Here is a 56,946-nt window from a genome sequence, read left to right as displayed (position 1 = left end):
CAGCGGGTCTCCCGTGCCGCAAACGCCCTCGTCGCGCTGGGGATCCGAGCGGGCGACCGCGTGGTGATCTACCTCCCGGTGCTCGTGGAGACGATCGTCATCACTCTGGCCTGCGCACGAGTGGGGGCCGTGCACTCACTCGTGTTCGGCGGATTCTCGGCCGAGGCTGTGCGTTTCCGCCTGGAGGACACCGGTGCGAAGCTCCTGGTGACCAGCGACGGCCAGTACCGTCGCGGCACCGTCACCGAGGTGAAGTCGACGGCCGACCTCGCCGCCGCCGATCTGCCCGATCTCGAACACGTGCTCGTCCTTCGCCGCACCGGCCAGGAGGTGCCGTGGACCGACGGCCGCGATGTCTGGTGGCACGACGTCGTCGACACCGCATCGTCGACCCACGAAGCAGAGGCGTTCGATGCCGAGCATCCGCTCTTCATCATCTACACCTCCGGCACCACGGGGAAGCCGAAGGGACTCGTGCACACCTCGGGCGGCTACCTCGCGCAGGCGAGCTGGGCGCACTGGGCCCACTTCGACGCGAAGCCCGACGACGTGCACTGGTGCACCGCCGACCTCGCCTGGGTCACCGCGCACACCTACGAGATCTACGGGCCGCTCTCGAACGGCCTCACACAGGTCATCTACGAGGGGACTCCCGACACCCCGCACCACGAGCGCCACCTCGAGATCATCGAGCGCTACGGGGTGACCGTGTACTACACCGCGCCCACTCTGATCCGGACGTTCATGACCTGGTTCGGAGCCGACCTCCCGACCGGCCATGATCTGTCGAGCCTGCGACTGCTCGGAACCGTCGGCGAGGCGATCAACCCCGAGGCCTGGGTGTGGTTCCGCCGCAACTTCGGTCGTGACGAACTGCCGGTCATCGACACCTGGTGGCAATCGGAGACGGGCGCCGCGATGATCGCCCCGCTTCCCGGCGTCACGAGCCTCAAGCCCGGCTCGGCATCGGTGCCGCTGCCGGGGCTCGATGTCGCGGTGGTCGACGAACTCGGGCATGAAGTCGAGCCAGGACGCTCGGGCACATTGGTCATCCGTCGACCGTGGCCGGGGATGGCACGCACCATCTGGGGAAACCCGAACCGGTACCGTGACGCGTACTGGTCCGCATACGCCGGCCACGGTGAGTTCGGGGGCTTCTACGTCGCCGGTGACGGCGCGACCAGGGACGCCGACGGGTACATCTGGATCCTCGGTCGACTGGACGACGTCGTGAACGTCTCCGGACACCGTCTCTCCACGATCGAGATCGAGTCTGCTCTCGTCGCGCACGACACCGTGGGCGAGGCCGGCTCGGCCGGAGTCTCCGATCCGGTCACCGGTCAGGCCGTCGTCGCGTTCGTCACGCCTTCCGGTCGCGCGGAAGTGACACCGTCCGCCCTTCGCGCTCAGGTCGCGCAGGCGATCGGGCCCGTCGCCAAGCCGAAGCACATCGTGATCGTGCCCGACCTGCCGAAGACGCGATCCGGCAAGATCATGCGCCGACTCCTGGCACAGTTGTGGGAGGCCGAGCAGGATCGCAGAGCCGGCCGCGAACCCCAGCAGCTCGGAGACACGACGTCGCTGCAGAACCCCTGGGCCGTCGGCGATATCGCCGACGTGCTCGCCGCCGCTGAATCGAGGACATCATGACGGAAGAACATCGCTTCGGGTTCCGCACCAGGGCCCTGCATGCCGGTGGCACCCCCGACGCATCGACCGGAGCCAGGGCGGTGCCGATCTACCAGACCACGTCCTTCGTCTTCGACGACGCTGCGGACGCCGGAAACCTCTTCGCGCTGCAGAAGTACGGCAACATCTACTCGCGCATCGGCAACCCCACGGTCGCGGCTCTCGAGGAGCGCCTGGCCTCGCTCGAAGGTGGCATCGGTGCGGTGGCGACAGCCTCGGGCATGAGCGCGGAGTTCATCACGTTCGCGGCTCTCGTCGGCGCAGGAGATCACGTCGTCGCCGCCGCGCAGCTTTACGGCGGCACAGTGACGCAGCTCGACGTGACGCTGCGTCGCTTCGGTGTGGAGACCACGTTCGTCGCCTCGACCGACCCCGCAGACTTCGCCGCTGCGATCCGACCCGAGACGAAGGTCGTCTACGTCGAGATGATCGGAAACCCTTCGGGGGAGATCGCGGACATCGAGGGCCTCGCCGCGGTCGCTCATGAGGCCGGTGTGCCGCTCGTGGTCGATGCGACGCTGGCGACCCCGTATCTCGCACGTCCGCTCGAGCACGGCGCCGACATCGTGATCCACTCGGTGACGAAGTTCCTCGGCGGACACGGAACGACGCTCGGCGGAGTCGTGATCGAGAAGGGCACCTTCGACTGGGGCAACGGCAAGTTCCCGCAGATGACCGAGCCCGTCGACTCGTACGGCGGCATCAAGTGGTGGGACAACTTCGGCGAGTACGGATTCCTCACCAAGCTCCGCTCCGAGCAGCTGCGTGACATCGGTCCAGCGCTCAGCCCGCAGTCGGCATTCAACCTGCTCCAGGGGGTCGAGACGCTGCCGCAGCGCATCGACGCGCACCTCGCGAACGCCCGCGTCGTCGCCGACTGGCTCGACTCCGACCCGCGCGTCGCTTACGTCACCTGGGCAGGACTCGAGGGGCACCCGCACCACGAGCGCGCCGCCAAGTATCTGCCACTCGGACCGGGGTCGGTGTTCGCATTCGGCGTCGCAGCGGAAGACGGTCGCGCAGCGGGGGAGAGCGTGATCGAGAACCTGCAGCTCGCCTCGCACCTCGCGAACATCGGCGACGCGCGCACGCTCGTGATCCACCCCGCCTCGACGACCCATCGCCAGCTCGCCGAGGAGCAGCTCGTAGCCGCCGGAGTACGGCCTGACCTGATCCGTATCTCCGTAGGACTCGAAGATGCCGACGACATCATCTGGGACCTCGACCAGGCCCTCACGACCGCGACAGGAGCGAACCGATGATCGCCACCATCTCCGGCGACGCGTGCGCCCTGCCGGGTGCCGTGCCGAGCGTGCCAGGACGGACCTGGATCGGACCGACGCAGCAGGAGCGTTTCGGCCTCTTGCGACGAGCGAAGTCGATCGCGATCGTCGGTGCGTCGAACAACCCCGCACGCGCGTCGTACTTCGTGGCGACGTATCTGCTCTCCAGCACGGCGTATGACGTCTACCTGGTGAACCCACGCGAGAGCGAGATCCTCGGGCAGCCGGTCTATGCGACGCTGAGCGATCTGCCCGTGGTGCCCGACGTCGTGGATGTCTTCCGTCGTCACGACGACCTTCCCGGCGTCGCGCAGGAAGCGATCGAGGCGGGAGCGCAGACCCTGTGGCTGCAGCTCGGGTCCTGGAACGAGGATGCGGCGGCGATCGCGGAGGGCGCGGGACTCTCGGTGGTCATGGATCGTTGCATCAAGATCGAGCACGCGCGATTCCACGGAGGACTGCATCTGGCGGGCTTCGACACGGGTGTGATCAGCTCACGACGCCAGTTGCTCGCGAGATGAGCCGTGCCCGGGGCGAAGCCTAGACTGGCGGCATGCCCCTCATCGCACTCACCGGCGGCATCGCCTCCGGGAAGTCGACCATCGCCCGGCGTCTGGCCGAGCACGGTGCCATCATCGTCGATGCCGATCAGATCGTGCGCGACGTGCAGTCTCCCGGATCACCGGTCCTCGAGCGGATCGCCGAAGCGTTCGGCGCCGATGTCGTCGCACCGGACGGCTCCCTCGACAGGGCGGCGCTGGGGGCGCAGGTGTTCGGTGACGCCGACCTCCTCGCGAGCCTGAACGCGATCGTCCACCCGGCTGTGCGCGACGAATCGCAGCGACGATTCGATGACGCTCTCCGAGACGATGCGGAAGCCGTGGTCGTCTACGACGTGCCTCTTCTGGTCGAGGCGCGGGTGGATGACCCGTGGGATCTCATCGTGGTCGCGCACGCGCCGGCCGAACTGCGCAGGCAGCGGCTCGTCGAGTTACGCGGCATGGTGGAGCGCGCGGCGCAGGAACGGATCGATGCGCAGGTCTCCGATGACCGTCGTCTCGCGATCGCCGACGTCGTGATCGACACGTCCGGCACCCTGGAGCGCACGATCGAGCAGACGGATGCCCTCTGGGAGCGGATCAGCGCAAAGTGACCTTCTCCGGTCATGCGCCGGGGTCGCGCGAGTACCGGCGCCTCATCGTCGGACTGTTCTTCGCGGGAATCGCGACGTTCGCGCAGCTCTATTCGGCGCAGGCCGTGCTGCCGCAGATCTCGTCCGATCTCTCGGTCACCCCGGCGACCGCGGCGCTGAGCGTGTCGGCTGCGACGCTCGGGCTGGCGCTGGCCGTCATCCCGTGGTCGATCGTGGCGGACCGGATCGGGCGGGTGCCCGCGATGGCCACGGGAGTGCTGACCGCCACGGTGTTCGGCCTGACCGCCCCGCTGAGCGGGGAGATCATGACGCTGCTCATCCTCCGCTTCGCGGAGGGTGTTGCCCTGGGGGCCGTGCCGGCTGTGGCCCTCGCGTACCTCAGTGAAGAGGTCGAGGCGCGCCATGCTGCTGCCGCAGCGGGGAGCTACATCGCGGGCACCACGGTCGGTGGGCTGCTCGGACGCATCGGCTCAGGGATCGTCGGAGAGGTGGGCGGGTGGCGCGCCGGCATCCTGTCCGTCGCCGTGATGTGCGCGGTGGCGGCTGTGCTCTTCCTCTGGCTCACTCCGCGCTCGAGAGGCTTCGTCCCCGGGCGGCTGCGCGCCGACCGCGGGCCCGGCATCCTGGAGAAGCTCCGTGCGCCGTTGCGCTCACCGCTGCAATGGGCGCTGTACGCGCAGGGTTTCCTGCTGATGGGAGCCTTCGTCGCGGTGTACAACTACCTCGGTTTCCATCTTTCGGCAGCGCCGTTCGCGCTGCCGGTGTGGCTGGTCACCCTGCTCTTCCTGGCCTATCTCGCCGGCACGGTGTCCTCGCCATGGGCCGGGGCTCTGGCATCCAGAGTCGGACGCTTCCAGGTACTCCTGGCCTCGATCGGCGTGATGGTCGCCGGCGCCCTGTTGCTCCTGGTCCCGATGGTGGCCATCGTGCTCGTGGGGCTCGTGCTCTTCACCGCCGGCTTCTTCGGCGCACATGCCGTGGCCTCGGGGTGGACTCCGGTCGCTGCCGATCCCGGCAGCAGAGCTCAGGCTTCATCGCTGTACTACTTCGCCTACTATGCGGGGTCGAGCCTGTTCGGATGGATGCTCGGTCTCGTGTTCGGCGCGGCGAGCTGGGGCTGGTTCGTGGCCGTCGTCGTGGCGATGTGCGCAGCAGCCGCCTTCGCCGCGGTGTCGGCACTGCGCGAGGCGCCGACCGGTCAGCCGCCTTCCTGAGAGGATCTCGTCATGCAACAGCAGTATCTCCAGGCCTATGACGGTCAACTCCGTACCACCCCGGAGGTGTCCGGTGCTTCGAGCGTGGCCGCGTACGGACCGCTCCTTCTCGCGACGTTCGCCGGAGGACGCGGTTTCGCCACCTACGCGGAGCTCGGCGATGTGGATGCGGATGACGTCTCTGGCCTCGTCGACGCCGCGATCGAGCACTTCGCCGGTCTACCCGAGGTGATGTCGGTCGAATGGAAGACCCGCGGACATGATCGTGCGCCCGGGCTCCACGAAGCCCTCGTCGCCCGCGGTTTCGTGGCGGAGGATCCGGAGTCGATCATGATCGGGGAGGCGCGTCTCCTCGCGCAGCACATCGAGATCCCGGAGCAGGTGACCATCAGGCGGATCCGCACCGACGACGAGGTACTCGCGGCGGGCGAGATGCAGGGACTGGTGTTCGACGACGCGGACTGGCGCTCGAGGGCGGAGGATCTCGTCGTGCGCCTGCACGAGGATCCCTCCACCGAGCTGTGGATCGCCGTCGTCGACGATGCGATCGTCAGCGCCGGGCGCCTCGAGCCGGTCGCGGGGACGGAATTCGCTGGGCTCTGGGGCGGTTCGACCCTGGCGGAGTGGAGGGGGCGTGGGATCTATCGTGCGCTCACCGCGGAGCGGGCCAGGTCTGCGCTCGCCCGTGGCATCCGGTATCTGCAGTCGGATTCGACCGAGTTCTCGCGTCCGATCCTGGAACGGTCGGGGTTCGTGAAGGTGTCGACGACGACGCCGTACGTCTGGACGCGCCCCGCGGGGTGACCGGAGGCGCTCCTGTGACGGCCTCGATGTCGGAGGGGCGGCATACGCTGGAGGTATGCAACCCACGCGCAGTGTCCGCCCCTTCGAGGTCATCAGCGAGTACGAGCCCGCCGGCGACCAGCCGAAGGCCATCGCCGACCTTGCGGCGCGCATCAACGCGGGGGAGACCGACGTCGTGCTGCTCGGTGCGACCGGTACCGGAAAGTCCGCGACGACGGCTTGGTTGGTCGAGCAGGTGCAGCGCCCGACGCTGGTTCTCGCGCACAACAAGACACTGGCCGCGCAGCTCGCGAACGAGTTCCGCGAACTCATGCCGAACAACGCGGTCGAGTACTTCGTCTCGTACTACGACTACTACCAGCCAGAGGCCTACGTGCCCCAGACCGACACCTTCATCGAGAAGGACTCCTCGATCAACTCCGAGGTCGAGCGGCTGCGGCACTCCACGACGAACTCGCTCCTCAGCCGTCGCGATGTCATCGTCGTCTCGACCGTGTCCTGCATCTACGGTCTCGGCGCACCGGAGGAGTACCTCCGCGCCATGGTCGCGCTGCAGGTGGGGGAGCGGTACGACCGTGACGCCCTGATCCGTCAGTTCATCGCGATGCAGTACAACCGCAACGATGTCGACTTCTCCCGTGGCAACTTCCGGGTGCGCGGCGACACGATCGAGATCATCCCCGTCTACGAAGAGCACGCCATCCGCATCGAGCTGTTCGGCGATGAGATAGAGGCGCTGTACTCGCTTCACCCGCTCACCGGCGAGGTCATCGAGAAGCTGGCCTCCGTTCCGATCTTCCCGGCTTCGCATTATGTGGCCGGTACCGATGTCATCCAGCGCTCGATCGGCACGATCGAGGCCGAATTGGAAGATCGTCTGACCGAGTTCGAGCGGCAGGGAAAGCTGCTCGAGGCACAGCGCCTGCGCATGCGCACGACTTTCGATCTCGAGATGCTCCAGCAGCTGGGCTTCTGCTCCGGCATCGAGAACTACTCGCGGCACATGGATGGGCGCGAACCCGGCGAGCCGCCGCACACGCTACTCGACTTCTTCCCCGACGACTTCCTGCTCGTGATCGACGAGTCGCATGTGACGGTGCCTCAGATCGGTGCGATGTACGAGGGTGATGCGTCTCGCAAGCGCACGCTCGTGGATCACGGATTCCGACTGCCGAGCGCGATGGACAACCGTCCGCTGCGGTGGGACGAGTTCAAGAACCGCATCGGGCAGACCGTCTACCTGTCCGCCACCCCGGGCAAATACGAGATGGGGATCGCCGACGGCATCGTCGAGCAGATCATCCGTCCGACCGGACTGGTCGATCCGCACATCGTCGTGAAGCCATCGAAGGGGCAGATCGACGATCTGCTGGAAGAGATCCGTCTTCGTGTCGAGCGCAACGAGCGCGTGCTCGTCACGACCCTCACCAAGAAGATGTCGGAGGAGCTCACCGACTTCCTCGGCGAGCACGGTGTGCGCGTGCGCTACCTGCATTCCGATGTCGACACCCTGCGCCGTGTCGAACTGCTCAGCGAACTGCGTGCCGGCGTCTACGACGTGCTCGTGGGCATCAACCTGCTGCGTGAAGGCCTCGACCTGCCGGAGGTCTCGCTCGTCGCGATCCTCGACGCCGACAAGGAAGGCTTCCTCCGATCGGGCACCTCCCTCATCCAGACCATCGGTCGTGCGGCGCGTAACGTCTCGGGTGAGGTGCACATGTACGCCGACAAGATGACCGACTCCATGACGAAGGCGATCGAGGAGACCGACCGCCGCCGCGAGAAGCAGGTCGCGTACAACAAGGAGCATGGCATCGACCCGCAGCCGCTCCGCAAGCGCATCGCCGACATCACCGAGGTGCTGGCCCGGGAGGGTGCCGACACAGCGGAGATGATGTCGGGTCGAGGTCGGGCGACGGGCAAGGGCAAGTCGCCGACGCCGAACCTGCGCCGAACCGGGATCGCTGCCGAGGGTGCGCAGCAGCTCGAAGCCACGATTCAGGATCTGTCGGACCAGATGCTCGCGGCTGCTGCCGAGCTGAAGTTCGAGCTCGCCGGGCGGCTGCGCGACGAGGTGCAAGACATGAAGAAAGAGCTCCGTGCCATGGAGCGCGCCGGGCACGCGTAGACAGGAACCTGACCGATGGATGCTGCAGGGAACGAGCTCGCCGACCGCGTCCGGGCGCTTTTGAGTGCGGACGCCGAGATCGAGGAACGTCGCATGTTCGGCACAAGAGCGTTCCTCGATGACGGTCACATCCTGGTGGGTGCGCGCCCTGGCGGCGTTCTGCTCGTCCGGGTCGATGACGAGAACGGCGCAGCGCTGTTGACGCACCCGGGGGCGGCTCGCGCCGTCATGGGCTCACGCACCATGAGCTCGGGCTGGCTCGACGTGGTGCCAGGCGCCATCGAGGACGACACCGCACTGATGTTCTGGCTCGATGTCGCACGAGAGTCGACGGGCTCAGCGGTCGAGGCGCCAGAGCAGGATTGACGCTACGGGCAGTGCACCAGAGTCTTCGGGCCGGTGCGGTCGATCTCGTGCTGCGTCATCGGGGCACCACACAGGGGACAGGCGCGTTCGGCGCGTTCGGAGGCGCTGGGTGGTGGAGTCTTCTCGTAGGGCCCCACCGAGGCGGGCCCGGCGAACCGGATGAGGTTCGTGTTGACCCAGGAGTAGAACCCGCCGGCGTCGCGGATGCGGGTGCGGAGGGGTGGGCGGTCGGAGTCCTGTGCCATGTTGTTTAGTGTACTAACTATTAGTGCAGATGTATAGTCTCCCTTGTGACAGCAACCGACGATCTGCTCCGGCTCGAGAATCAGCTCTGCTTCGCTCTGGTGACCGCGGCGCGCAACGTCGTCGCCCTGTACCGCCCGATTCTGGAGCCCCTCGGTCTCACGCACCCCCAGTACCTCGTCATGCTGGCGCTCTGGGAGCGCGCGCCGAGGACGCTGAACGACCTCGCGATCGACCTCGCACTGGAGCCTGCCACCGCGTCGCCGCTGGTGAAGCGGCTGGAAGCGGAGGGACTGATCGTCCGTCAGCGCAGCAGTGAAGACGAACGACGCCTGGAGATCACGCTGACGCAGGCCGGGGCAGCGCTCCGTGATCGGGCAGTGAACGTTCCCCATCAGGTGATGGCCGCAGTCGGCATGGACATGGATGCGATCGCGGCTCTCCGTGACGGGCTCGGTCCTTTTGCGGGGCGACGGCCGGATCTCGGCTGACGCGTCCTCCGCGTCGCGGTTTCACCGCGGCGATGACCTCGCGGCTGAGGAGCGGCCCCCTATGGTGGAGGCATGTCGCGCTCCGAGCCCTCGGTCCCGGAGCAGGAGCGTGCCGGGGTGGATCGGCCGCGGGCGAGGCTACTGCTCCCGCTGATCGCGGTAGCCGGCTTCTTCGCGACGATCATGTTCGCGGCGGCCGCGCAGGGGCTTCCGCAGTTCGGTGGATGGTTCAACGACACCGGGGAACGGGCGGGGGACGATGTCCTGCCGACTGCGTCGACGGAGACCGCGCCTCCGCCGATGGAGCCCTCCGAGGACTCGCCGCTTCTCGCGATCATCGGCTACATCCTCGCCGCGGTCGTCATCGCCGCCGTTCTCACGATGGCGTACTTCGGCGTGCGGCTCCTGATCCGCTACCTCGTGGAGTTGTGGCGTGACCGTCCGCTCGCGCGCCGAGAAGCGACGAAGGTCGACGTCCAGGTCGTGACCGCGCCGGTGACGGATATCGAGCCGGACGAGGCGACGATCCGGCGGGGGATTGCCGAGGCGCTGCGGACGATCGACGACCGACCAGTGCCCGGTGACAGCATCGTGGCGGCGTGGGTGGGGCTGGAGGAGTCGGCGGCGGATGCCGGTGCTGGTCGCGGCGTCAACGAGACCCCTTCGGAGTTCACCGTACGTATCATCGGCCGACGCGCCGGAATCGCCGCTGACGTCGTCACCTTGCTCGCCCTCTACGAACAGGTCCGTTTCGGCGGTCACGACGCCGACGAGAACGACCGGACCCGGGCCTCCGAGTGTCTCCTCGGCATCCAGGAGGGGTGGCGATGAAGAGGCGGATGTTGGTTCTGGGCATCGGCGGCGTTCTCGCCCTGGCCGTGCTCTTCCTGCTCGGGCAGCTGGGCTTCCCCGAAGCGTTCGTGCTCGCGTGGATGATCCTCGTCGCCGCAGTGGTCCTCGCCTGCCGCCAGGAGTTCATCGAGGTCGGGCCGGTCTGGCCTCCCGAGAAGCGGAGCCGCAACCCGCGCGGCTCCGAGGTGTCACGCATGGCCTGGGCGATCAACACACGCACGGGTGTAGCCGGCCACGTCGTGGTGCGCAGAGTGCAGAGCGTGCTGAGGAGACGCCTCGCCCTGCGCGGACTCGACCTCGACGACCGTGCACAGCACGCCCGCATCGACGCCCTTCTCGGCGAGGGGGTGCGGGATGCCCTGCACCGGCGCGAAGTACAGCGCACCGACATCGAGATCGTGCTCGACGCGATCGACCGAATTCCGAATGACACGGAGGAGACCGGATGAGCAGCCAGGAGACCACGCAGATCGCCGATACCGGGCGTCGAATCCTCGAGAGCGTGCGCGGTGCCGTCGTCGGGATGGACGAACCGCTCACGATCGCCCTCGCCACGATCCTCGCGGGCGGCCATGTGCTCTTCGAGGACGTCCCGGGATTGGGGAAGACACTCGCGGCGCGGAGTCTGGCGTCCGCGCTCGGCCTCGATTTCCGACGCCTGCAGTGCACTCCGGACATGCTCCCCGGCGATGTCACCGGTTCCTACGTCTATGCGCCGGCCACCGGTGACTTCGTGTTCCGACTAGGGCCGATCTTCACCGGTCTGCTCCTCGCCGATGAGGTCAACCGCACCACGCCCAAGACCCAGTCCGCGATGCTGGAGGCCATGGCGGAGCATCAGGTCACCGTCGAGGGCAACAGCTTCCCGCTGCCGCTGCCGTTCCACGTGATCGCGACTTCGAATCCGATCGAGTACGAGGGCACGTACGCGCTTCCCGAGGCGCAGCTGGACCGCTTCATGGTGCGCCTCGCCGTCGGCTACCCCGAGGCGGAGGATGAGACGCGCATCATCCTCGACCGTGTGCGCCGGCAGAGCCCCGATGTGTCCGTCGATCCGGTCGTCGACGGAGCGGGTCTCCTCGCGATCCAGGCGGCCGTCGAGAGGATCCATGTCGACGCCGATGTCGCCAGATATTGCGTGGAGCTGACGAAGGCCACGCGGAATGCGACGCACGTCGCCGTCGGAGCCTCGCCGCGCGGATCGCAGTCCCTCGTGCTGCTCGGCCGCGCGCTCGCGGCCCTGGACGGTCGGGGCTATGTGCGACCGGACGACATCAAGCGCATTGCGGAACCCGTGCTCGCGCACCGGCTCACCCTGACACCTCAGGCCTGGGCCCAGGGCGTGGACCCCCGATCGGTCGTGGCGGCGGTGGTCGAGGCCACACCCGTGCCGCCGACCGTGGCCGCAGTGCGGTGACTGCGCAGGTCCGCGTCACGGCGAGCTCTGCTGTGCGCTGGAGCCGGACGCCCGTGATCGCGATCGGCGTCGCCGGCTCGGCGATCCTCGCTGCGGTGGGTCTCGTCTTCTCGCGACCCGATGTGATCGGCATCGGCCTTCCGCTCGCGCTGACGACGGCATGGATGCTGCTGCGTCGGCCCCGTGATTCGGTGATGTCGATCGAGTTGCATGCCCACCCGGAGGGTTCGGAGAGCTCGTCCGAGGTCGTGGCGGTGGCGGACGCGACTCTCGACGGTGACTGGCTCCAGGTCGCGATCGACCAGGAGGAGCAGCGATCGGGGCTCGCGGACGTGAAGCCAGGACGATCCGTCCTCACGGCGCGCAGCCGCCTGCAGCACTCCGGTCCGGTGGAGTTGCTCGCAGTGACCGTCCGCGGGGTCGCCCTCGACGGCGCATGGGTCTCGGACGCGGGGCCCCAGGTGGTGCTGGAGTGGAACACGCCGCCGAGGCAGCTCCGGATCGGACGACTCCCGGTCGCCCCGCGGCTGACGGGTCTGCACGGTTCCCACGAGGGGGAGCGACCCGGCCAGGGCGGCGATTTCCGCGACATCCATCCGTTCGCGCCCGGTGATGAGTTGCGTCGGGTCGACTGGCGCGCAACGGCCCGCGCCGCCCGCCGGCCAGGGGAACTCCTCGTGCGGCGCACCACCACGCTCAGCGATTCCTCGGTGGTGATCGCGGTCGACACTGCGGAGGATCTCGGAACCGTGGTCGCCTCCTGGGGTGCGGACGACCCCGACCGATCAGGAATCACCTCCCTGGATCTCGCGCGTGAGGCCGCGCTGTCGATCGCCACCGCGGCGGTCGGCATCGGCGATCGGGTCGCCTATCACGCACTTTCGCCCAGCGGGCGCAGCATCCCGTCCGGCGGAGGCCGGCGCCATCTTGCACGCGTGCGTGACGTGGTCGCGGCGACCGGTCAGAGCGACGACGACTCCGGGTACAGACGGTCGCCGGTCGTGCCGTCAGGATCCATAGTCTTCGTGCTCTCCACGTTCTTCGACGGAGCCGCGGCGCAATTGGCCACGCGGTGGCGGGCGGCGGGCCATGCCGTGGTCGCGGTCGACGTGCTCCCCACACCGGACGAGGGCCGACTCACCCGTGAGCAGCGCATCGCGCTGCGGACTCTGCTCGCGGAACGCTCCGACATCCTCGTCGAGCTCCGTCGTGCCGGGGTCGAGGTCGTCGCGTGGACGGATCCTGATGTCGATGTCGCGATGCGTCTCGCGGCCCTTCGCCAGCAACGGATGCGGACGGTGCGGCGATGAAGCGCGGTCTCCGTTCTTTCCGCGTGCGGGCCGCTGTTCCGGGGATCACCGTCCGACTCCTGGTCCTCGCGATCGTGTGGGGCGGCGCGGTTATGCTCGTCCCCTTCCCGCTGTGGCAGGGGTTGGCGGTGATCGCCGCGCTTCTCGCTGTCGTGCTCCCGCGCTCGCTGGCAGCGTGGTTCGGGGCGGCCTGCCTCGTGTTCGGGGTCCTCCTGACCGACCCGGATCCGGCACGTACGGCCCTCGCCATGCTGCTCGTGCCCGCGATCCACGTCCTTGCAGCGCTCAGCCTGGTGATCCCGATGTCCTCGCGAGTCGCCCTCGCGGTGCTCGGCCCGAGCCTCGCGCGCTTCCTCATCATCCAGCTGCTGGCGCAACCCGTGGTCTTCGGGGTGTGGCTGTTGGCACCATCGAACATCGATCACGGGATCGTGTGGCTCGCCCCGCTCGCCGCGGCGGCGCTCGCGTTCGGAGTGCTGCTGGCGCTGCGGATGGTCCGGCGGTCGGAGGCTCTGCGGAACGTGTCGTCGACGGGCGCGGATCCGATTGTTGAGCGTCCTCGCGGAGCCAATGTCCGTGGCCCCTCGTAGACTTGTTCGGTGCCCATCGTCCCCGTTGCCTCCGCCGGAAAACTCAGTGTTCGCGGTGCCCGCGTTCACAACCTCAAGAACGTCGACATCGATATTCCGCGCGACTCCCTCGTCGTGTTCACCGGCTTGTCCGGGTCGGGAAAGTCCAGCCTCGCGTTCGACACGATCTTCGCCGAAGGGCAGCGTCGCTACGTCGAATCGCTGAGCGCGTACGCGCGCCAGTTCCTCGGTCAGGTCGATCGACCAGACGTTGATTTCATCGAGGGGTTGAGCCCCGCCGTCTCGATCGACCAGAAGTCGACGAACCGCAACCCGCGGTCCACCGTCGGTACGATCACCGAGATCTACGACTACATGCGTCTGCTCTGGGCGCGCATCGGCATCCCGCACTGCCCCGAATGCGGCGAGCGGATCCAGCGTCAGACGGTGCAGCAGATCGCCGACCAGCTCATGGAGCTCCCCGAGCGCACGCGCTATCAGGTGGTCGCGCCGATCGTCTCGCAGAAGAAGGGCGAGTTCGTCGACCTGTTCCGTGAGCTCGGTGCGAAGGGCTATTCGCGGGCGATCGTCGACGGTGACCTCATCCAGCTCGCCGAGCCGCCCACGTTGAAGAAGAGCTACAAGCACGACATCGCCGTGGTGGTCGACCGGCTGGTGGCGTCCGACGACATCCTCGGACGCGTCACCGACTCGGTCGAGACCGCTCTCGGACTCGCGGGTGGAGTGGTGCAGATCAACTACGTCGACGGCGAGGGCGACGACGCGTGGCAGACGTTCTCCGAGAAGCTGGCCTGCCCGAACGGTCATGCCCTCACTCTCACCGAGATCGAACCGCGCACGTTCTCGTTCAACGCGCCGTTCGGAGCGTGCCCGGCATGCTCCGGGCTCGGCACGCGCATGTCCGTCGACGTCGATCTGATGCTCGGCGATGAAGACCTCTCGATCCGCGAGGGCGTCATCATCCCGTGGACCACGCAGGGCAAGGGACTGTTCCAGTACTACGAGCGACTGCTCGAAGGCCTCTCGAACGACCTCGACTTCTCGCTGGACACGCCGTGGCGCAAACTCCACTCCGACGTGCAGAATGCAGTGCTGCGCGGCGAGAACTACAAGGTCTCCGTCAAGTGGAAGAACCGCTACGGCCGCGAGATGCGGTACACATCCGGGTTCGAAGGCGTCGTGCCGTACATCGAGCGACAGTACCTGCAGGCCGAGTCCGACACCCAGCGCGGCCGGTGGGGCGAGTACCTCCGCGAGGTGCCGTGCCCCGTGTGCGATGGCAACAGGCTCAAGCCCGAGGTTCTCGCCGTGCAGGTGCACGGCCACTCGATCGCCGAGGTCTCACACCTCAGCCTCGCCGACGCTCGCGCGTTCATGGAGACCCTCACGCTGACCGACCGTGAAGCGAAGATCGCCGCGCAGGTGCTCCGTGAGATTCGTCTCCGTCTCGACTTCCTGCTGCAGGTCGGTCTCTCATACCTCAACCTCAGCCGTTCGGCCGGTTCGCTTTCGGGTGGTGAAGCGCAGCGCATCCGTCTGGCGACGCAGATCGGCTCCGGTCTGACCGGGGTGCTCTACGTACTCGACGAGCCGTCGATCGGTCTGCATCAGCGCGACAACCGCCGCCTCATCGACACGCTGCTGAAACTGCGTGACCTCGGCAACACGCTGATCGTGGTCGAGCACGACGAAGAGACGATCGAAGCGGCCGACTGGGTCGTAGACATCGGCCCCGGTGCCGGCGTGAACGGCGGCGAGGTCGTGCACTCCGGTCCGTACTCGGCACTGCTCAACGACAGCGCCTCGATGACGGGGGAGTACCTCTCCGGTCGCCGTGAGATCCCGATGCCGAAGAAGCGCCGCAAGATCGACAGGAAGCGGATGGTGAGTGTCGTGGGCGCGCGCGCCAACAACCTCCGAAACGTCACGGCCGACTTCCCGCTCGGCGTGCTCACCGCGGTCACCGGGGTCAGCGGCTCAGGTAAGTCCTCGCTCGTGAACGACATCCTCTACCAGGTGCTGGCTTCGCGACTGAACGGTGCCCGCACGGTTCCCGGCAAGCACACGCGGGTGACCGGACTCGACAACCTCGACAAGGTCGTGCACGTCGACCAGGCGCCGATCGGCCGCACCCCGCGGTCGAACCCGGCGACCTACACCGGAGTGTTCGATCGCATCCGCACGCTCTTCAGCGAGACGCCGGAAGCGAAGGTCCGTGGCTACCAGCCCGGCCGGTTCAGCTTCAACGTCAAGGGCGGCCGCTGTGAGGCGTGCTCCGGTGACGGCACGATCAAGATCGAGATGAACTTCCTGCCCGACGTGTATGTCGACTGCGAGGTCTGTCACGGCAAGCGCTACAACCGCGACACGCTGGCTGTGCACTACAAGGGCAAGAACATCGCCGAGGTGCTCGAGATGCCGATCGAGGAGGCGGCCGACTTCTTCGAACCGATCCAGGCGATTCATCGCTACATGAAGACGCTCGTCGATGTGGGCCTCGGCTACGTGCGGCTCGGTCAGTCGGCGACGACGTTGTCCGGTGGTGAGGCGCAGCGCGTCAAGCTGGCTACCGAACTCCAGCGCCGCAGCAACGGTCGCAGCATCTACGTTCTCGACGAGCCGACCACGGGTCTGCACTTCGAAGACGTCCGAAAGCTCCTCGAGGTGCTGAATGGTCTCGTCGAAAAGGGCAACACGGTCATCGTCATCGAGCACAACCTCGATGTGATCAAGTCGGCAGACTGGGTGATCGATCTCGGGCCTGAGGGCGGTTCCGGCGGCGGACAGATCCTAGCCACGGGCACACCGGAGCAGATCGCTCGCGTCGAAGAGAGCCACACCGGGCTGTTCCTCGCCGAGATCCTGGGTGAGGGGCGCTCCGCGCGGAAGGCCAGCTGATGGCCGACGTGTTGGCGTACAAGCCTCGGCCGGGGGAGATTCCCACCGACCCCGGCGTGTATCGCTTTCGTGACGCCTCGGGCCGGGTGCTCTACGTCGGCAAGGCGAAGAACCTGCGTCAGCGTCTCTCGAACTACTTCGCGCCGTTGCGCACGCTCCACGAGCGCACGCGACGGATGGTCACCACGGCAGCTTCGGTCGAGTGGACCGTCGTGCCGACCGATGTCGACTCGCTGCAACTCGAGTACATGTGGATCAAGGAGTTCGATCCGCCCTTCAACGTTCGATACAAGGACGACAAGTCCTACCCGTTCATGGCGGTGACTCTCGGCGATGAGGCACCCCGTGTGCTGGTGACCCGAAACAGGAAGATTCCCGGCGCACGCTACTTCGGCCCTTACCCGAAGGTGTGGGCGGTGCACGAGACGATCGACCTGATGGTCAAGGCGTTCCCGATCAGGACCTGCAGCGACGCCAGCTACAAGCGCGCCATGCAGACGGGGCGCCCGTGCTTCCCCGGCCAGATCGGCAAGTGCGGCGGCCCGTGCTCGATGACGGTGACGATCGAAGAGCACCGGGCGATGGTCGACGATTTCGTCGCTTTCATGGCCGGTGGCGACGAGCGGTTCACGCGGGAACTCACCAAGCGGATGCTGGCTGCGTCCGCGGCGATGGACTATGAAGCCGCAGCGAAGTACCGCGACAAGCTCTCCGCGATCGAGGCCGTGCTCGGCAAGAGCGCACTCGTGCTCGCCAGCGACGAAGACGCCGACCTGTTCGGCATCGCCGAGGACGAGCTCGCCGCCGCGGTGCAGCACTTCGTGATCCGCGGCGGTCGCGTGCGCGGTGTGCGGGCACTGACGATCGAGAAGGAGATCGACATCACGAGTGCCGAACTCGTCGATCAGGTGCTGCAGCAGGCGTACGGTGACGCGCAGGACGTGCCCCGTCGCATCCTCGTCCCCACGCTCCCCGACGACGCCGCGGAACTCGAACTGTGGCTACGGGAACGTCGGGGCAAGAAGGTCGAGATCGCCGTCGCCCAGCGCGGCCAGCGCGCCGATCTGATGCGCACGGCGAGCCTCAACGCCCAGCAGGCGCTGATCAGGCACAAGACGCGGCGTACGACCGACTACGTCGCCCGTACCCAGGCACTCACCGATCTGCAGGATGCGCTGGGGATGACCGAGGCGCCGTTGCGTATCGAGTGCTTCGACATCTCGCACCTCGGCGGCACCAACGTCGTCGCGTCGATGGTGGTCTTCGAAGACGGGCTGGCGCGCAAAGACCAGTACCGATCCTTCAACATCGCCGAGACGACGGACGACACCGACTCGATGTACCAGGTGCTTCGGCGACGGCTCGCGTACCTCGACCGGCCCGAAGAGCTGGAGATCATCGATCCGACGACGGAGGACGTCGTCGCCGAAGACCTCGGCGAGGCCACGGCGCGTCGTAAGCCCCGCTTCGCCTACCCGCCTCAACTGCTCCTCGTCGACGGCGGCAAGCCGCAGGTGGAGGCGGCAGCCAGAGCACTCCGTGATGCCGGTCACACCGAGATCGCCGTGTGCGGCATCGCCAAGCGGCTCGAAGAGGTGTGGCTCCCCGGCGACGACTTCCCGGTGATCCTGCCGCGCACGAGCGAGGCGCTGTACCTGCTGCAGCGCCTGCGCGACGAAGCGCACCGATTCGCGATCACGCACCAGCGCAGGAAGCGGCGCAACGACATCACCTCTGTGCTCGCCGAAGTTCCAGGGCTCGGCGCCGCGCGCATCAAGGTGCTGTTGAAGCACTTCGGGTCCGTCACCGCTCTTCGTGCCGCCGAGCCGGGACAGATCGAAGAAGTCCAAGGGATCGGACCGGTACTCGCTCAGAACATCCACACGCACCTGTCCACTCGCTAGGCTGGAGACCGAGGGGGAGAGGGAGTACTGAGCAATGGTTGACGGCGAGAAGGGCGAGTTCCTCATCGTCACTGGGATGTCTGGCGCGGGCCGGACGACCGTGGCGAACGCACTCGAGGATCTCGGCTGGTATGTCGTCGACAACCTGCCCCCGCAGATCCTGCGGCCCCTGCTCGATCTCACCGACATGGGCGGCACCGCTCTGCCCAAGGTCGCAGCAGTGGTCGATGTTCGCGGACGCAATCTCTTCGACGATTTCCCCGGGGTGGCGCGTGCACTGCGCTCGCGCGGTTCCGTCAGGGTGCTCTTCCTGGATGCGTCCGACGACGTGCTCGTGCGTCGGTTCGAGTCCGTGCGGCGACCGCATCCGCTGCAGGGCGAAGGCACCCTGCTCGACGGCATCCGCATCGAGCGCGCCAGGCTCGCACCGATCCGCGAAGCTGCCGATCTCGTGATCGATACGTCGACTCTCAACATCCACCAGCTGGCCACGCAGGTCTCAGACATCTTCTCGGCCGAGGGCGAGGCGCGGCACCGCGTCACCCTGCTCAGCTTCGGGTTCAAGTACGGGCTGCCGACCGACGTCGACATCGTCGCCGACATGCGGTTCCTGCCGAACCCGTTCTGGAACGAAGAGCTCCGCGGCCTGACCGGCCAGGAAGAGACGGTCCGAGAGTACGTCCTCTCACGTGAGGGCGCGAAGGAGTTCCTCGACGCCTATTCCGCGGCCCTGGTGCCTGTGCTCGAGGGCTATCAGCGCGAGAACAAGAGTCACTCGACGATCGCGATCGGCTGCACGGGCGGGAAACACCGCTCGGTGGCGATGTCGGAGGAGCTGGCGCGCAGGCTCGCCTCCATCCCCGGGGTCGCCGTGAACGTGCGTCACCGCGACCTGGGCCGAGAATAGCGAGCCGCCCGGCCGAGTAAGCTGGACGTTTGCGTCGCGATCCGGCGCGTGAACGTGAAGGAGTGTCGTGGCACTAACCACCGACGTCAAGGCCGAGCTGGTCAGCATCCGCACCGCACCCCCCACGGTGCGGGTGGCGGAAGTGACCGCGATCCTCCGGTTCGCCGGCGGTCTGCATTCGATCGCCGGTCGCGTGGCCGTGGAGGCCGAGGTGGACGCGGAGACGCTCGCGCGTCGAGTCGCGCGCGACCTCGCTGAGATCTACGGCGTGCGACCCGAGATCGCACAGGTCCAATCGAGCACCGCGAACGACGGTGCGCGGTGGGCGGTTCGTGTCATCGCCCAGGGCGAGACGCTCGCCCGTCAGACCGGCCTGCTCGATCAGCGCCGCCGCCCCGTTCGGGGACTGCCCAACCGCCTCACCACCGGCTCTCGGGCCGAGGTCGCGGGCCTGTGGCGTGGTGCGTTCCTGGCCGCCGGCACCCTGAGCGAGCCCGGCCGTTCTGCCATGCTCGAGGTCGTGTGCCCCTCCTCGGAAGCGGCGATGGCTCTCGTCGGTGCCGCTCACCGTCTCGGCGTGGCTGCAAAGGCCCGAGAGGTGCGCGGGATGCCGCGCGTCGTCGTGCGCGAGGGCGAGTCGATCCGCACGATCCTGAACGAGATGGGCGCGCACAAGACCGCCATCGCCTGGGAAGAGCTCCGTCAGCGCCGTGAGGTGCGGGCCGGGGTCAACCGCCTGGTGAACTTCGACGACGCCAACCTGCGTCGCTCCGCACAGGCGGCGGTCGCCGCATGTGCGCGTGTCGAGCGTGCGCTCGAGATCCTGGCCGACGAAGTGCCCGATCATCTGAAGGTCGCTGGAGAACTGCGTCTCGCGCATCGGGATGCCAGCCTCGACGAGCTCGGCCACCATGCCGATCCGCCGTTGACGAAGGACGCCGTGGCGGGCCGTATCCGCCGCCTCCTGGCGATGGCCGACAAGCGAGCTCAGCAGGAGGGCATCCCGGGTACCGAGGACGCCGTCCCGGTCGGACTCGACGTCTGATCCACTCTCTCGACGAAGACCCGTCCCCCGATGCATCGGGGGGCGGGTCTTCGTCATATGGCGGAAGGATCGGGCGCACGGCCGCGTTGTCGTCAGTAGGATGAAAGACGTCCGCTCTACGCCGCACCTCGGCGGCGCGGAGGATCGGCAAGCGCCGCGGCGCGGCGCGGATTGGATGAAAGCGACATGGCGACCTACACGCTCCCTGACCTTCCCTACGACTTCGCAGCCCTCGAGCCGCACATCAGCGGCAAGATCATGGAGCTGCACCATGACAAGCACCACGCGGCTTACGTCGCCGGTGCGAACACCGCCCTCGACCAGCTCGCAGAGGCGCGCGACAGCGGCAACCTCGCGAACGTCAACAAGCTCGAGAAGGACCTCGCCTTCAACCTCGGCGGTCACGTCAACCACTCGATCTTCTGGACCAACCTGTCGCCGAACGGCGGAGGGCAGCCCGAGGGCGAGCTGAAGGCGGCGATCGAGGAGTACTTCGGCTCGTTCGAGAAGTTCCAGGCGCACTTCACTGCGGCGGCGACCGGAATCCAGGGCTCTGGCTGGGCTGTTCTCAGCTGGGACTCGATCGGCTCGCGTCTGATCATCCAGCAGCTGTTCGACCAGCAGTCCAACACCGCCCAGGGCACCATCCCTCTCTTCCAGCTCGACATGTGGGAGCACGCCTTCTACCTCGACTACCTCAACGTCAAGGCCGACTACGTCAAGGCCGCGTGGAACATCGCGAACTGGGAGAACGTCGCCCAGCGCCTCGAGGTCGCCCGTAAGCAGACGAACGGCCTGCTGGTACTGTCGTAATCGGGTCGCGTCCCGACGGGCCACGGCTCGTCGGGACGCCCTCTCAGCCAAAAAACCCCGCGCCACATGCATGCTGGAAAGCTGCGTGCGGCGCACGAGAAACAGGGAGACCTGAGTGTCTGTCAAGATCGGTATTAACGGCTTCGGCCGCATCGGACGCAACTACTTCCGCGCGGCTCTCGCGCAGGGAGCGGACCTTGAGATCGTCGCCGTCAACGACCTCACCGACAACAAGACCCTGGCGCACCTGCTGAAGTACGACTCGGTCGGCGGCGTCCTCGACGCCGAGATCAGCTACGACGACGACAGCATCACCGTCAACGGCAAGGTCATCAAGGCCTTCGCCGAGCGCGACCCCGCAGGCCTCCCGTGGGGCGAGCTGGGTGTCGACATCGTCATCGAGTCCACCGGCTTCTTCACCAAGGCCGAGCTCGCCAAGAAGCACATCGAGGCCGGCGCGAAGAAGGTCCTCATCTCGGCTCCGGGCACCGGTGTCGACGGAACGTTCGTCATGGGCGTGAACGAGGACACGTACAACCCGGAGACGGATCACATCATCTCCAACGCGTCCTGCACCACCAACTGCCTCGCACCGCTCGCACAGGTCTTCAACGACGCGTTCGGCATCGACCGCGGCTTCATGATGACGGCACACGCCTACACCGCAGACCAGAACCTGCAGGACGGCCCGCACAGCGACCTCCGTCGTGCACGCGCCGCCGCGATCAACATCACTCCGGCATCGACCGGTGCGGCCAAGGCCATCGGTGAGGTTCTGCCGGAGCTCCAGGGCAAGCTGAGCGGCTCGTCGTACCGTGTTCCGGTTCCCACCGGTTCGATCGTCGACCTCACCCTCATCACCGACCGCGAGAACCTGACGGTCGACGAGGTCAACGAGGCCTACAAGAAGGCTGCGGCCGACGGCCGTCTCGCGGGATACCTCCAGTACAACGAGGACCCGATCGTCTCGAGCGACATCGTGCACAACCCGCACTCGTCGATCTTCGACTCGACGCTGACCAACGTCAGCGGCAACCTGATCAAGGTCTCCAGCTGGTACGACAACGAGTGGGGTTACTCCAACCGTCTCGTCGACCTGACCGAGTACGTGGCCGAGCGCCTCTAAGCTCAGAAACATGACTCTGCGCACCCTGGACACTCTGGGGTCGCTCGAGGGCAAGCGCGTCATCGTCCGTTGTGATCTCAATGTCCCCCTCCGGGACGGGATCATCACGGACGATGGCCGTGTCCGCGCCTCGCTGCCGACCCTCAACGCACTCATCAACGCGGGCGCCCGCGTCGTCGTGTGCTCTCACCTCGGGCGGCCGGAAGGCGCGCCCGACCCGCAGTACAGCCTCGAGCCGGTGGCTCAGCGTCTTTCCGAGCTGCTCGGCGCTCCGGTCGCGTTCGCGCGCGACACGGTCGGCGAGTCGGCGAAGGACGCCGTGGCCTCCCTCGAGGACGGCGGAGTCGTCGTCATCGAGAACCTGCGGTTCAACCCGGGGGAGACCTCGAAGGACGAAGCAACGCGTGCGGCCTTCGCGGCCGAACTCGCAGAACTCGGCGACGTGCTCGTCTCCGACGGATTCGGCGTCGTGCACCGCAAGCAGGCGAGCGTGTACGAGCTCGCCGAACTGCTCCCGTCCGCAGCCGGTCTGCTTATCGCGGCCGAGCTCGACGTGCTCGACCGCCTGACCGAGAACCCCGAGCGTCCCTACGCGGTCGTCCTCGGCGGCTCGAAGGTCAGCGACAAGCTCGGAGTCATCTCGCACCTGCTTCCGCGGGTGGACAAGATTCTCGTCGGTGGCGGCATGCTGTTCACCTTCCTCAAGGCGCAGGGCCACGCGGTGGCATCGAGCCTGCTGGAAGAGGATCAGCTGGAGACCGTCCGCGGCTACATCGCGGAGGCGGCAGAGCGCGGCGTGGAGCTCGTGCTCCCCACCGATGTCGTCGTCGCGGCTTCCTTCGGTGCGGATGCGGCGCATGAGATCGCCGCAGCCGATGCGATCGAGTCCACGCCGTTCGGCGCGTCGGGCATCGGCCTCGACATCGGCCCCGAGACGGCGGCGAACTTCGCCGAGGTCATCCGCGGGTCGAAGACCGTGTTCTGGAACGGCCCGATGGGCGTGTTCGAGTTCCCGGCGTTCGCGGCCGGTACCAAGACCGTCGCACAGGCGCTCACCGAGGTCGACGGCCTCAGTGTCGTCGGCGGCGGTGACTCCGCGGCGGCCGTGCGTCAGCTCGGATTCACCGACGACCAGTTCGGTCACATCTCGACCGGCGGCGGTGCAAGCCTCGAATTCCTCGAGGGCAAGAAACTACCTGGCCTGGAGGTGCTCGGATGGGCGTGAACACTCGTACCCCGCTGATCGCGGGAAACTGGAAGATGAACCTCGACCACCTGCAGGCGGTCGCGTTCGTGCAGAAGCTGCACTGGACGTTGAAGGACGCGAAGCACGAAGACGGTTCGGTCGAGGTTGCGGTCTTCCCGCCGTTCACCGACATCCGCAGCGTCCAGACGCTCATCGACGCCGACAAGATCCCCTTCGCGCTCGGTGCGCAGGACGTGTCGGCGCACGACTCCGGTGCGTACACCGGTGAGGTGTCCGGGGCGTTCCTGGCGAAACTGGACGCGAAGTACGTCATCATCGGCCACTCGGAGCGTCGTGAGTACCACGCCGAAGGTGACGATGTCGTGGCGGCCAAGGTGCAGGCCTCACTCAAGCACGGCCTCGTCCCGGTGATCTGCGTCGGTGAGACGGCATCCGACCTGGAGAAGTTCGGCGCCAGCGCGGTTCCGGCCGGTCAGCTCGAGGCGGCGCTCCAGGGCGTCTCGCCGAAGGCGGATATCGTCGTCGCGTACGAGCCCGTGTGGGCGATCGGCTCCGGCCAGGCGGCGACGCCGCAGCAGGCGCAGGATGTCTGCGCCGCTCTGCGTGCCGTCATCGCGAAGGTTCTCGGCGACGAGGCTGCCGCACGGACCCGCATCCTCTACGGCGGCTCGGTGAAGGCGGCGAACATCGCCAGCTTCATGCGCGAGCCCGATGTGGACGGCGCTCTGGTCGGCGGGGCGAGCCTCGTCGTGGACGAGTTCGCCGCGATCATCCGCTTCGAGAAGCACGTCGGCGTGTGAGTGCAGCGGGGCTACGGCCCCGCTGCACCGTATACTTGACCGTTACGGGGGCGTTCCGGCCCCAGCGAAAGGCTCTTTCTCGTGGCAATTCTCGAGTTCGTCCTGCAGGTCGTGCTGGGCATCACCAGCGTTCTGCTGACCCTCCTCATCCTCTTGCACAAAGGTCGCGGCGGTGGCCTCTCCGACATGTTCGGTGGAGGCATGACCTCTGCGGTCGGCTCTTCCGGGCTCGCGGAGCGGAACCTGAACCGCTTCACCGTCGTCCTGGCTCTGACATGGTTCGTCTCCATCGTCGCGCTGGGCCTCATCACGAAATTCGAGGTCATCTGATGGCAACCGGTGGAAACGCGATCCGTGGCACCCGTGTGGGTTCCGGCCCGATGGGGGAGCAGGACCACGGCTATCACGCCGATCGCATCAAGGTCTCGTACTGGGATGGACTCGGGAACGAGACCGTCCGGTACTTCGCCGCCGGTCTCCCCGAAGAGGAGATCCCGGAGACGATCGATCACCCGCAGTCCGGCCTGCCGGCCGGTCGTGACAAGGAGAACCCTCCTGCGCTCGCGAAGGCGGAGCCGTACAAGACTCACCTCGCCTACGTGAAGGAGCGTCGCACCGACGAAGAAGCCGTTCAGCTTCTCGACGACGCGCTCACGCAGTTGCGCGAGCGTCGGGGCCAGTGACCTCGACCTGACATCGAAGAAGCCGCCGCGAGTGATCGCGGCGGCTTCTTCCGTCTCCGGCGATGGGCTCAGCGGCAGCCTGCCGCCGCATCGATGTAGCTCTGTGGTGGGTATCCGTACGCCCAGACGCCGTTCGCATCGTCGGTGAAGCCCATGCTGATCGCCCACGCGGTTGCCCACTTCTCGATGCTGTCCTGCGTGGAGGAGTCGTACATGCCCTGGCACTTCACGCTGATCGCGTGCCCCACCTCATGCGCGACGAGCGCCCTGCTCCGATCGTCGGGCCATTGCTCGGCGACCGAGTTCGAGAGTTCGATGGTCGAGCGGCCGGGGTCGTCCCACCACCATGTCGTGTAGCCGCCCATGCTGCCGTTGTAGCCGGCGCCGCTGACGACCGGTGCCCAGTCGAAGTCCAACAGCACTCCGGGGGCCAATGAGCGGGCGAAGGCTTCGACCTCGAGCCGCGCGTTCAGGAGCGGTCCCGCCTTCTCCGCCAATTCCTCGTTCTCGGTCGCGACGACCTGTGCCGCTGCCTCCTGCAGTGCCAGGTAGTTCGTCGCCGCGGATTCGTCGAGCGCCGTGGTGGCGGTCGCATCCGCTGCCGCATTCCGGAGGGCTACCACGGCGTCGTTGCGCGCGGAGAGATGTGCGGTCTCGAACGCGGGAGCTGCAGAGGCTGCCGCGGTCATCACAGCCAGGCCGCTGCCGGTGATCTCCTTCTTTGCCGCAGAGACATCGGCGGAGGCCGTCGTCAATTCGTCGGAAAGAGTGTCCACATCGTCGCGGTGCTGCTCCAGCTCGGCTGCGGCGCCGAAAAGCTCCCAGAACCACGAGGGCTTCGCGGCGACGGAGGGGATGTCGGTGGAGAGGATGTCGTCCGCGTCGGAGGCTGCCGAAGTGCCTGCCGCGACCGCCGCCGAGAACGCCGCTTCGACCTCAGCCGTTACGGCGATCGGCTGGTTCCCGCCGGCGAGGATGAGTTCGCCCGCGTCCGTGGCGCCGCGCAGACCAGCGGTGGCAGTGCGAACCTCAGCCTTCGCTGTGGTGGCGGCCCGTGCAGCGTCCGCGTACTCCGACGCGGTGCTGTCGTAGCCGAGGTTGGCTGTCAACTGCGTGATGGCCAGCGCGGCGACCACGGTGGCGCCGCCTAGCAGGCCGACGACGAGGCCTCTGCGGTTCTTCCGAGGCTTCGACGAGGAGCCGGGGGAGAGGGCGCCTGCCGAGAACTGCACGGGCAGGAGGTGTCCGCCAACCGAGGGCGGCGAGGGACGCTCGGCGGCGCCAGGCCGCGTCTGGTCGGTCACGTCGTGGCCATTCGATGGTGCCTTCTGGTCGGAGACGGTGTGCAGCGATGCTGTCAGCGTATTCGACGGGACGGGCACAGACGCGAGAAGGCCTCCACCGATGGTGGAGGCCTTCTCGAGCGGAGGGGCTGACGGGAATCGAACCCGCATCATTAGTTTGGAAGACTAAGGCTTTACCACTAAGCTACAGCCCCGGAATCGAGCTTCTGGAAAGCTCGATGCCGACTCATCGACTATACCGGACTCTGACGCATGCTCCGGTCCGTTAGACTCGGTGGGGCTGAATCCGCGTGCGGATTCCCCGGGGCGTAGCTCAGCTTGGTAGAGCGCCCGCTTTGGGAGCGGGAGGTCGCAGGTTCAACTCCTGTCGCCCCGACACAGACCCACAGACCTTACAGCCGCGATTCGAAGCGGAAATCACAAGGAGAACACACCAGCATGGCGAACAGCACCGTCGAGAAGCTGACCCCGACCCGGGTCAAGCTCAGCATCACGGTCACCCCGGACGACCTCAAGCCCAGCATCGCTCACGCCTATGAGCACATCGCTCAGGACGTCTCGATCCCCGGCTTCCGCAAGGGCAAGGTCCCGGCTCCGATCATTGATCAGCGCATCGGGCGCGGCGCGGTCATCGAGCACGCCGTCAACGAGGGCCTCGACAAGTTCTTCCGCGACGCGACCGTGGAGCACAAGCTGCGCGTCGTCGGCCGCCCGGCCGCAGACATCACGCAGTGGCCGAACGAGAAGGACTTCTCCGGCGACCTGCTCGTCGACATCGAGGTGGACGTCCGCCCCGAGATCGAGCTGCCCTCCTATGACGGCATCACGGTGACGGTCGACGCGATCGAGGCCGACGAAGCCGCCCTCGATGCAGAGCTCGACAACATGCGTGCTCGTTTCGGCACCCTCATTCCGGTCGACCGTCCCGCCGCCAAGGGCGACTTCGTCGAGCTCGACCTCGTCGCCACGATCGACGGCGCCGAGATCGACCGTGCCGAGGGCGTCTCGTACGAGATCGGCTCCGGCGAGCTGCTCGAGGGCATCGACGATGCGATCGAGTCGCTCACCGCCGGTGAGGACACCACGTTCCGCTCTGCTCTCGTGGGCGGCGACCACGCCGGCTCCGAGGCTGAGGTCTCTGTGAGCGTCAAGGCGGTCAAGGAGCGCGAGCTCCCCGAGGCCGACGATGACTTCGCTCAGATCGCGAGCGAGTTCGACACGATCGCCGAGCTCCGCGAGAGCCTGGCCGAGCGCGTCGCGCAGCAGGGCGTCTTCACGCAGGGCTCCGCCGCACGCGACAAGCTGGTCGAGACGCTCCTCGAGCAGATCGAGATCCCCGTCCCGCCGCAGCTCATCGAAGACGAGGTGCACAGCCACCTCGAGGGTGAAGGCCGTCTCGAAGACGACGAGCACCGTGCCGAGGTCACCGAGGCGAGCGAGAAGCAGTTCCGCACGCAGGTGCTGCTCGACACGATCGCCGAGCAGGCCGACGTGCAGGTCTCGCAGGAGGAGCTCAGCCAGTACCTCATCCAGTCGGCTTCGCAGTACGGCATGGCTCCGCAGGAGTTCGTAGAGGCTCTGCAGTCCTCGAACCAGCTTCCCGCGCTCGTCGGTGAGGTCGCCCGCAACAAGGCCCTCGCAGTCGCGCTCGGCAAGGTGAAGGTCGTGGACAGCAACGGCAAGGCTGTCGACCTGTCCGACTTCATCGTCACCGACGACGAGGCCGAGACCACCGAGGCTGAGGCCGAGGAGAAGCCGGCCAAAAAGGCTCCGGCCAAGAAGCCTGCTGCCAAGAAGGCTCCGGCCAAGAAGGCCGACGCGGCTGACGACGCCGAGCCGGCCGAGAAGCCCGCTGCGAAGAAGCCTGCCGCCAAGAAGGCTCCGGCCAAGAAGGCGGCTGACAAGGCCGAGTGATCGGACACGATCCAATGAAGAGGGCGGATGCTGCGGCATCCGCCCTCTTTTCTATCGAGGGAAAGCGCACTGATGAAGAGCTGGGATGAGCGCATCGAAGCCGTGTGGGCGGACGCGAGCGGAGAAGAGGTCGGCGACGACACGATCGCCCGTATCGACACCCTCGCCGCCGAGCGGGGAACAGACGACGCGCGCGCCGAGTTCGAGCGCGCGGGCGCCCGGGATTCGGCTGGTCGGCCTGCGGACGCCGTGGAACTGTACCGGCGTGCACTGGTCCTGGGGCTCGACGACGAGCACCGACCGCAGTGCGTGATCCAGCTGGCGAGCTCGTTGCGCAACCTCGGGCGGTACGACGAAGCCCTCGCCGTCGTCGTCGCCGAGGAGGAGCTGTCAGCATCGGGGCCGTACCGTGACGCGGTCGCCGCCGTCCATGCTCTCATCCTCGCCAGTGCCGGACAGCCGGCGCAGGGCCTTTCGGTTGCTCTGCTGGCCCTGGTTCCCCATCTCCCGCGCTACCACCGGTCGATGACGGCGTACGCCCTCGAGATCGCGGACGCCGACACCTGATATGCCGACGGCGAACACGGCCTGAGCGCCGCGTTGACGCCGGTAGATTCGAATCACTGAAACACGGAATCAGGAGCTGACATGGCTGCAGAACCCCTCGTCGCAACGAGCGTCTTCGACAGACTGCTGAAAGATCGCATCATCTGGCTGGGCTCAGAGGTGCGCGACCAGAATGCCAACGAGATCTGCGCGAAGATCCTTCTTCTCGCCGCAGAAGACTCTGAGAAGGACATCTACCTCTACATCAACTCGCCGGGCGGTTCCATCACCGCAGGCATGGCGATCTACGACACGATGCAGTTCGTTCCGAACGACATCGTCACGGTCGGGATCGGCATGGCCGCATCGATGGGCCAGCTGCTGCTGACCAGTGGCACCAAGGGCAAGCGTTACATCACGCCGAACGCCCGGGTGCTCCTGCACCAGCCGCACGGTGGTTTCGGCGGCACGTCGAGCGACATCCAGACCCAGGCGCAGCTCATCCTCTCGATGAAGAAGCGTCTGGCGGAGATCACGGCAGGACAGACCGGCAAGTCTGTCGAGCAGATCAACGAAGACGGCGACCGCGACCGCTGGTTCACGGCGGACGAGGCTCTCGCCTACGGCTTCGTCGATCACATCCGTGAGCACGCCAGTGACGTCGCCGGTGGCGGCGGTACCGCGGACGCCGCAGAGTAACCCGGATTCGAAAGGACAACATGTACACCCCTACTTTCCAATCCGCAGGCGACATGCCTTCCAGCCGCTACGTGCTCCCGCAGTTCGAGGAGCGCACGGCATACGGCTTCAAGCGTCAGGACCCGTACAACAAGCTGTTCGAAGACCGCGTCATCTTCCTGGGTGTCCAGGTCGACGATGCGTCGGCGGATGACGTGATGGCGCAGCTTCTCGTCCTGGAGAGCCAGGACGCCGAGCGCGACATCACGATGTACATCAACTCGCCCGGTGGTTCGTTCACCGCGATGACGGCGATCTACGACACGATGCAGTACGTCGCGCCGCAGATCCAGACGGTCGTGCTCGGACAGGCGGCCTCCGCGGCGTCCGTGCTGCTCGCAGCCGGTGCGCCGGGGAAGCGTCTGGCGCTGCCGAACGCCCGCGTTCTGATCCACCAGCCCGCGATGGGCGAAGCCGGTCAGGGACAGGCGTCCGACATCGAGATCCAGGCGGCGGAGATCCTCCGTATGCGCACCTGGCTCGAAGAGACGATGGCGAAGCACACGGGCAAGCCCGTCGAGCAGATCAACCGCGACATCGATCGCGACAACATCCTCTCCGCCGCGCAGGCGCTGGAGTACGGCATCGTCGATCAGGTTCTCACCTCGCGCAAGCGCGTCTGAGCCCGTTCGATCAGGAAGGGCGCCCGTCATCATGACGGGCGCCCTTTCGGCGTCTCCGGCGAATGCGCAGACGCCTCCCGCCGAAGTGCGCATATGAGCAAGTTGGTGCGCGAACGGGGGATTGGGCCTACGCTGGGGGAGGAAGGAGGATGCCGTGGAAGAAGATCTGCTCATGGTTCGCGTCGCCGAGCTGTACTACGACGAGGACAAGACCCAGGACGAGATCGGCGGACTCCTCAAGATCTCGCGCTGGAAGGTCGGGCGTCTGCTGACGCAGGCCAAGGAGCGCGGCATCGTGCGCATCGAGATCGTGCACCCGCGTGCGCGTCGCCTCGGCCTCGAACGGCTCCTCGTCGAGCGGTTCGCCTTGACGGATGCCGTGGTCGTCCCCGCACCGGACGGCGATGACGGCACGCTCGAACGTGTCGCGCAGGCTGCGGCAGATTTCCTGACTGCGCTTCGGCCGGTCCCTCGCACACTCGGCGTGAGTTGGGGGCGTACGCTCCGCGCTGTCGCCGAAGCGCTCCCCGACGGTTGGGCCAACGGCGTGACCGTCGTGCAGCTCAACGGAGGAGTGAGCCTGAACCGGCGCTCCGGTGGCGCTGCGGGACTCGCCGTCACGATCGCTCAGCGCGCCTCGGGTCAGGTCTCACTCCTGCCGAGCCCCGCCATCCTCGAGCGCGTGGAGACGAAGCAGGCGATCGAGTCCGACCGCACCGTTGCGGCTGTTCTCGAAGAAGCCGCCGAAGCCCAAGCATTCCTGTTCACCGCCGGCCCCTGCGACGCTTCATCCGCCCACGTCGAGAACGGATACCTCAGTGCGGAGGACGTCGACGAGCTCGCACGTCGCGGCGCGGTCGGTGACGTTCTCGGGCGCTACGTCGACGCCGAGGGGAACATCGTCGACTCGCAGCTCGACGCGCGGACGGTCGGCGTCTCGCTCGACCGACTGCGCGGCGCCGCCCGTGCGATCTTCGTCACGGCCGGCCCCGCCAAGCACGACATCGCACGCACAGTCGTGACCAGTGGCCTTTGCGGCGTTCTGGTGACCGATGAGACCACAGCACGAGCATTGTTGGAGGAACAGTGACGACCAAAGAACTCAGCCGCAGGACGGCGGTGGACGTTCTCGGCGGAGAGCCCGACGACACCACGCTCCGGCGCTTCCTGCACGGGCTCCCCGGCGTGGACGCCGTCGGCCTCGAGCAGCGCGCTGCCGGGCTCGGCACCCGCTCGATCAAGACGACGTCGAAGGCCTGGGCGCTCGACACGATCATCAAGCTGATCGACCTGACCACGCTCGAGGGCGCGGACACGCCAGGCAAGGTGCGCTCGCTCGTCGCGAAGGCCAAGAACCCGGATGCCGCCGACCCCTCGACCCCTCGGGTCGCAGCGGTCTGCGTCTACGGCGACATGGTCGGCGACGCGGTCACCGCCCTCGGCAGCCTTCATGGCGACCCCGACGACGGTCTGATCTCGGTCGCCGCCGTGGCAACGGCGTTTCCGAGCGGCCGCGCATCGCTCGCGATCAAGCTCGCCGACACCGCCGAGGCGGTCGCCGCCGGTGCGGACGAGATCGACATGGTCATCGACCGAGGGGCATTCCTCTCCGGACGCTACGGCCTCGTCTTCGACCAGATCTCACAGGTGAAGGACGCTTGTCGTCGCGAAGACGGCTCTTACGCCTCTCTCAAGGTGATCCTGGAGACCGGTGAGTTGAACACCTACGACAACATCAAGCGCGCCTCCTGGCTCGGCATCCTGGCCGGCGGCGACTTCATCAAGACCTCGACGGGCAAGGTCCAGCCTGCCGCGACGCTTCCGACGACGCTCCTCATGCTCGAGACCGTTCGCGATTGGCATCGAGGCACGGGCGAGAAGATCGGTGTGAAGCCGGCCGGCGGGATCCGCACCTCGAAGGACGCGGTGAAGTACCTCGTCACGGTCGCCGAGACCGTGGGCGAGGAGTGGCTCCAGCCGCACCTCTTCCGCTTCGGCGCATCCAGCCTCCTCAACGACGTGCTCCTGCAGCGTCAGAAGCTCAGCTCCGGCCACTACTCGGGCCCCGACTACGTCACGATCGACTGACGGGAAGACGAACATGTCATTTCTGGAATACGCTCCCGCACCGGAGTCCACCGGTGTCCTGAACCTCAAGGACAGCTACGGCCTGTTCATCGACGGCGAGTTCGTCGACGGCTCCGGCACACCGTTCAACACGATCTCCCCGGCGACGGAGAAGCACATCGCCGAGATCGCCTCGGCCAGTGACGAGGATGTCGACCGTGCGGTCGCTGCAGCTCGTCGCGCCTACGAGAAGACCTGGTCGAAGATGAGCGGCCGCGACCGCGGGAAGTACCTCTTCCGCATCGCCCGTCTCGTGCAGGAACGCGCTCGTGAGCTCGCGGTCGCCGAGAGCCTCGACAACGGCAAGCCGATCAAGGAGAGCCGCGACGTCGACGTGCCGCTCGTCGCCTCCTGGTTCTTCTACTACGCGGGCTGGGCTGACAAGCTCGATCACGCCGGGTTGGGTGCGAACCCTCGCGCTCTTGGCGTCGCCGGTCAGATCATCCCGTGGAACTTCCCGCTGCTGATGCTCGCGTGGAAGATCGCGCCCGCTCTCGCCGCCGGAAACACGGTGGTGCTCAAGCCTGCCGAGACCACGCCGCTCACGGCGCTGATCTTCGCGGAGATCCTGCAGCAGGCCGACCTTCCGGCCGGAGTCGTCAACATCGTGACGGGTGCCGGCTCCACCGGGTCGACTCTCGTGCGCCACCCCGATGTCGACAAGATCGCCTTCACCGGCTCGACCGGTGTCGGCCGCGACATCGCACGGGCGGTTGCGGGCACGAACAAGAAGCTGACGCTCGAGCTCGGCGGCAAGGCCGCGAACATCGTGTTCGACGACGCCCCCATCGACCAGGCGGTCGAAGGCATCGTGAACGGGATCTTCTTCAACCAGGGCCACGTGTGCTGTGCCGGAAGTCGTCTGCTCGTGCAGGAGTCGATCCACGACGAGGTCGTCGACCGGCTAAAGACGCGCCTCTCGACACTGCGTCTGGGCGACCCGCTCGACAAGAACACCGACATCGGCGCGATCAACTCCGCGGCACAGCTCGCCCGCATCCGAGAGCTCAGTGACATCGGCGAGGCCGAGGGTGCCGAGCGCTGGACCGCCGACTGTGCGATTCCGGAGCAGGGCTTCTGGTTCGCGCCGACGATCTTCACCGGCGTCGAGGCGTCGCATCGCATCGCCCGTGACGAGGTCTTCGGACCCGTGCTCTCGGTGCTCACCTTCCGCACGCCCGCCGAGGCGATCGCGAAGGCGAACAACACGCCCTACGGCCTCTCCGCTGGCATCTGGTCCGACAAGGGATCGCGCATCCTCGCAGTGGCCGATCGCCTGCGTGCCGGTGTCATCTGGGCCAACACCTTCAACCGCTTCGATCCGTCGAGCCCGTTCGGCGGCTACAAGGAGTCCGGGTTCGGTCGCGAGGGCGGCCGCCAGGGCCTCACCGCCTACCTCAAGGGAGCCGCAGCATGAGCAAGCGTCTGACCGTTCCGAAGACGTACAAGCTGGCGATCGGCGGGGCCTTCCCGCGGAGCGAGTCCGGCCGCACGTACGAGGTGCTCACCGCGAAGGGTGCTTTCCTCGCGAACGCCGCGAAGGGCTCCCGCAAGGATGCCCGCGACGCCGTGGTCGCCGCTCGCGCGGCTGTGAAGGGCTGGTCGGGTGCGACCGCCTACAACCGTGGTCAGGTCCTGTACCGCGTCGCGGAGGTGCTCGAGGGTCGCCGTGCGCAGTTCATCGACGAGATCTCGGCGCAGGAGGGCGTGTCGTCCGCGGCCGCAGCCTCCCAGGTCGACGAGGCCATCGACCTCTGGGTCTGGTACGCCGGTTGGTGCGACAAGTACGCCCAGGTGGCGGGCAACGCGAACCCGGTCTCGGGTCCGTACTTCAACATCTCGGTCCCTGAGCCGACCGGTGTCGTGGCGATCGTCGCCCCGCAGGACTCGGCGCTGCTCGGCCTGGTGTCGGTCGTCGCCCCAGCCCTGGTCGCCGGGAACACGGTCGTGGTCGTCGCGAGCGAGCAGCATCCGCTGTCTGCCATCAGCCTCGCCGAGGTGCTGGCTACGAGTGACGTCCCCGGTGGGGTCGTGAACGTGCTCACGGGCTCTCCCGCGGAGATCGCACCGTGGCTCGCATCGCATCAGGACGTGAACGCTCTCGACCTCGCCGGTGCCGGCAGCCTCGACTGGGTCGACATGCAGATCGCTGCGGCTGAGACGCTCAAGCGCGTCCTGACGCCGGGTGAGGTCGTCGCCTCTCCGGAGCGGATCGGCGCATTCACCGAGATCAAGACCGTCTGGCACACCAAGAGCATGGTCTGACGACCGTCGGAACGATGAAGGGCCCTGCCGCGCACCATCGCGCCGCAGGGCCCTTTCTCGCTCAGGGGCGTTGCGGGAGCGACACTGTGGTTTCATGGCGGCATGACGATCACGCCACGTCGGAATCCTTCCGCGCTCTTGTCGCTCCTGCTCGCCGGGGCACTCTTGCTCGGGGGATGCGCCGCGGTGTCGGCCGAGACGGTGGGGGCCGAGACTCCCTCCACGCCTGCGCCCACGCCCACGCCCACGGCGGCGTGTCCCCAGATCGACGGTGTGGTGCTTCCCCCGGAATGCGCGCCGTACGATCCAGATCACGCCATGGCACAGAACGACCGACATCGGGATCGCATGGAGCTCTCGGACGAGGCGGCGGCAGCCACGGTGCAGCCGGTGTCCGAACTGCGTGTGCGTCTGGAGACGCTGCGGACGGAAGGCGAGATCTCCGTCCAGGCCGTCGACGGGGCGTTGCAGGAGCTCGGCCTCCCGGACGCCGTGGTCCGCGGTGACGAGCGTGCCGTGGAGTTCGGAGCCGCCGCGCCGGAGGGCGGATGCGTGTTCGGCGAGGTGCGTCACGACGCGATCCTCGTCGAGGCGGGTGGATACATCATGGACGGAGGCTGCCTGCCCGCGCAGTGAGTCCGGATCCGACTCGCCGCAGACACGAGCTCGCCGGTATGCGTAACGCAGTCCGCGCCAATGCGGCCCGGTGTCGTATGCAGCGGTTAGGCTCGGAGGACGATCTCTGATCCCCCATAGGAGGACGCGCATGGCCCGCATCGGTGAAAGCGCTGACCTGTTCAAATGCTCTTTCTGCGGAAAGAGTCAGAAGCAGGTCCAGCAGCTCATCGCTGGCCCTGGTGTGTACATCTGCGACGAATGCGTCGAGCTGTGCAACGAGATCATCGAGGAGCGGATGGCGGAGTCTTCCGCTGACGGTGTCGCGGAGTTCGAACTCCCCAAGCCGCGCGAGATCTTCTCGTTCCTCGAGGAGTACGTCGTCGGCCAGGAGCCCGCCAAGAAGGCGCTTGCTGTCGCCGTCTACAACCACTACAAGCGCGTCCGCGCGCTCGGCACTCTGCAGACGGCCGAGCAGAAGGCCGAAGAGGTCGAGATCGCGAAGAGCAACATCCTGCTCATCGGTCCGACCGGCTGCGGCAAGACGTATCTCGCGCAGACGCTCGCGAAGCGCCTCAACGTGCCCTTCGCCGTCGCCGACGCCACGGCGCTGACCGAGGCCGGCTACGTCGGAGAAGATGTCGAGAACATCCTCCTCAAGCTCATCCAGGCCGCCGACTACGACGTCAAGCGTGCCGAACAGGGCATCATCTACATCGATGAGGTCGACAAGATCGCCCGCAAGGCCGAGAACCCCTCGATCACCCGCGATGTCTCGGGCGAGGGCGTGCAGCAGGCGCTTCTGAAGATCATCGAGGGTACGGTCGCATCGGTGCCGCCGCAGGGCGGTCGCAAGCACCCCCACCAGGAGTTCCTGCAGATCGACACCTCGAACGTGCTGTTCATCGTCGCCGGTGCCTTCGCGGGCCTGGAAGACATCGTGTCGGCTCGTGTCGGCAAACACGGCATCGGCTTCGGCGCCCCGCTGCATGACAAGGGCAAAGACCTCGACCTGTTCAGCGAGGTGCTGCCGGAGGACCTGCACAAGTTCGGTCTGATCCCCGAGTTCATCGGTCGTCTGCCCGTCGTGACCTCCGTCTCGCCGCTCGACCAGGCCGCGCTCATCGAGATCCTCACCGGTCCGCGCAACGCTCTGGTGAAGCAGTACCAGCGCATGTTCGAGATCGACGGTGTGCAGCTCGAGTTCGAAGAAGAGGCGTTGCGTTCCATCGCCGACCTCGCCGTCGAGCGCAAGACCGGTGCCCGAGGCCTCCGGGCGATCCTGGAAGACGTGCTCGGACCCATCATGTTCGAGATCCCGTCGGCAGAAGACGTGGCGAAGGTCATCGTGACCCGCGCCGCCGTCGACGAAGGCGCACCGCCCACCATCGTGATGGAGCGCAAGCGCAAGAGCGCATGAGCGCAGAGCCGGCTCCCTGGAAGACGGTGGCGCGAAAGACGCTCGTCGCTGATCGGTGGATCCGGCTCCATGCCGACGATTGCGAAGACGTCGAAGGACACTCGATAGCGCCGTACTACGTACTGGAGTACGGCGACTGGATCTCGGTGCTGGCGCTCGACCGGAACGACGATGTGATCGTGGTCGAGGAGTATCGTCACGGTGCGGGTGTCGTGGCCGTCGGCACCATCGGCGGGGGAGTCGAGGCGGGCGAGACGCCCGAGGATGCCGCGGCTCGGGAGCTCTTGGAGGAGACCGGCTTCGTGGCCGACGACCTCATCGACCTCGGCGCGACGTGGGCGAACTTCGGCAGCCACACGAATCGCGTGCACCATTTCCTCGCGCGTGGATGCACTCGCGTTTCGGAGCAGTCGCTCGACGAGAACGAGGCGATCACCGTTCACGTCCTGTCGCTCGATGGACTGGGCGACCGCCTCGGCCAGAGCTACCACCAGCTCACCTGGTACAAGGCGATGGAGTGGCTCGGCCGCTGACTCCCGCCGATCCGGTGCGCGCCGTCGCCGGCGTCAGGCGGTCGGCATGATGAGGTCGGTGCGCAGCTCCGCCGGCGGCGTGCTCGGATCGGAGACGTAGACCTCGATCCAGACGCCTCCGGGGCGGAGTCCCTCTGCTCCGGCTCGCTCGACGAGACCTGCCCACTGGGTGCCGAGTTCCTCGTAGGAGCCGAACATCGTGGTCGCGACCGCGGGGCCCGCGGGCAGCGTCGAAGCGACGATGACACGCCCGTTCGCCGTGGGGATCGGGTTCTCGGGCGGCGACTGCACGGGGAAGCCGAGTTCGAGGTCGAAGACGTCCATCGGATCCCCGTGATAGATCGCCAGCGCCGGGCCGGTCGGGATCAACACGTCGCCGGCGAAGGTCAGGGCGATTGCCGAGTATCCCGCATCAAAGGCGGCTTGGAGGTCAGAGATGCGGATGCCCTTGTGGCGGATGACGGCGAGGGGGACGGCGTCGAGATCGAGGCGGTCCGCACGGCCGAACGGTGCGTCGGGAAAAGCGTTCATGCGCTCAGGGTCTCACGACTCATGAGCCGAGTCCACGACGCTTCAGCAGCGGTGCGATCTCGGCGTCGCGGCCGCGGAAGTCACGGTACGCCTCCAAGGGATCCTTCGAACCGCCCACGCCGAGGAGACGCCCGCGGAACAGGTCGCCGTTGCCCCGCGTCAACCCGCCGTTCTCCCGGAACCAGTCGACTGTGTCGGCGTCGAGCACCTCGCTCCAGATGTACGAGTAGTAGCCCGCGCTGTAGCCACCCGAGAACACATGGGCGAAGTAGGTCGACGAGTACCGGGTCGGGACCGCAGGATCGTCCAGGCCGATGTCGGTGAGGGCGGCGGCCTCGAACCCGGCTACGTCGTCGACCTCGGTGTCGGTGCCGAGTCGGTGCCAGGCCTGGTCGAGCCAGGCTGCCGCCAGGTACTCGCTGGTCGCGTGGCCCTGGTCGAATGTCTCGGTCGCCCGGAGTCGTTCGACGATGGCAGGGTCGAGCGGTTCTCCGGTCTCGTGGTGGCGGGCGTAGTTGTCGAGCACCTCGGGCCACAGGATCCACATCTCGTTCACCTGGCTCGGGAACTCGACGAAGTCGCGGAACACGTTCGTCCCGGCGAAGTGCGGATACGTCACGGTCGCGAAGAGTCCATGCAGCGCGTGGCCGAACTCGTGGAACAGGGTCGTGACCTCGTCGAGGGTCAGCAGCGTCGGCTCGCCGTCTCCGGGAAGAGGCACATTCAGATTGTTGACGACGACGGGCGCTGTGCCACGCAGCCGGGACTGGCTCACGATCGCGTTCATCCAGGCCCCGCCGCGCTTGGAATCGCGGGTGTACAGATCGAGCACGTACAGGCCGACCGGGGAGCCATCGGCGTTGCTCACCTCGAACACACGAGCGCCGGGGTGGTAGGCGACGAGATCGTCGCGCTCGGCGAAGGTCACGCCGTACAGTCGCGTGGCCGCGAAGAAGACGCCGTCCTGCAGGACACGCTCCGCTTCGAACCACGGCCGCAGGGCGCTCGAGTCGATGTCGTAGCGGGCGGTGCGCACCCGTTCGGTGTAGAACGCCCAGTCGTGCGCCTCGACCCCGAACGGTGCCGTCTCAGTCTCGTCGACGATCGACTGCAGGGCCGCGCGCTCGGCGAGTGCGTTGCGTGCCGCGGGTGCGGCGAGGCGTCGCAGCATCTGCTCGACGGCGTCCGGGGTGCCTGCGGTCTCGTCGGCGGTCACATACGCCGCGTGCGACTCGTAGCCGAGGAGCTTCGCGCGTTCGGCACGCAGGCGCACGATCTCGAGGAGCACTGGTCGGTTGTCGTTCGCGTTGTCCCGAGAGGCGCGCGCGAGCGACGCCGCCATGATGCGCCGTCGAGACTCGCGCACGCGCAGCTGGGCCAGTGCGGGATGGCCGGTGAAGAGCGGGAGGGTGATCAGGAGGCTGCCGTCGAGCCCTCGGTCGGCTGCTGCGCGAGCGGCAGCGGAGAGCTCGCCCGCGCTCAGTCCGTCGAGCTCGTCCGGGGAATCGAAGACCACGGCGAGGTCGTTCGTGTCGTTCAGCAGGTTGCGCTCGAACGTGTTGGTCAGCGTCGACAGCTTCTGGTTCAGCGCGGTCAGCTGCGCCTTGGCCCCGTCGTCCAGACCGGCACCCGCGTGCGTCATCTCGCGGTGGTGTCGCTCGACGAGGTAACGCTGCTCGGGGTCGAGATCGAGGGCGTCGCGCTGCTCGAACACCTGTTGCACTCGCCAGTAGAGCTGCCCGTCGAGCGTGATCGCGTCCTGGTGGGCGGCCATGAGAGGGGCAAGCTGTTCGTCGATCGCCTGGATCTCTGGCGTCGCATCCGCGGAGCTCACGGTGTAGAACGCGTGCGCCACCCGGTCGAGAAGCTCGCCGGAACGCTCCAGCCCCTCGAAGGTGTTCTCGAACGTCGGCATCGATCGCACCATCGTGATGCGTCCGATCTCGCGGAGATGCTCCTCGAAACCCGCCTGGAACGCGGGGAGATAGTGTTCGGGCCGGATCGCGCGATAGTCGGGGAGTCCATAGGGGAGCGTCGACGGCTGCAGCAGCGGATTCGTGGCATCGGTCATGCTCCGAGCCTAACCATCGACACCCACCCTTCTCAGGAACCGTCTTCGCTCAGGCGCGTCATCACGACCCTCAGGGCTTCGACGACCACACGCACCGATCGGCGGCGCAGATTCTCCGGTCTCGCGAGCAGATCGATCATGCGGTGGGTGCTCACGCCTTCGAGTGGGATGCGCACGATGTCGCGGTCGTCGAGGCTGCGAGACGTGAATCGGGGAAGCATCCCGATCACACCGCCGGCGGCGACCACCGCCGACACGGCACCGTAGTCGTTGATGCGGTGGAGGATGTCGATCGGTCTGTTCGCAACGGCCGACACCGCGCGGAGCACGTCGTCGGGGGAGTAGCCGATGCGGCTGGTGACCCAACGTTCCGAGGCGACATCTGCCGGAGTGAGAGTCGTGCGTCCGGCGAGGGCATGGGATGCGGAGACGGCGACGTCGAGAGGCTCGCGTACGAGTGTGAGGCTGCGCACGCCCTGCGTCGGCCAGGGTTCGGAGTGCTCCATGCGGTGCGCGAGGACCAGCTCGTAGCTGGCGGTGAGCCCGGGGAACTCGCTCTGCGCGACGTCTTCGTCGGTGAGCTGCACCGTCGGGGCATCTGCCGACCTCGACAGCTCCCGCAGCAACGGACCGAACAGAGCCTGACCGACACTGTGGAAGCCGCTGATGCTCACGACGCCCGTCGCCGCGCCTTCGAAGTCGTCGAGGGCGTGCCGTGCCGCCGCCATCGCATCGATCGCCTCTGCGCCCGCTGCCGCCAGCACCTCGCCGGCCGGGGTGAGCGCGAGTGTCCTGCCGATCCGTCGAGTGAGCGGTGTCGGAAAGTCGCGCTGCAGGGCTGCGAGCTGTTGGGAGACAGCCGAAGGGGTCACCCTGAGGGCTTCGGAGACCGCGGTCACGCTGCCGAGCGCACCGAGTTCCCGCAGGATCTGCAGCTGATGGAGTTCCACGGGAAGAGTGTAGACCCGTCTACATCGATGATGCAGTCGATGCCGATTGCTCTACAGGGTTGAATGGTGTGGGATCGAGAACATGAAGGCATTGTTCAAAGGCGCACCGGGGGCCGGGCTCGAGCTCGTCGAACGCCCCGAGCCGATCGCCGGCACCGACGACGTCGTCATCCGGGTTCTGCGCACCGGGATCTGCGGCACCGATCTGCACATCCTCCGCTGGGACGACTGGGCGGCATCAGCGATCGCGGCTCCGTTGATCCCGGGCCACGAGTTCTACGGAGAGGTCGTGGAGGTCGGTCCCGGCGTGCACGACATCGCCGTCGGCGACCGCGTGTCTGGTGAAGGGCACATCGTGTGCGGCACGTGTCGCAACTGCCGTGCGGGTCGCCGCCAGATGTGCATCCGCACCATCGGTCTCGGCCTGCAGCGTGACGGCGCCTTCGCCGAGTACCTCGCTCTTCCCGCGGCGAACGTGTGGGTCCATCATTCCGAGGTGACTCCCGAGCTCGGCGCGATCTTCGACCCGCTCGGCAACGCCGTCCACACCGCGCTCACCTACCCGCTCGTCGGGGAGGACGTGCTCGTCACCGGTTGCGGCCCCATCGGACTGATGGCGATCGCCGTCGCACGGCACGCGGGCGCACGATTCATCACGGCGACCGATCTCAGCGCACCGCGTCTGGAGATGGCCCGTCGGATGGGCGCCGACGAGGTCGTCGATGTCTCGGTCCGCGACATCCGCGACGCGCAACAGGCTCTCGGCATGCGGGAGGGCTTCGACATCGGATTCGAGATGAGCGGTGCGCCTTCGGCCCTCCCCGCCATGATCGACAACATGAACCACGGCGGCCGCATTGCGATGCTGGGCCTGCCGAGTGCCGGGTTCGGCATCGACTGGGGCAAGCTCGTCACCCACATGCTCACGATCAAGGGCATCTACGGTCGCGAGATGTTCGAGACCTGGAACGCGATGGGGGCGATGCTGCAGACCAGTGCGACCCTGCGGAACGCCATCGGTCGCGTGATCGCGGAGGTCGTTCCCGCGCGTGACTGGGAACGGGGATTCGCTGCGGCGGAGTCCGCCGGAACGGGCAAGATCATCCTCGACTGGACGGAGCTGTGATGTACGGGACTTTTCAGAAGCATGTTGCTGGCGAGCTGGCGGGTATCGAGGAGGCCGGACTCACCAAGCATGAACGCGGCATCCGCGGACCGCAGAACGCCGAGATCACCGCAGACGGCGCCGAGGTGCTGAACTTCTGCGCCAACAACTACCTCGGCCTCGCAGACGATCCGCGCATCCTCGCCGCTGCGACAACCGCCCTGCAGGAGTGGGGGTACGGCCTCGCGAGCGTGCGCTTCATCTGTGGCACGCAGGAGCAGCATCTGGAGTTGGAGCGCCGGCTCGCTGACTTCCTCGGCACGGACGAGGCCATCCTGTACTCGTCGTGCTTCGACGCGAACGGGGGAGTGTTCGAGACGCTCTTCGCAGCCGACGACGCCATCATCTCCGACGAGCTGAACCACGCCTCGATCATCGACGGCATCCGGCTCTCGAAGGCACAGAGATTCCGCTATCGCAACCGTGACATGGCGGATCTGGAGGCGCAGCTGCAGGCCGCTTCGGATGCGCGCTTCCGGGTGATCGTGACGGATGGCGTGTTCTCGATGGACGGCTACATCGCCCCGCTCGCCGAGATCTGCGACCTGGCCGAGCGCTACGACGCCCTCGTCTTCGTCGACGACTCGCATGCCGTCGGCTTCGTCGGCGAGAACGGCCGGGGGACGCCTGAGCTCTGTGGGGTCGCCGACCGCGTCGACATCTACACCGGCACGTTCGGCAAGGCGCTGGGTGGAGCATCCGGTGGGTATGTCGCATCGCACTCCGAGATCGTGGCGCTGCTGCGCCAGCGTTCGCGTCCTTATCTGTTCTCGAACACGCTCGCCCCGGCGATCGTCGCCGGCACGTTGACCGCACTCGACCTGGTCGAGGGATCGGCCGATCTTCGCGCGCGTCTGCGCAGCAACGCCGCTCTGTTCCGCGAGCGCATGACGGCCGAGGGCTTCGACCTGCTGCCGGGGGAGCACCCCATCGTTCCCGTGATGTTCGGCGATGCCGCGAAGACTGCACGCATCGCGCGGGAGATGCAGGAACGAGGTGTCTACGTGACCGCGTTCAGCTTCCCCGTCGTGCCGCGGGGGCTGGCACGGATCCGTGTGCAGCTGTCGGCGGCGCACACCCCGGAGCAGGTGGAGACCTGCGTCGAGGCCTTCGTCGCCGCACGCGCCGCGACCGACTGATCATAAGTTTGCAAAGAAACGCTTGCAAAGATTCCTTTGCAACGGTATCTTTGCATGCATGACGAACGAGACGCAGGTCAGAACCCTTGACGCCAGTGCGCTGAAGGCGCTGGCGCACCCGCTGCGGGTGAAGATCTTCGACCTGCTCGCCGCGCGGGGCCCCCAGACGGCCAGTTCGCTCGCCGCACTCGTGGGGGAGACGTCCGGGTCGACCAGTTACCACCTCCGTGCCCTCGCCGCACACGACCTCATCCGCGAAGTCGAGGGACGGGGCACAGCTCGCGAACGCTGGTGGGAGCGACCCAAGGGGCGCATCGACGTACCCGGTCCCGATGAGATGACCTCGCCCGCGAACCGCGCCGCCGCTCAGATCGTGACGTCGGAGTTCTTCCGGCTGCGGCACGAGACGCTGATGACATACCTCAACCGCCCGCAGTCCGAGGTGCCGGAGGCCTGGCGGGAACTGGGCATCACCATCACGACGCACCTCGACATGACCCCCGAGCAGGCCATGACGCTTCGCGAGGAGCTCGAAGCGATCGTCGAGAGCGCGATCGAGCGATACCGGGGCCAGACGGGCCCCGAAGTTCGTCGGGTCTCGCTTCGGGCCGAACTCTTCGATCTTCCGACGCCGCGATCCGTGACGTCTGGACCCAACGACGACACTGTGGAGGAATCATGACCAGCGCGACACTTCGGCTGGTGGCTCCGACGCAGACCGAGCGCGGTCTGCTTCGACTCGCCGACCGTCTCACCGCCTATGTCGAGCACCGCATCTCGCGGCGTGCCGAGCGGCGTGTGATCGCTCTCGACCTGCTTCGTGAGCAGCAGACCCGCAAGCACGACCCCCGGGCGGTCGACCACGCACTCGCGCAGCTCGGGCTTCCGCGGCGCTGAGACGCCTTCTTCGAGGGTCAGTCCTGGAAGGGGCGGGCGGTCACTTCTCCGGACGGAGTCTGGAAGACCTCCCACCCCGCATCGAGCTCCGCGATCGCGCGGCCTTCGAGCCAGGTGAGGGTCCAGTGACCGGTGAGTCCTTTCGCCTCGACCGCGGCGATCGCGGGCCGCAGGGACGCGGGGACCGAAGCCGGAGCCTCGGAGCCCGCTGCCCAGCGTGTGCCCAGCTGCATCAGGAGGCCTCGACCGGGGCGAGCTCGATCGCGGTGACCGCGAACGCCTCCGCCTCGGTGAACTCGAGCTCGGCGATGCGTCCGACCGCCCGGAGGTCATCGGCTGCGGCACGGAGGGCATCGAGCTTCGCGGCGGGGGCGGCGATCGCGGCGCGCGAGACCGGAGTCTTCTGAGAGGCCTTCGCCTCGGTCTTCGCGCGACGGATGCCGATCAGCGCCTCGCTCGCCGCGGCGAGAACAGCGGGGTCGCCGTCGATACCGAGCGGCGTCGGCCAGGCGGCGGTGTGCACCGAGCCCTCTTCGAACCAGGACCACGACTCCTCTGCGGCGAAGGACAGCACCGGCGCGAGCAGTCGGAGAAGCGTCGAGAGCGCCAGACGCAGCGAGAGAGCGGCGGAGGCCTGACCCACATCTGCCTGGTTGTAGGCGCGCTCCTTCACCAGCTCGAGGTAGTCGTCGCAGAAGGTCCAGAAGAACGCCTCGGTGAGTTCGAGGGCGCGCGTCGCCTCGTACCGTTCGAACGCCTTCGTCGCCTCGACGACCACGCCATCGAGGGCGGTCAACATCGATGCGTCCAGGGCGTGGGTGACCTGTGCGCCTTCCGGCACGGGGAACGAGAGCACGAACTTCGCTGCGTTCAGCACCTTGATGGCCAGGCGGCGGCCGATCTTCACCTGCGTGGGGTTCTGCGGGTCGAACGCGGCATCCATGCCGAGGCGGCTGGAGGCTGCCCAGTAGCGCACCGCGTCGGAGCCGTGTGCTTCGAGCACGTCGGCCGGGGTGACCACGTTGCCCTTCGACTTCGACATCTTCTTGCGGTCGGGGTCGACGATGAAGCCGGAGATCGCGGCGTTGCGCCACGGGGTCCGGCCGTCTTCGAGGGTCGAGCGCAGCATGGTCGAGAACAGCCAGGTGCGGATGATGTCCTGACCCTGCGGGCGCAGGTCGAACGGCGCGGTGAGCTGCCACAGCTCTTCGTCTCGCTGCCAGCCTCCCGCCAGCTGCGGCGTGAGGGACGAGGTCGCCCAGGTGTCGAGGATGTCGGCCTCGGCGTCGAACCCGCCGGGAACACCCCGCTGATCCTCGGTGTAGCCGGCGGGGACATGCGTCGTCGGGTCGATCGGGAGGATCGCAGCGTCCGGGGTGAGCACGCGGTCGTAGTCGCGGTCGCCGTTCTCGTCGAGTGCGTACCAGAGCGGGATCGGCACGCCGAAGAAGCGCTGGCGCGACACGAGCCAGTCGCCGGTCAGGCCGCCGACCCAGTTCTCATACCGCACGCGCATGAACTCGGGGTGCCAGGCGAGTTCCTGCCCGTGCGCGATGAGCGTGTCGCGCAGCTCGCCGTCGCGGGCGCCGTTGCGGATGTACCACTGGCGCGTGGAGACGATCTCGAGCGGACGATCGCCCTTCTCGAAGAACTTCACCGCGTGGTTGAAGGGCTTGCCGACCGCGGTCAGATCGCCGGTCTCCTGGAGCTTCTCGACGATGGCCTTGCGCGCGCTGAAGACGGTCTTGCCTGCGAGCTCATCGGCGTACCAGGTGACCGCTTCGGGATTCCCGACAGAGGCGGGGGCTTCGGGCAGGAAGCGTCCGTCAAGGCCGATTGTGGTCATGTTCGGCAGCGGCTCGTTCTCAGTGGTGCGCAGCTCACGCCACCACACGATGTCGGTCACATCGCCGAAGGTGCAGACCATCGCCGCTCCCGTGCCCTTGTCGGGCTGCGCGAGGTGGTGTCCGTGGATCTCGATCTCGGCGCCGAAGAACGGAGTCTTCACCTTCGTGCCGATGAGGTGCTTGTGAGGACCCTCGGGGTGCGTCACGAGCGCGATGCACGCGGGAAGCAGCTCCGGGCGTGTGGTGTCGATGGCGAGGGTGCCGGAGCCGTCCGCGAAGGGGAACTCGATGGTGTGGTACGCGGCCTGCTGGTCACGGTCCTCGAGCTCGGCCTGCGCGATGGCGGAGCGGAAGTCGATGTCCCACAGAGTCGGAGCCAGCGCCTGGTAGGCCTCGCCGCGCTCGATGTTGCGCAGGAACGCGAGTTGGCTCTGACGGATGGTGTCGTCCGAGATCGTGCGGTAGGTCTGCGTCCAGTCCACGCTCAGCCCGAGCTGACGGAACAGCGCCTCGAACTGCTTCTCGTCTTCGAGCGTGAGCCGCTCGCAGAGCTCGATGAAGTTGCGGCGGCTGATCGGCTGCTGGTCGGCTGCGCGGCTCGACTTGTTGTCGCCGCCCTCGAACGGGGGAGTGAAGTCGGAGGTGTAGGGCAGGGTCGGGTCGCAGCGCACGCCGTAGTAGTTCTGCACGCGGCGCTCGGTGGGCAGGCCGTTGTCGTCCCAGCCCATCGGGTAGAACACGGTCTTGCCGCGCATGCGCTCGAAGCGGGCCTTCACGTCGGTGTGCGTGTAGGAGAACACGTGTCCGATGTGGAGGCTGCCGGATGCCGTCGGCGGCGGGGTGTCGATGGAGTACACGCCTTCACGGCCGGCCTGTGCCGCGCGCAGACGGTCGAACAGGTAGGTGCCCTGCTCCGCCCACGCGGAGTCCCACTTCGCTTCGAGGCCTTCGAGTGCTGGCTTGTCGGGAATCTGGTTCAGAGCGGATTCGGAAGCAGGCATGGAGGTCTCCTCGAGCGATGTATGCGGCACTGTGTGAGCGTGCCTGAGTGTGGGGTTGTGCCGCCCAGTCTACCGAGCGCCGCCGGGTCCGAAGGTCGTCGCAGATCGACCCGGTCCAACAATCGGCCATAGGATGGATGCATCCCGACCCGTTCGTCCTGAGGAATCGCCATGCCCGCAAATCCTGTGCGTCGTCTCCTGCCCTTCGCCGCGCTCGCCGCTGCCACCGCACTGGTGCTCAGTGCCTGCGCAAGCCCCGGTTCCGAAGGCGAAGGCGACGGGGAGCTGGTGTGGTCCATCGAGGGCGCGAACCTCTCGGCCGGGCACATGGACCCGCAGGTGAGTCAGCTCGACGTCTCCGGCATGGTGCAGCGGGCGGTGCTCGACTCGCTGGTGTTCCAAGAGAGCGACGGAACCTTCAGCCCGTGGCTCGCGAAGAGCTGGGAGGTCTCGCCGGACAGCACGGAGTACACGTTCGTGCTCCGTGACGACGTGACCTTCACCGACGGCGAGAAGTTCGACGCTGCGGCGGTCAAGGCGAACTTCGACCGCATCGTCGATCCGGAGACGGCATCCGCTCAGGCGGCCAGCATGCTCGGCGCCGACTTCTACGAAGGAACCGAGGTCATCGACGACCACACGGTCAAGGTGACCTTCACGCAGCCGTACGCACCGTTCCTGCAGGCGGCGAGCACGCCGCAGCTCGGCTTCTACTCGCCGGCCGTGCTCGCGAAGTCTGCGGACAAGCTCAAGGCGGGCGGACCCGACATCACCGTCGGCACCGGTCCGTTCGAGCTCACCGAGTACACGCCGGACCAGGAGATCGTGTACACCCGCAACGACGACTATGCGTGGGGTCCGCATGACACGAAGGCGCCGAAGTTCGAGACGCTCCGGGTGGAGATCCAGCCGGAGGCCTCGGTCCGTACCGGCGTCGTGACGAGCGGCGAGGCCGACCTCGCCAGCAACATCCCGCCGAACCTCGCGAAGGATCTCGGCGATGGCATCACGGTCGACTCGATCGAGTACCCGGGCCTGCCGTACTCGCTGTACCTGAACGAGAAGTACGGAGTCTTCGCCGACGAGAAGGTGCGTCAGGCGTTCGCGCGTGGCATCGACATCGACGCAGCGGTGGAAGAGATCTACTTCGGCCAGTTCCCGCGTGCATGGAGCATCCTCGGCTCGACGACCCCGGGTTACGACGCGTCGCTCGAGGGCAGCTGGCCGTTCGACCAGGATGCCGCCAATGCGCTCCTCGACGAGGCCGGATGGACCGAACGCGACACCGACGGCATCCGCATCAAGGACGGCAAGCGACTCTCGGTGCGATGGATCGCATGGACGCCCGTCCCCGACGACCGCGCCGCGCTCGCCAACGCGATCCAGTCCGACCTCAAGGGGATCGGCTTCGCGGTGGAGCGCGAGGTGCTCGAGCCCGGCGCGTACAACGAGCAGTACGAGCCGAAGACGTTCGACCTGACGGACTGGGGCTTCTCGGGCGTCGACCCCGACCTGCTGCGCAGCCACCTGCACACCGACGGGTTCCAGAACGCCTCGCAGGTCAGCGACCCCGAGATCGACGCACTCCTGGAGCAGGCCGTCGCCAGCAGTGATCAGGACAAGCGCAATGAGCTCTACACCCAGCTGCAGCAGTGGAACGCCACGTACACGGCGATCGTGCCGCTGTACAGCCCGTCGGCGATCACGGCCGTCGGCGAGCGCGTCGAGGGACTCGAGTACGACCTGTACGGTCGTCCGCTGTTCTACGATGTGACCGTCGGCTGAACCGCCGGCTGAGCGGAGGGCACGAGTGGTGAAGGCTGCTCTCGTCCGCATCGCCGGCCTGGCCGCGTCCGTCGTCATCGTTCTGTGGGGAGCGGCGACCGTCACGTTCCTCGCGTTCCGGGTGATCCCCGGAGACCCGGTGTCGGTGATGCTGGGGCCCCAGGCGCAGGTGAGCGAAGCTGTCAAAGACGGCATCCGTGCCGACCTCGGACTGGACCGCCCGCCGTTCGAGCAGTACCTCGGTTTCATCGGACAGCTCGCTCGGGGGGACCTGGGGGAGTCGTACCAGCTGCGGATGCCGGTGGCGGACGTGATCGGCCGTCAGCTGGGTGCGACGCTGCAGCTCTCAGTTCTGGCCCTTCTGATCGCGCTCGTGCTCGCACTCGCCGTGGCGGTGTTCGTGCGTGGTCAGGCCGGTCGGGCGGTCGCAGCAGGGATCGAGCTCGTGGTGCTGTCGTCGCCGGTCTTCTGGATCGGGCTGGTCCTCCTCAGCGTCTTCGCGTTCGGGCTCGGGTGGTTCCCGGTGTCAGGGGCGCGCAACCCCGCTACGCTCGTGCTGCCTGCCGTCACGCTCGCGCTCCCGGTCGCGGCGCTTCTGAGCCAGGTGCTGCGCGACGGCCTGGTGCAGGCCGAGCGGATGCCGTTCGCAGAGACCGTGCGTGCCCGTGGCGCGAGCTCGACCTGGTTCACGCTCCGGCATGGACTGCGACACGGCGCGGCGTCTGCGGTCACCCTCACCGCCTACCTCACCGGCTCCGTTCTCGGCGGCGCGGTGCTGGTGGAGACCGTGTTCGCCCGTCCTGGTCTCGGCCGGGTCACGCTCGCCGCGATCAGCGACCGCGATCTTCCCGTGATCACCGGGATCATCCTGCTGAGCGCGCTGGTCTTCGTCGCGGTGAACCTCGTCGTCGAACTCGTGCATCCATTGATCGATCCGCGCGTCAAGGCCGCCCGATCCGGTGGCGTCCGATGAGGCGGGCGCAGCGAGTACTGCTCTGGAGTGCGATCGTGGTGCTCGCCACGATCGCGTTCGTCGCGCTCTGGCCCGGCGTCCTTGCGACGCACGATCCGTTGCAGACCGATGTCCGCTCCGCCCTGCTTCCGCCGAGTGCCGAGCATATGTTCGGCACCGATCAGAGTGGCCGCGACGTGTACTCGCGCGTCATCTACGGCGCGGGTCGGTCCCTGGGCATCGGGCTCCTCGCGACCGCGGTGGCGCTCGCGGTCGGGCTCGTCATCGGTGCGCTCGCGGGAGTTGCACCGCGCGGTGTCGACACCACGGTGATGCGGGTGAACGACGTGCTGATGGCGTTTCCGGAGTTCCTGGTCGCGCTCGTCGTGGTCGCGGTGCTGGGGCCAGGCCCCGTGAACATCGCCATCGCGGTGACTCTGGCCGCGGTGCCCGTGTACATCCGGCTTGCGAGGGTGCAGACGCAGACGCTGCGGGTCGCCGAGCACGTTGAAGCGGCTCGCATCCTGGGGGTTCCCCGCGTGCGGGCATTCACGCGGCACGTGGTGCCGGGAGTGCTCGGTGCCCTGAGCGTGCTCGCGACGATCGGCATCGGGTCGAGCATCCTGGCTGCGGCAGGCCTCAGCTTCCTGGGTCTCGGCCCTTCCGAGCCGACACCCGAGTGGGGGCTGATGCTCGCGGGTGGGCGCAACGTGCTCGGACAGGCATGGTGGATCTCGCTCTTCCCCGGTATCGCGATCACTCTCTCGGTCGTGTCGGCGACGGTGGTCGGGCGCATCCTGCGGGCGCGTGCGGACGGAGGGGTGGCATGAGTGCGGCGCTCGAGGTACAGGGGCTGCGCATCGCGTTCGACGCGACCCCGGTCGTCGACGGCGTCTCGTTCGCGGTGGAACGGGGGGAATGCGTTGCGATCGTCGGCGAGTCGGGGGCTGGCAAGACGCTCACGGCTCGCGCGCTGCTCGGGCTGGTGCCACGGGAAGCCGCCGTCTCCCTCGACCGGTTGGTCATCGACGGCACAGACGCGTCAGGTCTCTCCGAACGTGAGTGGCGTGAACTGCGGGGGGCGGGCATCGCACTCGTCTCCCAGGATGCGCTGGTCTCGCTCGACCCGCTGCGCCGCATCGGAGCAGAGGTCGCCGAGCCGCTGACCCTGCATCGGATGGTGCGTGGGCGGGTGCCGACCGCAAACCGTGTGCGTGAGCTCCTCGAGCGGGTGTGGATGCCGGAGCCCGACCGTCGTGCGCGACAGCATCCGCATGAGCTCTCCGGCGGGCTGCGGCAGCGCGCGCTGATCGCCTCCGCACTCGCCGCGGCGCCCGCCGTGCTGGTGGCCGACGAGCCGACGACAGCCCTCGACGCCACAGTGCAGGCGCGGATCCTCGGCCTGTTGCGCGAGATCACAGATGCGGGCACAGCCCTCGTCTTCATCAGTCACGACTTCGCCGCGGTCCGCCGGATCGCCGACCGAGTGATCGTGATGAAGGGTGGGGCCGTGATCGAGTCCGGCCCGGTGGGCGAGGTGTTGGAGAACCCTCAGCAGGACTACACGAAGCAGCTCATCGCCGCCACGATTCACGAGCCCCGCTCCGCTGCGGAGTCTGCGCCCGCACCGGTGCTGGTAGCCGCCGACCTCTCGAAGACCTTCGACGGGGTGCCCGCGGTCATCGACGCCTCGTTCACCGTGTCGGAGGGGCAGACTCTCGGCATCGTGGGGGAGTCGGGATCGGGCAAGACGACACTCGCGCGCATGATCGTCGGCGTCGAGGCGCCGGAGCGCGGTTCTCTGCGCTGGACCGGCACACCACGCGTGCAGCTCGTGCACCAGAACCCGCTCGGCGCGTTCGACCCGCGATGGACGATCGGCCGTTCGTTGAGGGAGGGCCTGGAGGCCGGCGGGGTGCCACGTGCCCGCCGCGTCGCGATGGTCGCCGAGCTCCTGGCTGAGGTCGGACTCGCACCCGAACTCGCCGACAGGCGTCCGAGCGCTCTGTCGGGCGGGCAGCGTCAGCGGGCGGCGATCGCCAGGGCGCTCGCCGCCGATCCTGAGGTGCTGGTGCTCGATGAGCCCGTCTCAGCTCTCGATCCATCGGTGCGGGAGAGGGTGCTGCGGTTGCTCGCGCGGTTGCAGGAGGAACGGCGGCTGACCATGATCCTCGTCTCGCACGACCTCGATGTGGTCGGGGCGGTCGCCGACGAGGTGCTCGTGATGCAGGACGGGCGGATCGTCGAGCAGGGTGTCACGGCGGATGTGTTCGCAGCCCCGCAGCATCCGTTCACTCGGGAGCTGCTGGAGGCGAGTGGCCCCGTCGAGCCTTGAACTGTCGGTCAGCCCTTGACCTGGATGCCGAGGCCTGCGGCGAACATCGGCGCGAGCTGCTGCACCTGGAACGAGGTGAGGGTGGCGCCGCGGAGACTGTTGGCGTCGAGGTAGGCCACGGCGTCGAGGCCGCGCAGGTCGAGGTCTTTCGCCCGCATGCCGCGCGGGTCGACCTCGTCGCTCGACGTGGCGGTGAACCGCACACGGGTGAGTTCTGCCCTGGGCATGTCGATCGTGCGGATGGCGCAGCCGGTGATCTCGAGATCGGTGACCTTCGCAGCGCCGAGATTGAGGTAATCGATCCGCACATCACGCAGCTCGAGCTCGGAGATGCGGGCCTCGCTGAGATCGAGTGTGCCGATACGGCCTCCGCTGACCCGCAGTCGCCGCACCCCGGCATCGCGCATGCGGAGGGAGGCGATGCGTGCCCCGGACATCTCGACGTCTACGACGGTCGCACCCGTGAGATCGACCGCGTCGGCGTCGGCGCTCACCGTGCACTGCTCGAGCGTCGCGTAGGCGAGATCGACGGTGCCGGTGAGGTCGAGGCTGGCGGCGAAGAGGTCGGCGCTGCGTGCGGGGGAAGCGGCCTCGAACACGGGCGGGAGGTCGGGAGCAGTCGTGCGCGGTGGGGCGGGGGACTCGGATGTGCGGGCCATGCTTCGAGGCTATGGCCTGCCGCGGACAGAGCTCGGTCCGGGCACGATCGGAGGCGCTCCGCGGCCTCGTGCAGGAGGGAAGCCGCGTACACTGGACGCACGAGCATCGATCCGGCATCACCGGGGAGCTCTCGGAAGAACGGCGAATCCTTCGGGAAGCGCTCAGTAGAACCGAGCGGGGCAGGCCCGTCACAGCCGCAGTGAGAGTGGTCCCGCCGTGAGGCGTGGCACGCGAGGTGGTACCGCGGTCCGCGAGGGTCGTCCTCGCAGGAGCATCCGCCACGACGACCACTGCGAGACACGATGACCTACCCCCGTTCCTCCTTCGGCCCCGCCGCCGATTCCGTCGCGCCCAGCCCCCGCTTCCCGCAGATCGAGGAGGAGGTGCTCGACTTCTGGAAGTCCGACGACACCTTCCGCGCCTCGATCGAGCAGCGCGAGGGATCGCCTGAATGGGTGTTCTACGACGGCCCTCCGTTCGCCAACGGACTCCCGCACTACGGGCACCTGCTCACCGGGTATGCCAAGGACGTGTTCCCGCGCTTCCAGACGATGACCGGCCACAAGGTCGATCGCGTCTTCGGGTGGGACACTCACGGTCTTCCCGCCGAGCTCGAGGCCATGAAGCAGCTCGGCATCACCGAGAAGAGCCAGATCGAAGAGATGGGAATCGACGTCTTCAACGAGAAGGCGAAGAGCTCGGTCCTGGCCTACACGCACGAGTGGCAGGACTACGTCACCCGTCAGGCGCGCTGGGTCGACTTCGATCGCGGCTACAAGACGCTCGACCTCGGCTACATGGAGAGCGTGCTGTGGGCGTTCAAGACCCTGTACGACAAGGGTCTCGCCTATGAGGGCTACCGCGTGCTGCCGTACTGCTGGCGCGACGAGACCCCGCTCAGCGCGCACGAGCTGCGCATGGATGACGACGTGTACCAGATGCGTCAGGACCCCTCCGTCACCGTCACCTTCCCGCTGACCGGAGCCAAGGCCGAGGCGCTCGGGCTCACCGGTGTGCGCGCCCTCGCCTGGACGACGACGCCCTGGACCCTGCCGACCAACGCCGCGCTCGCCGTGGGCCCGGACATCGAGTACGTGGTGCTCCCCGCCGGCCCGAACGGCGCAGCAGACGTGCACCAGGCCGCAGGGACGGCGGATGCCGCGATCGAGGCCTCAGCACACCGCTACCTGCTCGCCCGCCAGCTCGTCGGCGGCTACGCCAAGGACCTCGGGTACGAGAGCCCCGAAGACGCACTCGCGGCCGTCGACGCGACCGTCCGCGGCGCCGAGCTGCAGGACGTGACGTACGACCGGCTGTTCGACTACTACGCCGACACCGAGACGTACGGCACCGAGAACGCGTGGCGCATCCTGGTCGACGACTACGTCACGGTCAGCGACGGCACCGGCATCGTCCACCAGGCCCCGGCCTATGGTGAAGACGACCAGCGGGTCGCCGGTGCCGCCGGAATCCCCACGATCCTGTCGCTCGACGACGGCGGACGGTTCCTCCCCAACGTCACCGATGTCGCGGGTGAGCTCTGGATGGACGCGAATACCCCGCTCGTGCGCCTGATCCGCGAGAACGGTCGTCTGATCCGTCTGCAGAGCTACGAGCACTCGTACCCGCACTGCTGGCGCTGCCGGAACCCGCTGATCTACAAGGCCGTGTCGAGCTGGTTCATCCGCGTCACGGACATCAAGGACGACATGCTCGCGAACAACGAGCAGATCACCTGGGTGCCGGAGAACGTCAAGCACGGTCAGTTCGGCAAGTGGCTCGAGGGCGCACGCGACTGGTCGATCAGCCGCAACCGCTACTGGGGTTCGCCGATCCCGATCTGGAAGAGCGACGACCCGGAGTACCCGCGCGTCGACGCCTACGGCTCTCTGGAGGATCTCGAGCGCGACTTCGGCACGCTGCCGCGCAACCCCGAGGGCGAGATCGACCTGCACCGGCCGTACATCGACGACCTGACGCGCCCGAACCCCGACGACCCCACCGGCAAGAGCACGATGCGCCGGATCGAAGACGTCTTCGACGTGTGGTTCGACTCGGGCTCGATGCCCTACGCCCAGGTGCACTACCCGTTCGAGAACCAGGAATGGTTCGACTCGCACTCGCCGGCCGACTTCATCGTCGAGTACATCGGGCAGACCCGCGGCTGGTTCTACGTCATGCACGTGCTGTCGACCGCGCTGTTCGACCGTCCGGCGTTCACGGGCGTGAGCTGCCACGGCATCGTGCTGGGCAGCGACGGCTACAAGATGTCGAAGTCGCTGCGCAACTACCCCGACGTGTCAGAGGTGCTCGACCGCGACGGCTCCGATGCGATGCGGTGGTTCCTGATGTCGAGCTCGGTGCTCCGCGGCGGCAACCTCGCCGTCACCGAAGAGGGCATCCGTTCCGGCGTCCGCGAATTCCTGCTGCCGCTGTGGAGCTCCTGGTACTTCTTCGCGACGTACGCCAACGCCTCCGGTTCCGACGGCTACGAGGCCTCCTGGCGCACGGACTCGACCGATGTGCTCGATCGCTACATCCTGGCCCGTCTCGGCGACCTCGTCCGCGAGGTGCGCGCCGACCTGGAGGGACTCGACTCCACCACGGCGTCCGCACGACTGCGCGACTTCGTCGAGGTGCTCACCAACTGGTACATCCGGCGTTCGCGTGACCGCTTCTGGACCGGTGTGACAGACGAGCCGAAGAGCCGTGAGGCCTTCGACACGCTCTACACGGTGCTCGAGACGCTCACCCGGGTGGCTGCTCCTCTCGTGCCGCTCGTCAGCGAGCGGGTGTGGCAGGGGCTGACCGGCGGACGCAGCGTGCACCTGACCGACTGGCCCGACGAGGCGTCGTTCCCCGCGGCGGACGAGATCCGTGACGCGATGGATGCCGTCCGTGAGCTGTCGAGTGTCGGCAACGCGCTGCGCAAGAAGGAGAAGCTGCGTGTGCGGCTCCCTCTGGCCCGATTCACGGTCGTCTCGCCCTCTGCGGCGCTGCTCGGACAGTTCGAGGACATCCTCCGCGAGGAGCTGAACGTGAAGTCCGTCGAACTCGTCCCGCTCGCCGATGACACGGCAGGGGAGTACGGCATCGCGCACCGCCTGAGCGTCAACGCCCGCGCGGCGGGTCCGCGTCTCGGCAAGGACGTGCAGAAGGCGATCCAGGCCGCGCGCTCGGGAGACTGGAGCGAGGTCGACGGTGTCGTCACGGCGGGTGGCATCGCCCTCGAGCCGGCCGAGTACGAGCTCGTGCTCGAGACGACGGGCCGCCCGGAGGGCGAGGCGCTGGCCATCGTCCCGACCGGTGGATTCGTGCTGCTCGACACGACGACGACCCCGGAGCTGGAGGCCGAGGGGCTCGCGCGCGACGTCATCCGCGCCGTGCAGGAGACCCGCAAGAACGCCGACTTCGACGTCAGCGACCGCATCACGCTGGTCCTGCGTTTCCACGACGATGCCGACACCAGGGCCGTCGTCTCCGCGTTCGATCTGGCCGGTATCGCCGCCGAGACGCTGGCCGAGGAGTACTTCGTGATCGACGCGCACGGCGACTCGATCTTCGGACATGGGGCGATCCTGGCCGCGGCCGGGGGCGTGACGCCCGAGTTCGCAGCGGACATCCCGGCGGGCACCTACGCCAACGCCGGCGACTTCACGATCGCCGTCACCAGGAAGGGAGTCGGAGCATGAGCGCCAAGGACAGGGCAGATGCCGTCTACGAGGCCCTGCTGAGCCGAGCAGGAGAGCGCTGGGTGCAGCCCCGCAAGGAGCGCACCGCGCGCATCCTCGCCTTCCTCGACGACCCGCAGCGCACCTACCGCGTCGTGCACATCACCGGCACGAACGGCAAGACGTCGACCGCGCGGATGATCGAGAGTCTGCTGCGGGCACACGATCTGCGCACGGGACTGTTCACGAGCCCGCACCTGGAGCGCTTCACCGAGCGCATCATGATCGACGGCGAACCCATCGCCGATGAGGCCGTGGCGGACGCCTGGGACGAGATCGAGCCGTTCGTCGACATCGTCGATGCCGAGCTCGAGGCCGCGGGCGATGCGCCGCTGACCTTCTTCGAGCTGCTGACGGTGCTGGCTTTCGTCGCCGTGGCGGATGCACCGATCGATGTGCTGGTTCTCGAGGTCGGGATGGGCGGGGAGTGGGACTCCACGAACACCGCAGACGGCGACGTCGCGGTGTTCGCCCCGATCGACATCGATCACGCGGACCGGCTCGGCAGCACGATCGCGGAGATCGCCGAGGTCAAGGCAGGAATCATCAAGGAAGGCGCAGCCGTCGTCTCGGCTCAGCAGCCTGCGGAGGCTGCTGAGGTGCTGCGCCGAGTGGCCGCAGAGCGCAACGCGACCATCGCGTTCGAGGGTGAAGAGTTCGGCCTCACCGAGCAGAAGCTCGCCGTCGGCGGGCAGCTGCTCACGATCCGCGGTCTCGCGGGGGAGTACGCCGAGGAGTACCTGCCGCTGTACGGCGCCCACCAGGGCCACAACGCAGCCCTCGCCGTCGCCGCTGTCGAATCGCTCATCGGTGGAGCCACACAGCGCATCGCCGCGGACATCGTGACCGGCGGCCTGCAGGAGAGCACATCGCC

53 protein-coding genes and 2 tRNA genes (2 of these 55 cut by a window edge) are annotated in these 56,946 nt (G+C 67.4%); 46 read left to right on the top strand and 9 right to left on the bottom strand.

The annotated features are described in order from the left end of the window. The 8 genes in view from acs to ACIQTX_RS13580 are tightly spaced (at most 55 nt apart) and all read left to right on the top strand, a layout consistent with a single transcriptional unit that may run on beyond the window. Window positions 1–1,650, top strand: partial view of an acetate--CoA ligase gene (acs, locus tag ACIQTX_RS13615; RefSeq protein ID WP_402972756.1) — the 3' portion only. Its footprint begins 360 nt before the window's first position; the window shows 1,650 of its 2,010 coding nt (coding positions 361–2,010); the start codon falls outside the window, past its left edge; its stop codon occupies window positions 1,648–1,650. Next, window positions 1,647–2,951, top strand: coding sequence for an O-acetylhomoserine aminocarboxypropyltransferase/cysteine synthase family protein (locus tag ACIQTX_RS13610; protein ID WP_402972754.1), 1,305 nt, complete (start codon window positions 1,647–1,649; stop codon window positions 2,949–2,951). The genes acs and ACIQTX_RS13610 overlap by 4 nt, the downstream gene beginning before the upstream one ends. Continuing rightward, window positions 2,948–3,493, top strand: coding sequence for a CoA-binding protein (locus tag ACIQTX_RS13605; protein ID WP_402972752.1), 546 nt, complete (start codon window positions 2,948–2,950; stop codon window positions 3,491–3,493). Before ACIQTX_RS13610 ends, ACIQTX_RS13605 begins: the two co-directional genes overlap by 4 nt. A gap of 32 nt (window positions 3,494–3,525) precedes the next feature. Next, window positions 3,526–4,125 (top strand): dephospho-CoA kinase, encoded by a 600-nt coding sequence (gene coaE / locus ACIQTX_RS13600; protein ID WP_402972750.1) that lies wholly within the window; start codon window positions 3,526–3,528, stop codon window positions 4,123–4,125. Then, the gene (locus ACIQTX_RS13595) at window positions 4,122–5,339 is read left to right on the top strand and encodes an MFS transporter (protein WP_402972748.1); all 1,218 of its coding nucleotides are present in this window, start codon (window positions 4,122–4,124) and stop codon (window positions 5,337–5,339) included. The genes coaE and ACIQTX_RS13595 overlap by 4 nt, the downstream gene beginning before the upstream one ends. Window positions 5,340–5,351: 12 nt before the next feature. Beyond that, a complete protein-coding gene (locus ACIQTX_RS13590) occupies window positions 5,352–6,143 on the top strand; it encodes a GNAT family N-acetyltransferase (RefSeq protein WP_402972746.1) in 792 nt (263 codons plus the stop codon). A 55-nt stretch (window positions 6,144–6,198) separates the two neighbouring features. Beyond that, window positions 6,199–8,271 carry an excinuclease ABC subunit UvrB gene (uvrB, locus tag ACIQTX_RS13585; RefSeq protein ID WP_105525750.1) on the top strand — a complete coding sequence of 691 codons (2,073 nt, stop codon included), beginning with the start codon at window positions 6,199–6,201 and terminating at the stop codon, window positions 8,269–8,271. Between the two features lie 15 nt (window positions 8,272–8,286). Next, complete coding sequence (locus ACIQTX_RS13580; RefSeq protein WP_036273909.1) at window positions 8,287–8,637, top strand: TfoX/Sxy family protein; 351 nt, start codon at window positions 8,287–8,289, stop codon at window positions 8,635–8,637. Between the two features lie 2 nt (window positions 8,638–8,639). Here the strand turns inward: ACIQTX_RS13580 and ACIQTX_RS13575 are convergent, their stop codons facing one another. Further along, window positions 8,640–8,882 carry a hypothetical protein gene (locus ACIQTX_RS13575; RefSeq protein ID WP_028501561.1) on the bottom strand — a complete coding sequence of 81 codons (243 nt, stop codon included), beginning with the start codon at window positions 8,880–8,882 and terminating at the stop codon, window positions 8,640–8,642. A 45-nt stretch (window positions 8,883–8,927) separates the two neighbouring features. Here ACIQTX_RS13575 and ACIQTX_RS13570 point away from each other — a divergent pair, with 45 nt between their 5' ends. The 16 genes from ACIQTX_RS13570 (at window position 8,928) to ACIQTX_RS13495 (ending at window position 24,923) form a co-directional block, all read left to right on the top strand. Next, window positions 8,928–9,371, top strand: coding sequence for a MarR family transcriptional regulator (locus ACIQTX_RS13570; RefSeq protein WP_028501562.1), 444 nt, complete (start codon window positions 8,928–8,930; stop codon window positions 9,369–9,371). A gap of 72 nt (window positions 9,372–9,443) precedes the next feature. Beyond that, the gene (locus ACIQTX_RS13565; RefSeq protein WP_402972742.1) at window positions 9,444–10,202 is read left to right on the top strand and encodes a DUF4129 domain-containing protein; all 759 of its coding nucleotides are present in this window, start codon (window positions 9,444–9,446) and stop codon (window positions 10,200–10,202) included. Continuing rightward, complete coding sequence (locus tag ACIQTX_RS13560; RefSeq protein ID WP_402972740.1) at window positions 10,199–10,672, top strand: hypothetical protein; 474 nt, start codon at window positions 10,199–10,201, stop codon at window positions 10,670–10,672. Before ACIQTX_RS13565 ends, ACIQTX_RS13560 begins: the two co-directional genes overlap by 4 nt. Then, window positions 10,669–11,640: an AAA family ATPase gene (locus ACIQTX_RS13555; RefSeq protein ID WP_402972739.1), complete on the top strand. Its 972-nt coding sequence runs from the start codon at window positions 10,669–10,671 to the stop codon at window positions 11,638–11,640. Before ACIQTX_RS13560 ends, ACIQTX_RS13555 begins: the two co-directional genes overlap by 4 nt. Then, window positions 11,637–12,950, top strand: coding sequence for a DUF58 domain-containing protein (locus ACIQTX_RS13550; protein WP_402972738.1), 1,314 nt, complete (start codon window positions 11,637–11,639; stop codon window positions 12,948–12,950). Before ACIQTX_RS13555 ends, ACIQTX_RS13550 begins: the two co-directional genes overlap by 4 nt. Continuing rightward, complete coding sequence (locus ACIQTX_RS13545; protein ID WP_402972737.1) at window positions 12,947–13,540, top strand: hypothetical protein; 594 nt, start codon at window positions 12,947–12,949, stop codon at window positions 13,538–13,540. Before ACIQTX_RS13550 ends, ACIQTX_RS13545 begins: the two co-directional genes overlap by 4 nt. A 9-nt stretch (window positions 13,541–13,549) precedes the next feature. Beyond that, window positions 13,550–16,438, top strand: coding sequence for an excinuclease ABC subunit UvrA (gene uvrA / locus ACIQTX_RS13540; RefSeq protein WP_402972736.1), 2,889 nt, complete (start codon window positions 13,550–13,552; stop codon window positions 16,436–16,438). After that, window positions 16,438–18,342, top strand: coding sequence for an excinuclease ABC subunit UvrC (gene uvrC, locus ACIQTX_RS13535; protein WP_402972735.1), 1,905 nt, complete (start codon window positions 16,438–16,440; stop codon window positions 18,340–18,342). Before uvrA ends, uvrC begins: the two co-directional genes overlap by 1 nt. A gap of 34 nt (window positions 18,343–18,376) precedes the next feature. Then, window positions 18,377–19,249: an RNase adapter RapZ gene (gene rapZ / locus ACIQTX_RS13530; protein ID WP_402972734.1), complete on the top strand. Its 873-nt coding sequence runs from the start codon at window positions 18,377–18,379 to the stop codon at window positions 19,247–19,249. A 67-nt stretch (window positions 19,250–19,316) separates the two neighbouring features. Beyond that, window positions 19,317–20,294 (top strand): DNA-binding protein WhiA, encoded by a 978-nt coding sequence (gene whiA / locus ACIQTX_RS13525; RefSeq protein ID WP_028501566.1) that lies wholly within the window; start codon window positions 19,317–19,319, stop codon window positions 20,292–20,294. 186 nt (window positions 20,295–20,480) lie between these two features. Then, window positions 20,481–21,107: a superoxide dismutase gene (locus tag ACIQTX_RS13520; RefSeq protein WP_028501567.1), complete on the top strand. Its 627-nt coding sequence runs from the start codon at window positions 20,481–20,483 to the stop codon at window positions 21,105–21,107. Between the two features lie 115 nt (window positions 21,108–21,222). Continuing rightward, window positions 21,223–22,233: a type I glyceraldehyde-3-phosphate dehydrogenase gene (gene gap / locus ACIQTX_RS13515; RefSeq protein WP_028501568.1), complete on the top strand. Its 1,011-nt coding sequence runs from the start codon at window positions 21,223–21,225 to the stop codon at window positions 22,231–22,233. A 10-nt stretch (window positions 22,234–22,243) separates the two neighbouring features. Continuing rightward, complete coding sequence (locus tag ACIQTX_RS13510; protein WP_402972732.1) at window positions 22,244–23,458, top strand: phosphoglycerate kinase; 1,215 nt, start codon at window positions 22,244–22,246, stop codon at window positions 23,456–23,458. Further along, window positions 23,449–24,240 (top strand): triose-phosphate isomerase, encoded by a 792-nt coding sequence (gene tpiA, locus ACIQTX_RS13505; RefSeq protein WP_028501570.1) that lies wholly within the window; start codon window positions 23,449–23,451, stop codon window positions 24,238–24,240. The genes ACIQTX_RS13510 and tpiA overlap by 10 nt, the downstream gene beginning before the upstream one ends. Window positions 24,241–24,321: 81 nt before the next feature. Then, window positions 24,322–24,570 (top strand): preprotein translocase subunit SecG, encoded by a 249-nt coding sequence (gene secG, locus ACIQTX_RS13500; RefSeq protein ID WP_017202783.1) that lies wholly within the window; start codon window positions 24,322–24,324, stop codon window positions 24,568–24,570. Further along, window positions 24,570–24,923, top strand: coding sequence for an RNA polymerase-binding protein RbpA (locus ACIQTX_RS13495; RefSeq protein WP_028501571.1), 354 nt, complete (start codon window positions 24,570–24,572; stop codon window positions 24,921–24,923). Before secG ends, ACIQTX_RS13495 begins: the two co-directional genes overlap by 1 nt. 68 nt (window positions 24,924–24,991) lie before the next feature. Here the strand turns inward: ACIQTX_RS13495 and ACIQTX_RS13490 are convergent, their stop codons facing one another. Together ACIQTX_RS13490 and ACIQTX_RS13485 are read right to left on the bottom strand one after the other, a co-directional pair. After that, window positions 24,992–26,227, bottom strand: a complete 1,236-nt coding sequence (locus ACIQTX_RS13490) for a hypothetical protein (RefSeq protein WP_402972728.1) — start codon at window positions 26,225–26,227, stop codon at window positions 24,992–24,994. A 123-nt stretch (window positions 26,228–26,350) separates the two neighbouring features. After that, window positions 26,351–26,421, bottom strand: a tRNA-Gly gene (locus ACIQTX_RS13485). Window positions 26,422–26,529: 108 nt separating this feature from the next. Between ACIQTX_RS13485 and ACIQTX_RS13480 the strand changes: the two genes are divergently transcribed. From ACIQTX_RS13480 to ACIQTX_RS13425, 12 genes are all read left to right on the top strand, one after another. After that, window positions 26,530–26,603, top strand: a tRNA-Pro gene (locus ACIQTX_RS13480). 62 nt (window positions 26,604–26,665) lie between these two features. Further along, window positions 26,666–28,141 carry a trigger factor gene (tig, locus tag ACIQTX_RS13475; RefSeq protein WP_402972726.1) on the top strand — a complete coding sequence of 492 codons (1,476 nt, stop codon included), beginning with the start codon at window positions 26,666–26,668 and terminating at the stop codon, window positions 28,139–28,141. A 72-nt stretch (window positions 28,142–28,213) separates the two neighbouring features. After that, window positions 28,214–28,708 carry a tetratricopeptide repeat protein gene (locus ACIQTX_RS13470; protein WP_402972724.1) on the top strand — a complete coding sequence of 165 codons (495 nt, stop codon included), beginning with the start codon at window positions 28,214–28,216 and terminating at the stop codon, window positions 28,706–28,708. Window positions 28,709–28,789: 81 nt separating this feature from the next. Then, window positions 28,790–29,386 (top strand): ATP-dependent Clp protease proteolytic subunit, encoded by a 597-nt coding sequence (locus ACIQTX_RS13465; RefSeq protein ID WP_028501574.1) that lies wholly within the window; start codon window positions 28,790–28,792, stop codon window positions 29,384–29,386. Between the two features lie 20 nt (window positions 29,387–29,406). After that, window positions 29,407–30,048: an ATP-dependent Clp protease proteolytic subunit gene (locus tag ACIQTX_RS13460; protein ID WP_028501575.1), complete on the top strand. Its 642-nt coding sequence runs from the start codon at window positions 29,407–29,409 to the stop codon at window positions 30,046–30,048. Window positions 30,049–30,202: 154 nt separating this feature from the next. Beyond that, on the top strand, window positions 30,203–31,138 hold the full coding sequence (locus tag ACIQTX_RS13455; RefSeq protein ID WP_028501576.1) for a sugar-binding transcriptional regulator: 936 nt from the start codon (window positions 30,203–30,205) through the stop codon (window positions 31,136–31,138). Beyond that, entirely contained in the window at window positions 31,135–32,136 is a 1,002-nt protein-coding gene (gene deoC, locus ACIQTX_RS13450; protein WP_402972721.1) for a deoxyribose-phosphate aldolase, read from the top strand. Before ACIQTX_RS13455 ends, deoC begins: the two co-directional genes overlap by 4 nt. Before the next feature lie 13 nt (window positions 32,137–32,149). After that, window positions 32,150–33,592 (top strand): aldehyde dehydrogenase family protein, encoded by a 1,443-nt coding sequence (locus tag ACIQTX_RS13445; protein ID WP_402972719.1) that lies wholly within the window; start codon window positions 32,150–32,152, stop codon window positions 33,590–33,592. Continuing rightward, window positions 33,589–34,440 carry an aldehyde dehydrogenase family protein gene (locus ACIQTX_RS13440; protein WP_402972717.1) on the top strand — a complete coding sequence of 284 codons (852 nt, stop codon included), beginning with the start codon at window positions 33,589–33,591 and terminating at the stop codon, window positions 34,438–34,440. The genes ACIQTX_RS13445 and ACIQTX_RS13440 overlap by 4 nt, the downstream gene beginning before the upstream one ends. 318 nt (window positions 34,441–34,758) lie before the next feature. Further along, window positions 34,759–35,076, top strand: a complete 318-nt coding sequence (locus ACIQTX_RS13435) for a hypothetical protein (protein WP_402972715.1) — start codon at window positions 34,759–34,761, stop codon at window positions 35,074–35,076. A gap of 130 nt (window positions 35,077–35,206) precedes the next feature. After that, complete coding sequence (gene clpX, locus ACIQTX_RS13430; protein WP_028501581.1) at window positions 35,207–36,475, top strand: ATP-dependent Clp protease ATP-binding subunit ClpX; 1,269 nt, start codon at window positions 35,207–35,209, stop codon at window positions 36,473–36,475. Continuing rightward, window positions 36,472–37,008 carry an NUDIX hydrolase gene (locus ACIQTX_RS13425; RefSeq protein WP_402972713.1) on the top strand — a complete coding sequence of 179 codons (537 nt, stop codon included), beginning with the start codon at window positions 36,472–36,474 and terminating at the stop codon, window positions 37,006–37,008. Before clpX ends, ACIQTX_RS13425 begins: the two co-directional genes overlap by 4 nt. A 33-nt stretch (window positions 37,009–37,041) precedes the next feature. Here ACIQTX_RS13425 and ACIQTX_RS13420 read toward each other — a convergent pair whose 3' ends face one another. Genes ACIQTX_RS13420 through ACIQTX_RS13410 form a run of 3 tightly spaced genes read right to left on the bottom strand, consistent with a single transcriptional unit; the run spans window position 37,042 to window position 40,560 of the window. Next, on the bottom strand, window positions 37,042–37,539 hold the full coding sequence (locus ACIQTX_RS13420) for a GyrI-like domain-containing protein (protein WP_402972711.1): 498 nt from the start codon (window positions 37,537–37,539) through the stop codon (window positions 37,042–37,044). A gap of 19 nt (window positions 37,540–37,558) precedes the next feature. Beyond that, entirely contained in the window at window positions 37,559–39,610 is a 2,052-nt protein-coding gene (locus ACIQTX_RS13415) for a M3 family metallopeptidase (RefSeq protein WP_402972709.1), read from the bottom strand. A gap of 32 nt (window positions 39,611–39,642) precedes the next feature. Then, entirely contained in the window at window positions 39,643–40,560 is a 918-nt protein-coding gene (locus tag ACIQTX_RS13410; protein WP_402972707.1) for a LysR family transcriptional regulator, read from the bottom strand. Window positions 40,561–40,642: 82 nt separating this feature from the next. Between ACIQTX_RS13410 and tdh the strand changes: the two genes are divergently transcribed. Genes tdh through ACIQTX_RS13390 form a run of 4 tightly spaced genes read left to right on the top strand, consistent with a single transcriptional unit; the run spans window position 40,643 to window position 43,761 of the window. After that, window positions 40,643–41,686, top strand: coding sequence for an L-threonine 3-dehydrogenase (gene tdh, locus ACIQTX_RS13405; RefSeq protein WP_402972705.1), 1,044 nt, complete (start codon window positions 40,643–40,645; stop codon window positions 41,684–41,686). After that, window positions 41,686–42,864, top strand: coding sequence for a glycine C-acetyltransferase (locus tag ACIQTX_RS13400; protein WP_402972703.1), 1,179 nt, complete (start codon window positions 41,686–41,688; stop codon window positions 42,862–42,864). Before tdh ends, ACIQTX_RS13400 begins: the two co-directional genes overlap by 1 nt. Before the next feature lie 58 nt (window positions 42,865–42,922). Then, complete coding sequence (locus ACIQTX_RS13395) at window positions 42,923–43,546, top strand: transcriptional regulator (protein WP_028501587.1); 624 nt, start codon at window positions 42,923–42,925, stop codon at window positions 43,544–43,546. After that, on the top strand, window positions 43,543–43,761 hold the full coding sequence (locus ACIQTX_RS13390; RefSeq protein WP_028501588.1) for a hypothetical protein: 219 nt from the start codon (window positions 43,543–43,545) through the stop codon (window positions 43,759–43,761). The genes ACIQTX_RS13395 and ACIQTX_RS13390 overlap by 4 nt, the downstream gene beginning before the upstream one ends. A gap of 17 nt (window positions 43,762–43,778) precedes the next feature. Here the strand turns inward: ACIQTX_RS13390 and ACIQTX_RS13385 are convergent, their stop codons facing one another. Together ACIQTX_RS13385 and valS are read right to left on the bottom strand one after the other, a co-directional pair. Beyond that, entirely contained in the window at window positions 43,779–43,994 is a 216-nt protein-coding gene (locus ACIQTX_RS13385; protein WP_028501589.1) for a hypothetical protein, read from the bottom strand. Next, window positions 43,994–46,609 (bottom strand): valine--tRNA ligase, encoded by a 2,616-nt coding sequence (gene valS / locus ACIQTX_RS13380; RefSeq protein ID WP_402972701.1) that lies wholly within the window; start codon window positions 46,607–46,609, stop codon window positions 43,994–43,996. Before valS ends, ACIQTX_RS13385 begins: the two co-directional genes overlap by 1 nt. Before the next feature lie 171 nt (window positions 46,610–46,780). Here valS and ACIQTX_RS13375 point away from each other — a divergent pair, with 171 nt between their 5' ends. The 4 genes from ACIQTX_RS13375 to ACIQTX_RS13360 are packed head-to-tail and all read left to right on the top strand — an operon-like array spanning window position 46,781 to window position 51,681. Beyond that, a complete protein-coding gene (locus ACIQTX_RS13375; protein ID WP_402972699.1) occupies window positions 46,781–48,394 on the top strand; it encodes an ABC transporter substrate-binding protein in 1,614 nt (537 codons plus the stop codon). Between the two features lie 25 nt (window positions 48,395–48,419). Next, window positions 48,420–49,367 (top strand): ABC transporter permease, encoded by a 948-nt coding sequence (locus ACIQTX_RS13370; RefSeq protein WP_402972697.1) that lies wholly within the window; start codon window positions 48,420–48,422, stop codon window positions 49,365–49,367. Next, window positions 49,364–50,176 (top strand): ABC transporter permease, encoded by an 813-nt coding sequence (locus ACIQTX_RS13365; RefSeq protein ID WP_402972695.1) that lies wholly within the window; start codon window positions 49,364–49,366, stop codon window positions 50,174–50,176. Before ACIQTX_RS13370 ends, ACIQTX_RS13365 begins: the two co-directional genes overlap by 4 nt. After that, window positions 50,173–51,681 carry an ATP-binding cassette domain-containing protein gene (locus ACIQTX_RS13360; RefSeq protein ID WP_402972693.1) on the top strand — a complete coding sequence of 503 codons (1,509 nt, stop codon included), beginning with the start codon at window positions 50,173–50,175 and terminating at the stop codon, window positions 51,679–51,681. The genes ACIQTX_RS13365 and ACIQTX_RS13360 overlap by 4 nt, the downstream gene beginning before the upstream one ends. Window positions 51,682–51,689: 8 nt before the next feature. Here ACIQTX_RS13360 and ACIQTX_RS13355 read toward each other — a convergent pair whose 3' ends face one another. After that, on the bottom strand, window positions 51,690–52,340 hold the full coding sequence (locus ACIQTX_RS13355; RefSeq protein WP_028501594.1) for a pentapeptide repeat-containing protein: 651 nt from the start codon (window positions 52,338–52,340) through the stop codon (window positions 51,690–51,692). Window positions 52,341–52,643: 303 nt separating this feature from the next. On the opposite strand from ACIQTX_RS13355, the gene ileS reads away from it, so the two are divergent. Both ileS and ACIQTX_RS13345 read left to right on the top strand, forming a co-directional pair. After that, window positions 52,644–56,033: an isoleucine--tRNA ligase gene (gene ileS / locus ACIQTX_RS13350; protein ID WP_402972690.1), complete on the top strand. Its 3,390-nt coding sequence runs from the start codon at window positions 52,644–52,646 to the stop codon at window positions 56,031–56,033. Continuing rightward, on the top strand, window positions 56,030–56,946 hold the 5' portion of the coding sequence (locus ACIQTX_RS13345) for a folylpolyglutamate synthase/dihydrofolate synthase family protein (RefSeq protein ID WP_028501596.1). Its footprint extends 436 nt past the window's final position; only the first 917 of its 1,353 coding nucleotides appear in the window; its start codon is at window positions 56,030–56,032; its stop codon lies beyond the right edge, outside the window. Before ileS ends, ACIQTX_RS13345 begins: the two co-directional genes overlap by 4 nt.

Source organism: Microbacterium sp. NPDC090281 (genome assembly GCF_044769635.1).
In the GTDB taxonomy this organism is placed as follows: domain Bacteria; phylum Actinomycetota; class Actinomycetes; order Actinomycetales; family Microbacteriaceae; genus Microbacterium.
The sequence above is the reverse complement of the archived record's forward strand: the minus strand, read 5'-3'. Positions and strand labels throughout refer to the sequence as shown.

Coding starts and splice junctions, on each gene's coding strand:
- ACIQTX_RS13510 (WP_402972732.1), top strand. CDS start 22,244: ATGACTCTGCGCACCCTGGACACTCTGGGGTCGCTCGAGGGCAAGCGC.
- ACIQTX_RS13375 (WP_402972699.1), top strand. CDS start 46,781: ATGCCCGCAAATCCTGTGCGTCGTCTCCTGCCCTTCGCCGCGCTCGCC.
- ACIQTX_RS13575 (WP_028501561.1), bottom strand. CDS start 8,882: ATGGCACAGGACTCCGACCGCCCACCCCTCCGCACCCGCATCCGCGAC.
- ACIQTX_RS13420 (WP_402972711.1), bottom strand. CDS start 37,539: ATGAACGCTTTTCCCGACGCACCGTTCGGCCGTGCGGACCGCCTCGAT.
- ACIQTX_RS13400 (WP_402972703.1), top strand. CDS start 41,686: ATGTACGGGACTTTTCAGAAGCATGTTGCTGGCGAGCTGGCGGGTATC.
- ACIQTX_RS13385 (WP_028501589.1), bottom strand. CDS start 43,994: ATGCAGCTGGGCACACGCTGGGCAGCGGGCTCCGAGGCTCCGGCTTCG.
- ACIQTX_RS13360 (WP_402972693.1), top strand. CDS start 50,173: ATGAGTGCGGCGCTCGAGGTACAGGGGCTGCGCATCGCGTTCGACGCG.
- ACIQTX_RS13555 (WP_402972739.1), top strand. CDS start 10,669: ATGAGCAGCCAGGAGACCACGCAGATCGCCGATACCGGGCGTCGAATC.
- valS (WP_402972701.1), bottom strand. CDS start 46,609: ATGCCTGCTTCCGAATCCGCTCTGAACCAGATTCCCGACAAGCCAGCA.
- ileS (WP_402972690.1), top strand. CDS start 52,644: ATGACCTACCCCCGTTCCTCCTTCGGCCCCGCCGCCGATTCCGTCGCG.
- ACIQTX_RS13395 (WP_028501587.1), top strand. CDS start 42,923: ATGACGAACGAGACGCAGGTCAGAACCCTTGACGCCAGTGCGCTGAAG.
- ACIQTX_RS13355 (WP_028501594.1), bottom strand. CDS start 52,340: ATGGCCCGCACATCCGAGTCCCCCGCCCCACCGCGCACGACTGCTCCC.
- ACIQTX_RS13415 (WP_402972709.1), bottom strand. CDS start 39,610: ATGACCGATGCCACGAATCCGCTGCTGCAGCCGTCGACGCTCCCCTAT.
- ACIQTX_RS13495 (WP_028501571.1), top strand. CDS start 24,570: ATGGCAACCGGTGGAAACGCGATCCGTGGCACCCGTGTGGGTTCCGGC.
- rapZ (WP_402972734.1), top strand. CDS start 18,377: ATGGTTGACGGCGAGAAGGGCGAGTTCCTCATCGTCACTGGGATGTCT.
- ACIQTX_RS13390 (WP_028501588.1), top strand. CDS start 43,543: ATGACCAGCGCGACACTTCGGCTGGTGGCTCCGACGCAGACCGAGCGC.
- ACIQTX_RS13590 (WP_402972746.1), top strand. CDS start 5,352: ATGCAACAGCAGTATCTCCAGGCCTATGACGGTCAACTCCGTACCACC.
- ACIQTX_RS13465 (WP_028501574.1), top strand. CDS start 28,790: ATGGCTGCAGAACCCCTCGTCGCAACGAGCGTCTTCGACAGACTGCTG.
- ACIQTX_RS13460 (WP_028501575.1), top strand. CDS start 29,407: ATGTACACCCCTACTTTCCAATCCGCAGGCGACATGCCTTCCAGCCGC.
- ACIQTX_RS13470 (WP_402972724.1), top strand. CDS start 28,214: ATGAAGAGCTGGGATGAGCGCATCGAAGCCGTGTGGGCGGACGCGAGC.
- ACIQTX_RS13545 (WP_402972737.1), top strand. CDS start 12,947: ATGAAGCGCGGTCTCCGTTCTTTCCGCGTGCGGGCCGCTGTTCCGGGG.
- uvrC (WP_402972735.1), top strand. CDS start 16,438: ATGGCCGACGTGTTGGCGTACAAGCCTCGGCCGGGGGAGATTCCCACC.
- ACIQTX_RS13365 (WP_402972695.1), top strand. CDS start 49,364: ATGAGGCGGGCGCAGCGAGTACTGCTCTGGAGTGCGATCGTGGTGCTC.
- ACIQTX_RS13565 (WP_402972742.1), top strand. CDS start 9,444: ATGTCGCGCTCCGAGCCCTCGGTCCCGGAGCAGGAGCGTGCCGGGGTG.
- ACIQTX_RS13520 (WP_028501567.1), top strand. CDS start 20,481: ATGGCGACCTACACGCTCCCTGACCTTCCCTACGACTTCGCAGCCCTC.
- ACIQTX_RS13425 (WP_402972713.1), top strand. CDS start 36,472: ATGAGCGCAGAGCCGGCTCCCTGGAAGACGGTGGCGCGAAAGACGCTC.
- clpX (WP_028501581.1), top strand. CDS start 35,207: ATGGCCCGCATCGGTGAAAGCGCTGACCTGTTCAAATGCTCTTTCTGC.
- ACIQTX_RS13440 (WP_402972717.1), top strand. CDS start 33,589: ATGAGCAAGCGTCTGACCGTTCCGAAGACGTACAAGCTGGCGATCGGC.
- ACIQTX_RS13610 (WP_402972754.1), top strand. CDS start 1,647: ATGACGGAAGAACATCGCTTCGGGTTCCGCACCAGGGCCCTGCATGCC.
- uvrB (WP_105525750.1), top strand. CDS start 6,199: ATGCAACCCACGCGCAGTGTCCGCCCCTTCGAGGTCATCAGCGAGTAC.
- ACIQTX_RS13605 (WP_402972752.1), top strand. CDS start 2,948: ATGATCGCCACCATCTCCGGCGACGCGTGCGCCCTGCCGGGTGCCGTG.
- tdh (WP_402972705.1), top strand. CDS start 40,643: ATGAAGGCATTGTTCAAAGGCGCACCGGGGGCCGGGCTCGAGCTCGTC.
- tpiA (WP_028501570.1), top strand. CDS start 23,449: ATGGGCGTGAACACTCGTACCCCGCTGATCGCGGGAAACTGGAAGATG.
- tig (WP_402972726.1), top strand. CDS start 26,666: ATGGCGAACAGCACCGTCGAGAAGCTGACCCCGACCCGGGTCAAGCTC.
- ACIQTX_RS13435 (WP_402972715.1), top strand. CDS start 34,759: ATGGCACAGAACGACCGACATCGGGATCGCATGGAGCTCTCGGACGAG.
- ACIQTX_RS13445 (WP_402972719.1), top strand. CDS start 32,150: ATGTCATTTCTGGAATACGCTCCCGCACCGGAGTCCACCGGTGTCCTG.
- ACIQTX_RS13580 (WP_036273909.1), top strand. CDS start 8,287: ATGGATGCTGCAGGGAACGAGCTCGCCGACCGCGTCCGGGCGCTTTTG.
- ACIQTX_RS13560 (WP_402972740.1), top strand. CDS start 10,199: ATGAAGAGGCGGATGTTGGTTCTGGGCATCGGCGGCGTTCTCGCCCTG.
- coaE (WP_402972750.1), top strand. CDS start 3,526: ATGCCCCTCATCGCACTCACCGGCGGCATCGCCTCCGGGAAGTCGACC.